Raw genomic sequence first — 53,412 nt, forward strand, 5'->3', positions numbered from 1 at the left:
GGTCGCGGACCTTGGTGGTGAGCCAGCCGACCGGTGCCTGCTTCTCGTGCCCCCAGTAGTGCAGCACGTTGTAGAGCGACGACGGACCGCAGTGGGTGCCGCCGTTGGCCGCGAAGCCGGCGCGGTACTGGTCGACGTCGCTGACGCCGCACTGCTTGACCTCGAAGTCGGGGCCGGTGATGTCGGCGATCTTCACGCACGGTGGCGGCGTGCCGATGATCGGGTCGGCGGCGGCGAGGCCGGGCAGCGCGACGGAGCTGACGGCGGCGGTGGCGATGGTGGCGATGACGACCTTGCGCAACATGGGATTCCTGCCTCCTGTGGAAGGGGGCCACCTCCCGCGGCCCCTTCGATAGGAGAAGCTTCACCTGCGCAGACGTCGATGACATGAGGGTCGACCCCTCACCTTCGGCCGCAAAAAGATAGGTGTATCAGGCCTACCCCCACCCGACTCCTACACAGTCAGGCAAGAGGGCGTCGGCCAGAGCGAACTCATGTGGGCGATCAACTTTTACGCTCTGGCGTTCGCCGGCCTGCTCCTCACCGCCGGTGTGCTGGCCGACCGCTTCGGCCGCAAGCTCAGCCTGATCATCGGCCTCACCGTCTTCGGCGTCGCGTCGCTGATGTCGGCGTACGCCGCGACCTCCGGCCAGCTGATCGCCGCCCGCGCGATGATGGGCGTGGGTGGCGGCCACGATCATGCCGGCCACCCTGTCGATCATCGCGAACGTGTTCGAGCCGGTCACGAACCAACGACGACACCGCCCGCCCGCGAGCACGCTCGGCGAACATCCACCGCACCCACGGTGCCGTCATCGGATCCGGCGCCAACACCTGCACCCGCCGACCCCACCGACCACCCACCGGTGAGCTCGACCCCATCAAACGAGCACGCTTGTCCTCGTGCCGAAACGACGTTCGAACGCCGGCCTTTCCAACTCCGATTCCTCGTTCGACGGGTGGTCCTGCTCGTCCGGGGCGTCTGTACTCTCGTTGCCAGAAGCAAACTCGTACTCATGACGAGGAGTCCCTCGGTGGACGCTGAAGCCGCTTACGCACTGCCCACCTCCTACCGGCCGGGCTACGAGCTGGTGGCGGAGCGGATCCTGCAGCTCATCGCGGAGCTGGAGTTGCGTCCCGGCGATCGCATGCCGACCGAGAACGAGCTCGCCGGGCGGATGGGGACCAGCCGGACCGTGGTCCGGGAGGCGGTGAAAATCCTCTCGGCGCTCGGCAGGGTGCGTGCGCACAAGGGGCGCGGGCTCTACGTGGCCGACGACGACGGCATGCTGAGTTCGTCCCGGTGGGGTGGCTCCTTCATACCCACCGACCTCGACCACGTCTACATGCTCTTCGAGTTCCGCCGGGTCCAGGAGACCGCGGCCGCGAGGATCGCGGCCACCCGCGCGACGCCTGCCGAGCTGCGCGCCATCGAGGTCGCCGCCGAGCTGTGCCGGGAAGGGCATGTCACCGGGCAGGCGGCGTTGTTCGATCGCGGCGACGACGACTTCCACCTGGGCATCGCGGCCGCGTCGCACAACCAGTTCCTCCTCGCGGCGGTGCGTGAGGCGCGCCGCTTGCAGCGCCAGTCCAACGTCATCGGGATGAACGGCGCGGTCGGCAGTCACACCGCGGAGGCGGTGGAGGAGCACGCCGCGATCTACCGGGCCATCCGCGAGGGGAACGAGGACGCTGCTGCCGCGGCCGCCGCCGTGCACGTCGACAGGACCCTTGAGGACTACCGGCGGGAGATCCAGCGCCGCGTGTTCGGGTGACCGCCTACTCAGGACTGGCGTCTCGTTCAACCGGGTGGAGCCACCCCAGCTCGGCGGCGAGCACGCCGAGCTGGAACCGCGACTGCACGCCGAGCAACGACTGCAGGCGGGCGATGCGCCGGTACAGGGTGCGCAGACTGACACCGAGTTCGCGGGCGATCGCGGGGTCGGCCGCACCCGTTCCCATGAGCCTCAGCAGGCGCTGGGTCGCCGCCGTGGGCTCCTTGGCCACCATCACGGAGTAGTCGCGATTCGGGTGTGCCTCGGTCGGGGAGTTGATCATCGGCTGAGGTCCTCCGCTGGAATCCCCTGCAGCTCGAGCAGGAGGGTGTGGACCTCGGTCGCGGTGATCCTGCCGGTGTGCTCGACCGACCGCGGTACCACCGGATCCGAGCACAAGAGCACCGGCCCGTCCGCCGCCCGGTCGGGCAGCCTGCCGTGTGTGCCCCGTACGCACGAAGGGTTCAGCGGCACGACGTTCATCGTGTATCTCAGCCCCAGCTTCTTGCGGGCCAGGTTCACCCCGGCTCTGGCCTTGACGAGCGGATCGGCCGGGTCGAAGAACAGTTCCGCGGGGTCGTAGCCGGGTTTGCGGTGGATGTCCACACCACGGGCGAAGTCCGGTGCGCGGTGGTCGTCGGTCCAGTAGTAGTAGGTGAACCAGGCGTCCGGTTCGGCCACCGCCACCAGTTCACCGGACCGCTCGTGGTCCAGCCCGACGGACGCCTGCGCGTCCCGGTCGTACAGCACGTCGACACCGGGAAGGTCCGCGAGGACCGCCCTCGTCCTCGGGAGGTCGGCGGGATCGGCGACGTACACGTGCGCGATCTGGTGGTCGGCCACCGCGAAGGCCCGTGACGTCCACGGATCCAGGTACTCCATGCCCGCCTGTGCGTAGACCTCGAGCAGGCCTGCGGCTCGCAACGCCCGGTTGATGTCGACTGGGCGGCGTGCGTCGGTGATGCCGTACTCCGACAACGCCACGATGGTGGCGTCCGACGCGTCGGCCAGCAGAGGCGCCAGCGCCCGGTCCACGTCTGCCGCCGCCTTGACCGCCTGCGGTGAGGACGGTCCGAACCGCTGCAGGTCGTAGTCCAGATGTGGCACGTAGACCAGCAACAGGTCGGGCCGCTTTTCGACGAGGACCTTCCGCGCGGCGCCGATGATCCACTCGCTCGACGCCAGTGCCGCTGTGGGCCCCCAGTACTGGAAGAGCGGGAACTCGCCCAGGGCTCCGGTGAGTTCGTCGTGCAGGCCGGGTGGGCGGACGTAGCAGTCCGGGGACTTGCGCCCGTCCGCGTGGTAGATCGGCCGAGGGGTCACGGTGATGTCGGTCGAGGCCCCCATCGCGTACCACCAGCAGATGTTGGCGGCGGTGTAGCCCGGATGGGCGCGGCGCGCGGTCTCCCAGAGCTTCTCCCCGCCGACGAGGCGGTTGTGCTGACGCCACAGGTGGATCTCGCCCAGGTCGCGGAAGTACCAGCCGTTGCCGACGATCCCGTGCTGTGCCGGGGTGAGGCCGGTGAGCAGCGTGGCCTGCGCGCTGCACGTCACGGCGGGCAGCACCGTGCCCAGTTCCGCCTGCCAGCCCAGCCGGGACAGATTGGGCATGTGTTCGAGGAGCGCGGGGGTCATGCCGACGACGTTGAGGACCACCAGCGGTTTCACACCGCCACCCCCGCCCGCAGGTGCCGCGTCGCCCAGCGCAGTTCCGCCGCGATGCCGTCGGCGAGATCACCCGCACCAGGCAGCACGGTCCAGGTGTAGGTCTCCACTTCGACGTGGGTGCCGGGGTCCACCGCCGCCACCGCGGCCACGAGCACGTCGGTGGTCGACGTGAGCGGTGCGGGCGGAACAGCGTGCAGCGGCACGTGGAAGTGCACGCGCCACGGGTGCTCGGCGGGCAGGGTCTCGAACGCCTCCGGCAGGTCGTCCGCCGCCAGGACACCGCCGGGGGTGTTCTCCCGGACCTGGTGCAGGTAGCGGGGTTCGCTGTACGCGGCGACCGCCCTCCTGCCCGCCGCGGTACCGGGCTCCGCCACCTCCAGTGCCGCCGACGCCTGCACCTTGACCACGTCCAGCCCCGCTGCGCGGATCGACGCGACCGCCTCGGCCGGATCGGCGAACGACACCGCGAGGTGACAGGTGTCCAGGCAGATCCCGACGTGGCCGGGATCGACCCGGCCGGCCAGCCAGCCGACCGCGTCGGCGACGGTGTCCAGCACACAGCCCGGTTCCGGCTCGACGGCCAGCCTGATCGGCCTGCCGTGCCGGTGGGTCTCGGCGCGCAAGGACAGGGTGAGTTCGGCGAGAGCCCCAGCGGCACGGTCGTCGTCGCGGCCCGTCCACGGCTCCCGCCAGGCCAGCGGCAGGGTCGAGATGCTGCCGTACGACGCGGAATCGGGCAGCAGGTCGGCCAGCACGGCCGCACAGTCCACCGTGTACCGCAGGCGGCGCGGATCGGTCCACGTCGGTAAGTACACCGCGTGTTTGACCACCTCGTCGTGGAAGTCGCCGTACGGGAACGCGTTGAGCGTCGAGACCGTCAGCCCTCTGCTCGCGAGTTCGGCGCGGAAGTGCTGCCGTGCGGTGCCGTCCTGCGCGAGTCCTCGTGCGACCGGCGCGGGCAGCCACAGTCCCAGTGCGAGCGTGTCCGCCTCCAGCGCCTCCCTCACCCGGACCGCGTGCCGGTCGAGCTGGGCCAGGATGCCCGCGAGGTCGGGAGCAGGGTGGACGTTGGTGCAGTAGGCGATCACCGTTCACCCCGCAGCACCGAGCTACCGGTGGCCACGTCGACCGCGCCCGCCGCCACCGGTTCGAGCGCCAGCCTGCCGCTCTGGCCGTAGAACTCGACCGGGTTGCGCCACAACACCGAGTCCACTTCGGACTCGGCGAACCCGGCGTCCAGCATCGCCAACCCGGTCTTGCGGGTCTTCAGCGGATCGGACCGGCCCCAGTCGGCAGCGGAGTTGACCAGCATCCGCTCGGTGCCGTACTCGGCGAGCAGCGCCACCATCCGCGCCTCGTCCATCTTGGTGTCCGGGTAGACGGAGAACCCCATCCAGCAGCCCGCGTCCGCCACCATCGCGACGGTGGTCTCGTTGAGGTGGTCGACCAGGACGCGGTGCGGCGCCAGGCCCGACTCGCGGACCACGTCCAGCGTTCGCTTCGTGCCCTCCTGCTTGTCCCGGTGCGGTGTGTGCACGAGGACCGGCAGGTCGTACCTCAGCGCCAGTTCCAGTTGGCGCGCGAACGCGTCGTCCTCCTCCGGCGTCATCGAGTCGTACCCGACCTCGCCGACCGCGACCACACCGTCCTTGGCCAGGTAGCGCGGCAGCACGTCCAGCACCTCGGCGCACCGGGGGTCGTTGGCCTCCTTGGGGTTCAGGGCGAGCGCGCAGTGGTGTGCGATGCCGAACTGGGCGGCGCGGAACCGCTCCCACCCGAGCAGGCTGTCGAAGTAGTCGACGAACGAGCCGACGTTCGTCCGGGGCTGGCCGAGCCAGAACGCGGGCTCGACCAGCGCTCGCACGCCGGCGTCGCGCATGGCCTCGTAGTCGTCGGTGGTGCGAGACGTCATGTGGATGTGCGGGTCGAAGATGCGCATCACGATGCCTTTCCGAGCAGGGCGAGAGCGTCGGCGGGCACGGGACGGCCGGCCGCGCGGCGTTCGTCGGCGAACGCGGCCACCATGCGCAGCAGCTCCGCGTCGGAGTGCCGGTCGAGACCGTCGACCACGGCCAGTGGAATGCCCATGAACAGGCACTTGAGCACGCCGTGCCGCCACGCGTGCCGGCCGAGGTGCCTGGTGGCGAACGGGCCGAGTGCCGCCGCGACCAAGCCGGTCTCGTTGCTGCGCAGGGCGTCCTCGACCAACGCGATCCCGGCGGCCGGAGCACGGTCCCCCATCTCGGCCAGCCCGCGCAGGACACCTCGCCGTTCCGCGGACGTGCCGTACCGGTAGAGCCTCGTGAAGCCGTCGACCGGATCGTCGGACACGTCGGCGAATGCGGTGAGCAGGCGAACCCGAGCGGCGTCCTGTCCCGCTCCGACCGCCCTTCCCGCCGCGGGGAAGAGGGTGTCGATCACGCCGGGATCGGCGCGGACCGCCCGTTCCGCGTCGGCCAGCCACTCCGCCGCGCGCAGCGCTCGCAGCGCCCGCGCCGCCACGTCCGGTGCGGCGTGGCTGTGCCGGGGCAGCTCGACCGCGGCGACGCCGGTGTAGCCGATGCCGGTCAGTGCGGCGAGTGTGGCGGGCAGGTCCAGCTGTCCCTCACCGAACTCCAGGTGCTCGTGCACATCCGGCAGCATGTCGTCGAGTTGCACGTTGACGAGCAGCTCGCCGGCTTGCCTGATGCACGCCGCCGCGTCCTGCGGCTCGACCGCGACGCAGTGCCCGACGTCGAGGGTGATCCGCAGCAGGTCCGGGTTCCCGAGCTCGGTCCGCAGCCGCAGTGCCTGGTCCAGCCGTTCCACGACCATTCCCGGCTCCGGCTCCAGTCCTATTGGGACGGATGGCCCGCTCTCCAGCACCGCGGCGACGCCCGACTTCAGGTGGTCCCAGGCGTCCGCGGATCCCACACCCGACCAGAACGACACGCAGTCCGCGCCGAGATCCAGCGCGATCTGCTTGGCACGCACCAGGAAATCGACCCGTACCGCCTGGCCCTCGCTCACCAGCGTCGGGTGGTGCTTGCGGCACGGGTCGAGCAGGTACCGCGCGCCGGTCTCCACGACGACGCGCAGTCCCAGTTCCTGCAGGCGCGCGGCAACCCGTTCGGTCTGTTTGACGACGTCGTCGGCGAATGGGTCCAGGTGGTGGTGGTCGAGGGTGAGCGCCACCGCCGTGTAGCCGAGATCGGCGATCACGGCGAGCGCGTCGTCGAGCCGGTGGTTGGCGAACCCGTTGGTGCCGTAGCCGAGGTGGAACGTCATGTGGGACTCACCTTCCTGCTCAGCGCCTGAGCGAGCGGCAGTACCAGAGGCAGCGCGGCACCGTGCTCGGCCAGTGCGGACTGCAGCAACACCATGCCGTGGACGCCCTCCTTCGTCGCGGCGCGGACGGACTCGGCCGACGGCTGCCGGACCACCTGCCACTGCGCACGCCCCACCGTGACCGCGTAGCCCAGCGCCGCCGCGATCCCGGTGAACCGCCGGGTGGAGGCACCCGCCGCGACCGCCGTCAGCACCGTGCCCGCCAGCACTGCTTTCGCCGTGCCAGGTGAGGTGCCGTGCACCTCGCCTCGTGACAACACGGTCACGCCGAGGGTGTGCGCGGCCATCAGTCCGGCGGGCAGGACGGCCCGGCCACCCAGCAGGACGTCGAACGCCCGGCAGGCGGCCATGGCGAACGGCCCGGCGGGCGTGGCCTTCAGCACGGTGTCGTAGGCCCACACCGCCGCGGCGAGCGGCAGCGCGTTGCGGCCGGCCGCCGCGGCGAGACCGACGCCGAGCGCGGTGAGTCCGGCCGCGGCGGCCAGGGCGGCGTCCGGGCTGATCCGGCCGGACGGGATCGGTCGTTCCGGCCGTTCGGTCGCGTCCAGGTCGCGGTCGGCCCAGTCGTTGAGCGCCATTCCCGCCCAGTACAACGACGCGGACGCCAGCGGAAGCAACAAGCCCCTGCCCCGCAGCGGTTTCCCCGCGCCGACCAGCGTGTCACCCAGCACCGTGAGTGCCGCCGGTGCCCGCACCAGGTCCACGTATGCCTTGATCATCACGGCTACTTCCAGGGCGCCGGGTAGCCGGGCATGGCCTCGCAGCCGCACATGGCGTAGTGCAGCGGCGGCATGTCCTGTTTGATGAAGTCCCCGAGGGTGTCCTGGGTGACCTTCGGCTGCGGCAGCACCCACTCCCGCGGTACCTGCTTGCCGCCGAGGACGCGCAGGGCGGCGATGATCGGGGTGCGCCACTGGTAGGTCGGATAGGTCGGGGCGATCGCGGTCATCTTCTCGTCGGCCCACATCCGCAGGAAGTCCTGCTGGTCCTCACCGACGAACGGCGGGATCGCCGCGCCGGCGTCCTGAAACGCCTCCACGGCCGCGACCGCGGTGGCGCCCGCGTCCATCCAGACACCGTCGATCTTGCCTTCGCGCTGGATGTACTCGTTGACGATGCTCTTGGTCTTGGCCGCGTCGCCGTTGGTGAACTCGACCCCCACGACCTTCACCTGGCTGCCGGAGAAGATCTCGTTCGCCGCCGCCCAGCGCTGTTCCAGGACGTCGACCCCGGGCAGGATGCGCAAGGCGAGGACCTTGCCACCCGGCTTCACCTCGTCCTCGAGGAACTCGGCCCCGTCCGCGCCGAACGCGAACCCGCCGATCGGGTGGATGAACGTCACCGGGCAGCTGGTCTTGACGCCGCGGTCGAAGACGATCACGGGCACGCCCGTCGCGCAGGCGGCCTCCACGGCCGGGGTGAGCGTGGCGGTCGTGTTCGGCGAGACGATCAGCGCGCTGCACCCCTGCGACGCCAGCGACTGGATGTCGCTGATCTGCTTGTCGTCCTTGGCCTCCGCGTCCAGCACGGTGAAGTTGGTGATCTCCGGGTGCAGCTTCACCTCCTCCTTCATGGTCTTGAACCCCACCTGCCGCCACGGGTTGTCCACCGAGGCGTTGGAGAAGCAGAGGTGGTACCCGCCGCCCGGCTTGGCGTACTTGGCCGTGTCGACCAGTTGCGGTTCGAGCGCCTGCTCCCAGGGCTTCGCGGCACCGTCCTGCGAGTCCAGCCCGACCGCCTTCGCGACGCGGAACCGCCGCTGGCGCTCGAACTCGGTCTCGTCGAAGAACTCCGACTTCGTCTTGGCGGACTCCGACGTGCCGCCTGGGGCCGGGGCGGAGGGAAGGTCGCTGGAACAGCCGGCCAGCGTGAGAGCGCCCGCCAAGGCCGCGGCGGACCATTTCCTGTTCATGAGCTTGCTCCTCGGCTTCGTCGACGGGGGTGCGGGCAGGGTTCAGGCGGGGTGGGGAACGGGCCGGCGCAGCATCCGCCGAAGACCGGCTCCGTGAGCGGCATAGGCCACGGCCGCGATGATGATCACGCCCTGCACGGCGGACTCGAGCGCGCCCGAGACACCCAGCAGGTTCAACAGGGAGAAAAGCGCTTCGAGCGACAGCGCGCCCGCGGCTGCGGCGACCACCGAACCGCGGCCACCGCCGAGCAGGACACCGCCGAGGACCACCGCGGTGATGGCTCGGAACTCCAGGCCTTCACCGACCTGCGCCGACACCCCCGCGAACCCGGCGAGCAGGATCGCGGCGACCGACGCGAGCAGCGCCGACAGCACGAACGCGAGCAGACGCAGCCGATCCACTCGGCCGCCCGCGAGCCGGACCACGTTCTCGTTGTCCCCCACCGCGAGCAGCATGCGTCCGGTTCCGCTGCGCATGAACCACGCCGCCGCGACGACCACCACCAGCAGCACGACCACCGACCACGGCACCTGGCCGAGGACCCCAACGTCGGCACTGCCCCGGCCGAGCACGCGGAACGACGGGGACAGGGCGCCGCGCGGTGCTCCGCCCGACCACAGGAACACCGCGCCGTCGAGCACGAGCAGCATCCCCAGGGTCACGATGAACGACGGCACCAGCAGTTTCGTCGTGATCAGCCCGTTGACCAGACCCACGAGGAGTCCGCAGCCCAGCAGCGACGCGATCACCCACCAGGTGTTCGCGTCGTCACCGTCGACCAGTCGGGCGGCGACGACCACCTCGGCCGTGACCAGCGAGCCGACGGAGAGGTCGAAACCACCGGACGCGATCACGAAGTACTGCCCGACGGCCAGCACCACGAGCGGCGCCGCACGTTTGAGCAGCGCGAGATAGCCGCTGGGCTCGGCATACGCGGGACCGGCGAACGCCAGCGCCACCAACAGCACCAGCAACACGACCAGCACTGGCCCGGTGCCGTCGGCCAGACGTGGCCGCGCCCTCATGCCGACCGCCCGGCAGTCCTGCTGCGGGCGTACAGCGCCACCGCCGCGATGAGCACGACGCCGCGCACGACGTCCTTGAAGAAGGACTCCAGCCCGAGGTCGTCGAAAATCGTGTCCAATGTGGACAGGATCAGCACACCGCCGATGGTGCCGGCCACACCACCGCGGCCACCCGCGAGGGCCGTGCCGCCGAGCACGACGGCGGCGATCGACTCCAGGTCGTACCCGGCGTCGGCACCGACGTACGGAGCGCCCGAACCCAGCCGTCCGGCCAGGAACACCCCGGCGAGGCCGGCCATGACCGCGCACAGCACGTGCGCGGTGACGATCGTCCGCCCGGTGCGCACGCCGGACAGCCGGGCCACCTCGACATCCCCGCCGACCGCGTACATGTGGTATCCGGTGCGGGTGCGCCGCAGGTACCACCACGCCGCCGCCGCGAGCAGCAACATCAGCAGCGCCGCCACCGGAACCGGCCCGATCCGGTCGTAGCCGATGTGCTGGAACGCGCGCGGCACGCTGCCCGCCGGACCGGTGTAGTTGTGCTCCAGGTAGCCGCGCAGCACCAGCGCGACGCCCAGCGTGGCGATGAACGCGTTGGCCTTCAGCACGGTGATGACCAGTCCGTTGACCAGCCCGACCACCGCCGCGACCCCCAGCGCCGCCAGCACACCCGGCACGATCATCCCTGGGCTGCCCGCCATCGTCTCGGAGGCCACCAGGGAGCACAGGCCGATCAGGTAGGCCACCGACAGGTCGAGAGAACCGGTGACGATCACCAGGGTCTGCCCGATCGCGACCAGTCCGAGCACCGTGCCGCGCGTCAGGATGTTGAGAATGCCGCCGTGGTCGAGAAGCACACCTCCCTGGACACCCACCAGCACACTGCCGGCCACCAGCAGCACGGCCAGCGCGAGGTACACGACCAGGACCGGGGTGATCACGGACGTCCTCGTCCGCACCAGCGCCTCGCCGCGCCGACGGACCCGCTCGCTCACGGCGCTCACGCCACTGCCCCGTGCCCGGTGGCCAGTCCCATCACAGCTTCCTCGTCAGCACCGGCGGGCAGTTCACCGGCCAGAGCGCCTTCGTGCATGACGAGGATCCGGTCGCTCATGCCGATCAGCTCCGGCAACTCCGAGGAGACCATGAGGATCGCCATCCCGTCGTCCGCCAGGTCGCGCAGCAACCGGTACAGGGCCTGTTTCGCGCCCACGTCGACCCCGCGGGTCGGCTCGTCCACGATCAGCACGCGCGGACGGACGGCAAGCCATTTGCCCAGCACCACTTTCTGCTGGTTGCCGCCGGAGAGGTAGCGCACTTCCTGATGCGGCCCGCGCGCGATGACACCCACCTCACCGAGCAGTCGCGTCAGATCCGCGGTCTGACGAGCCACCGCACCGCGGCACGCCGCACGGCGGACCAGCAAGGTGTTGTCCCGCACCGACTGCCGCAGCGCGAGGCCCTCGCCCTTGCGGTCCTCGGTGACGTATCCGATGCCCTTGCGGACGGCTGTGCGCGGACCGGTGACGCGGGTCGGCACGCCGTCGAGCTCCACGGTGCCGGTGGTGAACGGCTCGACGCCCCAGATCGCCCGCGCGATCGCGGAACGACCAGAGCCCTGCAACCCCGCGAGGCCCACGACCTCCCCCGCCCGCACGTCGAACGTCAGGTTCCGCACCCGCTCGTTCCCCGCTCCCCGCAACGCGATCCGCACCGCACCGGGGCGGCTCGCGCGTTCGGGGTACAGCGCCTCCAGCGGACGACCGACCATGTGCCGCACGACCTGATCGGCGTCCAGATCGGCGGTCGGCGCACAGGTGACCAACGCACCGTCCTTCAACACCGTGATCCGTGAGCTGAGGTCGAACACTTCACGCATCCGGTGCGACACGTAGAGGATCGCGATACCACGATCCCGAAGTCTGCGCACCAAGCCGTACAGCAGCTCGACCTCGTTGTCCGCCAACGCCGCGGTGGGCTCGTCCATCGCGAGGACCCTGGCGTCCGCCGACAGCGCCTTGACGATCTCCACCACCTGCTTGCGGGCCACGGACAACCGGGCCACCTCGGTGCCGGGCTCGATGCCGTCCTCGCCGAGCCAGTCGAGCAGCCGCCGGGTCTCCGTCTCCAGCGCGCGCCGGTCCACCTGACCGCGCCGCACCGGTTCCCGGCCCAGGAAGACGTTCTCGGCCACCGTGCGGTGCTCGAGCAGGGTGAACTCCTGGTGGATGATCGCGATGCCCGCCGCCTGCGCGTCGCGCGGCGCGGCGAACGAGACCTCCTCGTCCCGCACCACGATCCGGCCCGAGTCCGGCCGGTGGACGCCGGCCAGCACCTTCAGCAGCGTCGACTTGCCCGCACCGTTCTCCCCCACCAGCGCATGCACCTCTCCCGCGCGCAACGAGAGATTGACGCCGCGCAGCACCTGTACGCCGAAGAAGCTCTTCTCGATGCCCTCCAGTCGCACGACGGCCACGGGGTGTTCCACCCCTTGTGTTACGTGGGTCACAGACATGATGCGAACGTAGGGCCGACTAATGGCGAGTGTCAATCAAAAGTTGCCCCTCCTTCGCCAAAGAGTCCCCTGTCTTACGGATGAGCATCACCATTACTCGGTGTTCCCTGCTTGGCTGAGCGCCGTGCCGGGACGTACCTCGGGCTCCTGCGGCTTCTCCAGGCAGCCGCCTGCGGCTGTTGCTCGACGGCGTGCCGTGTACACGTGCCGAACTGGCGAGCCAGACAGGCCTGACGCGTGCCGTGGTCCGAACCAGGCTGGACGCGCCGCAGGACGCGGGTTCCTCGCCGACCGCGGCTGGTGGACGACGAGATTCAGCGGTCCCTGCTCGTGACCAGCCGGGCCAGACCGCGCAGATCCAGGGCTGCGGCCGGACGCGGGTCCGCCCGGTCCAGGCAGCCGAACGCCAGCCGCACGCGGCGGTCCGCCTCGGCTTCGGCCCACGCCCGGCCGCCCGCTTCCGCGGCGAGCTCGGCGATGCGCTGGGCGGGTTCGTCCGCGCCGCGGTCGGAGAGGTAGATCCGTCCGAGCCGGCGCCCCGCCGGCGTGTCCGAGGCGAGTGCCGCCACGATGGGCAGGGTTCTCCGTCGTGCCCTGATGTCGGAGTGGGCCGGCTTGCCGGTCCTCGCCGGGTCCCCCCAGATGCCGAGGATGTCGTCGACCAACTGGAAGGCGACGCCGAGGTGCACCCCGAACCACCGGCAGTGGTCAGCGGCGTCAGGGCCGGCTCCGGCCGCGAGCGCACCGAGGCGGCAGGCCGCCCCCAGCAGGGCACCGGTCTTCCTCGCCGCGGTGGTGAGGCACTGCTCGACGTCGGCCGACGCCGCGGTCTCGGCCGCCACGTCGGCCGACTGCCCTTCGCACAGATCGACCAGCACGTCGGCGAGCACACCGGTCAAGGACGGCGGCACCAGGCGCAGCGCGAGCCCCACCAGGACGTCCCCGGTGAGGATCGCCGCTGCAGTCCCGAACACCGCCCAGCCCGAGGGACGGTGCCGCCGCGTTTCGTCGCCGTCCATGACGTCGTCGTGCAGGAGCGAGAAGTCGTGGATCAGCTCCACCGCTGTCGCGGCCGCGATCACGTCCGGTGCCGGAGGCCCGTGGGCGAACGCGCGGGCACAGGCGAGGGTGAGAGCGGGCCGGAGCGCCTTGCCGCCCGGCGGTGAAGGTCTGCCGTCCGCATCCCACCACCCGATGTGGTAGCCGGCGACACGACGCAGCGCCGGGCCGAGCTCGTCGACGGCGGCGCGGTGCACGGGCTCGATCAGCGTACGCGCGTCTACCAGGAGGCGGACGGGGCCGGACGTCGGCAGCACCACGTGACCCACCATCACCGTCCCTCCGGCGCACCGTCAGGAGCGATCCCGCCCGTGTCGGCGCCGGTGGAGAGCTGGACGTGCACGTGTCCCCTCCCCGCGTCGATGTTGATCACGTCGAGCTGGACGGCGGCCACCGACCACGTGCGCAGCGCCAGCGTGCGCTGCTCGCCCGCCAGTGCCACGAGGGTGCTCCTGACCGGCTCGGCCACGCCGAGTGCCGTCTCGAACCCCCTGACCGCCGCGGCGAGCTGTTGCACGGCCGTGCGCAGACCGGCGCGCGCCACGTTGATCCCGTTGCCGGCCGAAGGCGCCTGCTCGTACGACTTCTCGGCCACCGAGAGGACGTCCTTCCACCCGTTCACGACGTCCGCGGTGAGCGGGGCGTGAGGGGCCGACCCGTCGACCGGAGCCGCCTGCGCCATGGCCGCGAGCACCGGCGCCAGCCGGTCCCTGGTGTCCTTGGCCTGGTCGGTCAGCGGTCCGAGTTGCGCGGCGTCGCGTGCGGCGTCCTCCCTTTCCAGTTCTGCGATCCGCCGCTGGGTCGCGTCCGGCCCGGTCCCCGAGGTGATCAGGAAGGCGACCGCCAGGCCGAGCAGGAAAGCGGTGAGGAAACCGGCCCACACCCGCCCTTTCGGCCTGGGCGGCGGAGTGGCCCAGGCGGCGGTCTTGGTCGCGCGCGACGAAACGGTCCTGCTCATGGTTCCTCCTCGACGTCGGCGCGGGGAATCCGGTCAGCGGCCTCGAAGGACCGCTGACCGGTTCCTCGACTACCGGAAGGTCCACCTCTGGTTGGTCCCGCCGTGGCAGGACCAGATGATGAGCTGGGTTCCGTCCGCCGTGCCGGCGCCGTTGGCGTCCAGGCACTTCGTTCCGTTGCGAATCGAGCCGTCGGCCTGCGCGGTCCAGTTCTGCCCGGACGAGCCGTTGCACGACCACAACCGGACGATCGCGCCGTCGGTCTGGCTGTTGCCGCTGACCTCCATGCACTTGTCGAGAGACCGCAGCGTGGTGCCGTTCTGCGTCCACTTCTGGTTGGCGCCGCTGTTGCAGGTCCAGAGCTGCACCTTCGCACCGTCGGTCGAGCTGGCGCCGTTGACGTCGACGCACTTGCCACTGGCGCCGACGATCTCCTTCGCGGTGCCACCACCGGGCTGGCCCGCGCCCGGTCCGACGTAGGTGATCGAGTCGAGGTCGAAGCTGGTCGACGACGACGTCTTGAACACCGCGAACAGCTCGACGGTGCCGGCAGGCGCGGTCACGTTCACCGCGGGCGTGCTGGCGTAGGTGTCCGAGCCACCGGTGCTGCTGACCGGCGACGACGCGATGAGCGTGCCCGTCGGTGAACCGGCGCGCAGCTCGATCGTCCCCCCGCCGCCCGACGGCGAGGACACCCGGAACGACACCTGGTTGATCCCGGCGAAGTTGACCGGTTTGAAGGAGATCCAGTCGTTGTTGCTGATGTCACCGACCCTGGCGCCCGACTCGGCGCCGGCCTGCGACACGATGTTCACGCCGGACGAACCGTTGTAGAACTCGGCCTGCTTCTGCTTGGGCTGCAGCACGACCTGAGCACTGCCGGTCAGGGGCGGCACGCCGTTCGCACCGTTGTCGGTGTACTCGGCAGAGCCGATGACGTGCACGTTGAGCCCTTGGTGCCCGGAGTCGACCGTGGTCTGGAGCGTCCCGGAACAGCCGGTCATCGGCGAGCCGATCGGATGCTTGTGCGTGTCGTGGCCCATGTTCGACTGGACGGCCACCTTGCCGCAGTCGATCGTGCCGTCCTCCTGGTCGGTCACGGACAACGTGTACGGGACCGGGTCACCGAAGTTGATCATTCCACCGTCCGCCGGACCGGTGAACCGCACGACCGGCTCCGTGTTGCCCACGCTCACCGTCACGTTCGCGCTGCCGATCTTGCCCGCCGAGTTGGTGACGGTGAGCTGGGCGTTGAACCGGCCGCTGGCGGTGTAGGTGTGCGTGGGGTTCGGCTCCGTGGACGTGCCGCCGTCGCCGAACGTCCACCGGTAGGTCAGCGGGAGACCACCGGGATCGCTGGAACCGGCGCTGGAGAAGCGCACCGTCAGCGGCGCGGGACCGGTCGGTGGAGTGGCGGCGGCCTGCGCCACGGGAAGACGTTCACCCGTGGTCGTGTAGTCGATGCGCCACAACCCGGAGCCGGGCAGCGGCCTGTTGTCGTCCCAGCCCGTACCCCAGGTCAGCAGGTACATCGACCCGTCAGGACCGAACTTCGCGTCCATCGGGGAGGCGAACGACATGTTGTTCAGGAAGTTGTTGATTTTCAACAGGTTCCCGGACGAGTCCAGCCGGAACTCCCACATCCGGTTGCGGGACCACTCGCCGAAGAACGGCGTCTGGTCGAAGTAGGCGGGGAACTTCGTCGGCGACGGGTTGTTCGCGTTGTACTGGTAGGCGGGGAACGCCATCGGCGCCTCGCCGCCGCTGCTCGAGCCCATCTCCGGGAACGCGTTGCCGTTCGAGCCGTTGCCGTACCAGACGTCCGCCGCCCGCGACGCGGGCAGAGTCGTCAGACCGGTGTTGTTGGGTGAGCTGTTCACCGGAGAAGCGCAGTTGAACTTCGGTCCGGACGTGTTGTTGGCGAAGTTCCAGTCGTTGTACGCGATGTTGTTCGCCACGCAGTACGGCCAGCCGTAGTTGCCCGGCGACTTGATCACGTTCCACTCCACCAAGCCCGCGGGACCGCGGTTCGCGTTGTCGCCGCCCGCGTCCGGGCCGTAGTCGGCCGCGTAGATCACGCCGGTGGCCGGGTGCACGCTGAACCGGAACACGTTGCGGAAGCCCATCGCGTAGATCTCGGGCCGCGTCTTCGCCGTGCCGGGCGCGAACATGTTGCCCGAGGGCACGGTGTAGGTGCCGTCCGCCTCGGGGTGGATGCGCAGGATCTTGCCCCGCAGGTCGTTGGTGTTGGCCGCGGTGCCCTGCGCGTCGTACAGCGAACGGCCGGGGCGTTCGTCGATCGGCGCGTAGCCGCCCGAGTCACCGTTGGGGTTGGTGTCGTCGCCGACGCTGATGTAGAGGTTGCCGTTCGGGCCGAAGTTCAGCTGGCCACCGGTGTGCCCCGGCTCCTCTTTCCGCGACGCGGGCAAGGTGAGCAGGATCTTCTCGCTGCCCATGTCCAGCCTGTCGCCGTTCATGGTGAAGCGGGAGATCCTGGCTATCTCCTGACTCCCCGACGGGGAGTAGTTCAGGTAGACCCACCTGTTGGTGGCGAACGCCGGGTCGAGCGCCATGCCGACCAGGCCGTCCTCCGAGTTCTGACCCTGGCCGTAGACGCTGAGCGTGCCCGCGACGACAGTCGTCCTGGTGTCCGGCTTGTAGATCTTCAGGTTGCCGTTGTACTCGCTGAAGAACACCCGGCCGTCGGGAGCGACGTCGAGCGTGCTCGGCGCGATGGTGGAGTTGTCGAGCTGCACCTTCTGGAAGCTGCTCCACACCGTGGGACCGCAGTCCGCGCCCACGATGCCACCCGCCGACTCCACACCACCGGTGATGTGCTGGCGGAACAGGGGTTCCGAGTAGCTCGAGGCGTTGTGGCCCATGCCGGTGGCCCACACCCGGCCACCCTCGAAGTTGCGGCACCACGAGATCGGGTGGTCGAAGCCCATCCTGGACGGGCCCGCGTCGTAGGTCGACTCGTCCGCCGTGACCAGCACGTGCACGTCACCGCGCGCGGAGCGGTTGAAGTTGTACCACTCCTCGGTCCGCGTCCACCGGTCGGGAAGACCGGCCCCGGACGGGTGCTTGCGGTCCGCGACCTCGGCGGTGCCGGAGACGATCGACGAGTGCTGGGTCATGGTCATGCCGAGCATCTGGTCCCACCACGGGAACTGCTGCTCGATGTTCATGTCCGTGGCGTTGTGGATCGCCACCACGCCCCCGCCCCTGCGCACGTAGTTCTGCATGGCCGTGCGCTGCGCGGCGGTGTCCCACACCATGCCCGACGTCTGCAGCATCACGATCACGTTGAACGTGGCGAGGGTGGTGTCGTTGAAGACCGACGCGTCCTCGGTCTTGGTCATCTCCCAGCCGCGTTGGGCGGCCAGCTGCTCCATCATCGTGATGCCCGCCGGGATGGAGTCGTGCCGGTACGCCCCTGCGGCGGTCTTGGTGAACAGCAGGACGTGCAGGCCGTGGGCCTGTGCCGGGGTGGTCGGCGTGACGAGTCCCATCACCACCAGGACACCGGTCAACACCGCCAGTAATCGCTTGAGTCTGCGTTGCATTGCCACTCCTCCGGGGGTGGTGACGCGGTCGTCTAACGGGCGAGAGCGGCGGCGGCGGCGTGCAGGAAGGCCAGGCCTTCGACGGCGAGGGCGTCCGGGGAGTCGGCCAGCGGCCGCCAGATCGAGGCGGCGGTCGCGATGGCGGCGTTGTCCGGCGTGAACGACTCGATGCACAACGGACCGCGGTAGCCGGCATCGCCCAGGGCGCCCAGCAAGGCGGACCAGTCCTGGTGATCGCGACCCGGTGTACCGCGGTCGTTCGCGCACACCTGAACGTGCGCGATGTGTGAGCCGGCGGCGAGAATCGCCTTCGCCGGCTGCGCTTCCTCGATGTTGAGGTGGTAGGTGTCGAGCGCCAGCCCGCACCCCTGCGCAGGCAGCCCGTCCAACGCCTCCAGCGCTTGGTCCACGGTGTTCAGCAGGCTCGTCTCGTACCGGTTCAGCGGCTCCACGGCGATGCGGACACCGCGCTGCGCCGCGTACTCGACGACGGGGCGGAGGTTCGCGCGCAGCTCGCGGTACACCCGCGGCCGGTCGTCGATGCGCCAGGTGCGGCCGACCGAGCTGTACGCGGGTCCCGCCGCGACCGGGCTGCCGACGATCGCCGCGACGTCCACGACCCGCCGCAGGTAGTCCTGGGTCTCCGCGACCGTGTCTGCCGCGACCAGCTCACGGCCCGGCGGCATGACGAGACAGACGGTGGCCCTGAGGTTCAACTCGGCCAGCAGGTCGGCGGCGCGGCGCGGGTCCCAGTCGCCTGGCTGCTCCACCGGCAGTTCGATGACGTCGAACCCCCACTCGCGAACCTTCGGCGCGAGCGCGGCCAACCCGTCATCGGTGAGCGGTGACGTCCAAACCCATGTGTTGACGCCGATGTCCCACATGCAGCTGAACGTAAGCCCGACCATATGGCAGGGTCAATGCAAAAGTAGTGCGCGAACGGACTAAATTATGGCTCTCCATGCCAAAAGCCGTCAGACCTCTCCAGTGGAGGTCGCGGAGACGACCGCGCCGAGCCGTGCGTCCAGCACCTCCGGCGACAGCACGTGCTGCACGACCATTGCCGCGGCGCCCAGCACTCCGGCTGTCGCACCCGCCGTCGACGCGACGATCCTCAGGTTCTCCGTGGCCAGCGGCAGGGAGCGCCGGTAGATCGACTCGCGCACCCCCGCCAGCAGCATCTCCCCCGCCTCCGCCACCAGCCCGCCGATGACCACGAGTGACGGGTTGAACATGCTCACGCAGCCCGCGAGCACCTCGCCGATGTCCCTGCCCGCCTGCCGCACCACGCGGCTGGCCTCGAGGTTGCCGGACCGGACCAGGTGCACCACGTCGGCCGTCGAGTGCGCGGGGAGTCCCAGTCCTCTCAGCTTCGCCGCGAGCGCCGGTCCACCGGCGACCGCCTCCAGGCACCCGGTGTTGCCGCAGCGGCACAGCGCGTCCCCACCGTCGGGCGCCCGGATGTGCCCGAGGTCCCCCGCCGCACCCGCCGCGCCGCGGTGCAGCACGCCGTTGCTGATCAGACCCGCGCCGATGCCGGTCGCCGCTTTGATCACGATCATGTGCCGCACGTCGGGGTGCGAGGCGGTGTGCTCTCCCAGCGCCATCAGGTTGACCTCGTTGTCGACCAGCACCGGTGCGCCGAACTCCGCCGCGATGACCGCCGGCACGTCGAACCCGTCCCAGCCCGGCATGATCGGCGGGCTGTTCAGCCGGCCGGTGGAGTGCTCGACCGGGCCCGGCAGGCCGATGCCCACACCGGCGATCTCCGCGGTGTCCACCTCACGCAGCAGCTCGCGCCAGGTCGTGACCAGGAGCTCGAGGACCGCCTCCGGTCCATCCGCGATGTCGAGACCGACCTGTTCTACGGCGAGCAACCGGCACCCGAGGTCGGCCACGGCGACCGTGGCGTGGGTCGCGCCCACCTCGGCCGCCAGCACGAGCTGCGCGCCGGGGTTGAACACGAACCGGCTCGCGGGACGCCCGCCGGTGAACTCCTCCGTGCCGCCTCCGGTCATCAGGCCGGCGGCCAGGAGCAGGTCCAGCCTCGCTCGCACGGTGGAGCGGGCGAGGCCGGTCGTGGTCACGATCTCCGCCCTGGTGCGCGGCCTGCCGTCCATCAGCAGGCGCAGCACGGCGCTCGGCGAACCGGAATCGATGCCATGGGTGCTCTCCATCGGACAATTGTCACACTGCAACGAAAGGGCCGGGCTGAAAGCCGTGCTTGCGTGTGATCGTTGCCCGAACCCTCGATACCGGTGCCCAGGTCAGCCCGGCATGGCGGCCGTGTGCCGCGCGAACAGGGTGGCGTAGTCGCTCTCGAGCCCGGCCAGTGCCGTGCGCAGGGCGGGGAAGATCCAGCCGGTCGAGGACGACTCGTACCGGTCGAGTTTGGTGAGCAGGAGCAGCCTGGCCGACCCGGTGACGACGAGGGTGGCCCCGCTCGCGAGGACGCTGCCACCGAACGCCACCACCCTGGTGACGCCCTCGTAGCCGACGACACCGCGACCCGACCGGCCGACGCCCCGCAGGCTGAGGTAGCCCGAGCCGTTGCTGACGGTGGCTCTGGTCGTACAGCGCGTACTGCCGAGCAGCCCGTCGAGGGCGGTGTTGACGCTCAGCGTGGTGTTGACCGTCCGGCCGGGCGCCGGCAGCAGCTCATGGGCGATCACCTGGTCGGCTCTGGACGCGAAGACCCGGCGGACCCAGGTGCCGTGCCCGTCGGTCCAGGTCGAGGTGACCTCGCCGGTGCGGGAGTCGGTGATCCGGCCGTAGCCGCCGACGGCGGTCATACCGGGACTGGAGATCCGGAACTCGTAGGCGGGCCGGCAGAACCGGCCGGCCTCGAAGACCACCTTCTCCATCGCGGGCTCGCCGTACAGCACGGCACCGCATTCACCGTTGGCGGTGCGGAAGCCGTCCGTCCAGCGCGCGGCCGGGCTGGTGTCGTGGACCCTCGGCTCTGGTGTGCGCGTCACACGACTCCTTCGTCAGTGATGGGGTGGTCCTGAGTGCTTTCCGCCGCTGCGGCGGAAAGCACTCACGACCGCTGATCAGGTCAAGCTCCACTGCTGGTTGGACTGGCCGTTGCACGTCCACAGCTGGACGAGCGCGCCGTTGGCCGTGGATGCGCCGGACACGTCCAGGCAAAGACCGGACTGCGCGCCGGTGATCGTGCCGTTGGCGTTGACGTTCCACTGCTGGTTGGACTGGCCGTTGCACGTCCAGATCGCCACCCTCGTGCCCGTGGTGGTCCCTTGGCCGTACGCGTCGAGACACCGCTGGGCGGTGCCGTCGAACACGGTCAGCTGACCCGACGCGGACCGGGCCCACTTCTGGCCCGCGCTGCCCGAGCAGTCCCAGATCCGGGTCTGCGTGCCCGCGGTGCCGTTCGGCGTCTCCAGGCACTTGCCCGCGCCCATCGCACGCACAGCGCCGCCGGGCACGGGCTGACTTCCGCCACCACCGCCGTACCCAGCAGCGATGATGTTGGCCTGCACGGCGTTCTCGGTCGCGTCGGACGGGTAGCCCGCGACCATCGCGCCCTCGTAGAAGGTGCCCGCGCTGAGGTTGGCACCGCCGTCGGGCTTGCAGCAGTCACCACCGCTGCCCAGGATGATGGCGCCCTGCTTCTTCATCGGGCTGTAGCCGGGCGGGAGCGAGCCGTCGTACAACGTGGTCAGACCGCCCGCCTGGGCGTTGCCGCCCTTGAGCGCGAACCGCGTGGTCCCGTTGTTCTTCAGGATCGCCGTGACGAACTTGTCCGTGAAAGCCCGCTGGTTCGGGTTCCACTGCTGGCTCCCGCCGGGGAACAGGCCCCATTCGAGATCCGCCTGGACCCACGGACCACGGCCGACGCACCCGCCGAACCAGCACTGCGTGCTGAAGTTGATCGCGTCCATCGCACCGGCCGCGTCGGCTTTGCGGGTCGTCTCGCTGTTGCCGTAGTCGAAGCAGCAGCCGCTGTTGACGTGGGTGCCGCTGGTGACCATGTACATGCCCTCCGGCGCGGCGCCGGTCGGGACGCCGGTCCGGCTGCCGTCCCGCCAGTAGCTGTTGCCGGGGTTGATGTAGAGCGAGTACGCCTTGCTCTTGTCAGCACCCATCACCAGCGACTCGGAGGTCGCGTTGGCGGGCCGGCTCTGCGGCGAGCCGGGCACCACGCTCGACCCCTGGTACCACAGGTCGTTCCCGCGCCCGGACTGGTCGTAGACCACCGTGATGACGCACGAGGTGCCGGCGCAGAACGTGTCCTGCGTCGCCGCGTTGGTGTTGCCTCCCACGGCCAGCAGCCCGATGTCCTTGCTGGTGTTGTCCGACGCGCGCCTGACTTGGTAGAGATTTCCGTTGTACGAACCGTAAAGCGCCCGCGTCGTGCTGTGTGCCGCGATACAGGGCGTACCACCGGCGGCGTAGATGTCACACGGACCCGTGGTGGCCGCTACGGCGGGTGCCGCCGGGGTGGACCACGTCAGGGTGGCCGCGGACAACACGACCAGCGCCGCGGTGACCCGGATCCGAACCGCTGGTTTCGAACGCCACACACGCTTTGCCGAAGAGACAGGCGAAGGCTGCATCGCACACCTCCTGGAAGGTCTGTCGCTGGGACGGACGAGCCACCGCAGGGTCCGGTCACACCGTGACCGGACCACGGCGTGACCGGCACCGGCCGGTGTCACTGGAACTGTGAGAAGAACCTCCAGATCTCGACCTTGGTCCAAGTCCGGGCGCCGTCGTCACAACCGCACCCCTCCACTGGCGCGGGCGCGTGGCCACCGTCGAACGCGGCCCACTGCACCGGGAACCCGGCCCGGCACGAGTAGGTGGTGGTGATGTGGGTCCTGCTGCCCGGTCCTGGCTCGCGCGGGTTCTGGGCGGCACAACCGTTGTTGCGGACGAACCGGTCGCGCAACGACCGTCCCGAACCGATTCCCAGCACGTTGTCGCTGATGCCGTGGATGCCGAAGTACGCGACGGGCTGACTCCCGCCGCTGCACCCGCTGATCTCACCGCCGGAGATGACGGCGACCGCGCGGAAGACGTTCGGCCGCGCGCAGGCGAGGGCGTAGCTCATGCCACCGCCCCAGCTGAACCCCGTGGCGAAACGCTGCGCCGGGTTGACGCACAGGTCGCCTTCGACGCGCCGGATCATGTCGTCGACGAACGTGACGTCCTCACCTCCGGAGTTGCCCCAGCCGTTGCCCAGGCCCTGCGGGGACACGAGGATCGCGCTGTTGTTCGACTGTTCCTGCTGCCCGTAGTACGCCCAGGTGGCACCGCTGCTTCCACCCGACGCCACATCGCCTGCCGTACCGCCGCGCCAGTGCAGACCGAAGATCAGCCGATAGCGGGTGCTGTTGTTGTAGTTGTCGGGAATCCTCAGGATGAAGCTGCGGCTCTTCCCCCCGCTTTGGATCGTGTGCGTACCGTTGCGCAGCGTCGGCGCCTTGCCGCACCCGCCACCGGGACCGGGTTCGCCTCCCGACAGCTTGACCATTTGCCACTGCTGGCTGGTACCGCCGTTGCCGGTGTTCTGGACGATGTCGGCGTTGTCCGCCGTCGAGGCTCCCCGCACGTCCAGCGCCTTGGCGCTGTGCCGGGCGATCAGCCGCACGTGGCCGCTGTCCGCGTCGTCCGCGCGGAACTGCTGGTTCGTCCCGTTGTTCTCGCTCCATTGCACGACCGCCGCGTTGTCCGCGGTGGACGCGCCGGAGACGTCGAGGACCTTGCCGGAGCTCCTGGACTTCAGCCGGTAATAGCCGCCGCCGGAGTCCATGAACTGCCACTGCTGGTTGGCACCGTCGTTGCGGGTCCACTGGATGATCCGCGCCCCGTCGCCGGACGACATCCCATCGACGTCCAGCGCCTTGCCGCTGTTGCGGTCGACGAGGACGTACCACGCGGTGGTGTCGATCGTGGCGGCCGAAGCCGACGGCTGGTCCACCGCCACGAGTGCGCTGACCGCGAGAACCGCGGCCACCGCGGCACCTGTGGATCTCATGACTCATCCCTTCCCGAGGCCACTACGGCAGAGTCCAGCGCTGGTTGGTGCCACCGTGACAAGTCCAGATGATCAGGCTCGTGCCGTCCGCCGAACTGCCGCCGTTGGCGTCCAGGCACCTGTTCGCCTGCTGGTTGACCAGTGAGCCGTTCGCCCCGGTCGTCCAGTTCTGCGATCCGCTGCCGTTGCACGTCACCAGCTGCACCTGCGCGCCGTTGGCCGTGCTCCCGCCCGCGACGCCCATGCACTTGTTGAGGGCGCGCAACGTGTTCCCGCTGACCGTCCACTGCTGACCCGCGTTGGTGTTGCAGGTCCACAGCTGAATCCTCGTGCCGTCCGCCGTGCTGCCGCCGGCGACGTCCGCGCACTTGCCGGAACCGCCGGTGATCCGCCCGGTGCGCGGGACCGTGCCGCCGAGTTCCTTGATCCGGACGTTGCGGAACGACACGTCGTCACCGGAACCGTGGTTCTGCAGGGCGATGTGCCCCGAGGTGAGCGACCTCGCCGGGTCGGTGTTGGTGAAGTCGTTGATCTTCACGCCGTTCAGGAACACCTGCAGTCGTTCGCCCTCGACCAGCAGCTCGTAGGTGTTCCACTCACCGGGCGGGTTCAGCGCGGCGTCCCTGGCGGCAGTGTCGGGGGCCTTGACCCCGTAGATCGCCCCTGTCGTCTTGTCCGCGGTGTCCGTCGCGTCGATCTGGACCTCGTACCCGTTGGCGAGAGCCGAGTCCGGGGTGCTGCCCGCCGGGAACCCGAGCACCACACCGGAGTTGTCGTCCCCCGGCATCCGCCAGTCGAGCTTGAGCGAGTACGACCGGAATTCCTTGGCGCTGTACCACAGCATGCCCATGCCGCCGGACGCGGTGAGCGTGGCGTCGCTGTTGGTGAAACCACCGGGGCCCGCCTGCGTCCACCCGGTCGTGGACCCGTTGTAGAGGGCGGTGTAGCCGGTCTCGGCACGGCAGTCGGCCTTCGTCCTGTTCGCCGCGTACCGGATGCCGCCGAGGATCATCGTGCGGAACGCCGGATCGGCATAGCTCTCCCTCGTGTGCCCGGTGCCGGTGTAGAAGGAGCGCCCGCTCGACATGGGCTTGCACCACGTGATCGGGTGGTCGGCGCCCATCGACCCGCCGGAGTACGTCGTCTCGTCCAAAGTGGACAGGACACGGGCGCCGCCGCGCGGGTTGGTGCGGTAGTTGTACCACTCGTCGGTGCGCACCCAGGCCGGGGAGAGGTGCGCGGTGGCGGCGTGCGCACGGTTCTCCGTCCGGATCGTCGCCTGCTGGATGGCCGGGTGCGACGCGAAGTACGCACCCACCAGTTCTCCGTAGAACGGCCAGTCGTACTCGGTGTCGGCCGCCGAGTGCACACCCACGTAACCACCGCCGCCGCGGATGTAGGACTCGAAAGCGCTCTGCTGGGTGGCGTTCAGGACGTCCCCCGTGGTGTTGAGGAACACCACGGCCTCGTACTGCGCGAGGTTGGCGGTCGTGAACTGCGCGGCGTCCTCGGTGGCGCTCACCGTGAAGTTGTTGGCACCGCCCAGGTCGCGGACCAGCTGGATGCCGTTGGGGATCGCGTCGTGCCGGAAACCCGCGGTCTTGGAGAACACCAGCACGTCGTACGGTGTGTCCGCGGCCGCCGCCTGTGGTGCGGAAGCGACCCCGCCCACGACGAGTGTCGCGGCGACGACGCCGAGCACTCGTCGCCAAGCCTGGTAGGTCATCTCATCCTCCTTGGTGTCGAAGCACGCGGCGGGGTCGTCATGGCAGCGTCCAGCGCTGGTTCGTGCCGCCGTGGCAGCTCCAGATGATCAGCACCGTGCCGTCGGCGGTACCAGCGCCGTTGGCGTCGAGGCACTTGCCGGACTTCGTGTTGACCACGGAACCGTTGGCGCCGGCGGTCCAGTTCTGGCTCGTGGCGCCGTTGCAGGTCCCCAGCTGCACGGCGCCGCCGTCGGCGGTGCCACCGTTCGCGACGTCCATGCACTTGCCCAACGCCCGCAACGTGGTCCCGTCGACCGTCCACTGCTGGTTCGTGCCGCTGTTGCAGGTGTACAGCTGGATCCGCGTGCCGTCCGCGCTGGTGCCGCCGGTGACGTCAGCGCACTTGCCGGACGCCGCCCCGGTGATCGGGCCGGTGCGACCGCCACCACCCGAGGACGTGTCGAACGTGAAGGCGTCCACGTCGAACAGGTAGCCGGTGCCGGTGCCGGCGAACGTCAGGTACAGCCTGCCGGTGGTCGTGGGCACGTTCGTCAGCGCGGTGGAGACCTCGCGGAACGTGTCCCATCCCCCGGTCACCGGCACGGTCAGCGTGGCCAGTGCCGGACCGGTCTGGGAACCGCTGCGCACCGTGATCGTGCCGCCCGCGCCCGCGGAGGACACGCGCGCGGTGAACCGGTTCGCGCCGGTGAGGTTGTAGTTGTCGAACGCGATCCAGTCGCCGTTGTGGATGTCGCCGACGGTGCGGCCGCCCTCGGCCGGCGTCTTGTCGAACAGGCCGGTGCCCGACTGCGTCGTGTAGTGCTCGGCCTGCCGGTGCCGGGGCTGGAGAACGTTCTGGGCGTGGGTGGTCGCGGGCGGCACGCCGTTCGCACCCTTGTCGGTGTACTCGGCGTCGAAGACGGCGTAGATGTTCGCCGCCGTGTCGTGCTCACCGTCCACCGGGATCTCGATGGTGCCCGAACAGCCGTTGCGCGAGGTGATCTTGTGGGAGTGGCTGTCGTGGCCGAGGTGGTAGGACAACGTCACCTTCGTGCAGTCGATCGTCCCGTCCTCCGCGTCGGACACCGTGATCGTGTACGGGACGCTGTCTCCGAAGCTGAACAGGCTTCCGTTGACCGGGGTGTTCAAGGTGACGACAGGTGCGGTGTTGCCGACGGTGATGATCACGTTGGTGCTGCCGGTGAGCCCGGCCGGGTCCCTCACGGTGAGCGTGACGGTGTACTGGCCGTTGGCGGTGAAGGTGTGGCTCGGGTTCGCCGCCGTGGACGTGCTGCCGTCGCCGAAGTTCCACGAGTAGGTCAGCGCGCCGTTCTCCGGGTCGGAGGAGCCGGCCGACGAGAAGTCCACGGTCAGCGGCGCGGTGCCGGACAGGCGGTTGGCGGAAGCCCGTGCCACCGGCGCGCGGTTGCCCGCCGGACCGATGTACTCGATGCGGTAGAGCGCGGAGCTCGCGTCGCCGCTGCCCCAGCCGGTGCCGTAGTCCAGCACGTAGAGAGCGCCGTCCGGACCGAAGCCCGCGTCCATGACCTGGGTGCCGCGCCAGGGGAAGTCGCCGACCTGCCCAGCGGAACCGTCGGGGTTGACGTCGATGGTCTTGATCCAGCGCCGGCCGAACTCGGTGGCGAACACGTGGCCGTCCAGCGAGGCGGGGAACTTGACCGTCGACGGGTTGTTCGCGTTGTAGCGGTACACGGGCGCGCTCATCGGGGACTCCGACCCGCAGCCGAACGCGGCGAAGGAGCAGTTGTCGTACTTGATCCACGCCGCGCGCGCGGCGGGCAGGTTCGTCAGGCCGGTGTTGTTCGGCGAGTTGTTGACCGGCGCGGCGCAGTTGAACCGGCTGCCCGACGGCCCGGACGGGAACGTGTAGTCCACGTAGTTCTCGTCGGTGGTGTTCGTACCCGTGCAGTACGGCCAGCCGTAGTTGCCCGCCGAGGTGATCCGGTTGAACTCCACCTGCCCGGCCGGTCCGCGGCTGGAGGTGGTCGAGCCGGCGTCAGGTCCGTAGTCACCGAGGTAGATCGTGCCGGTGGCCGGGTCCACGTTGAACCGGAACGGGTTGCGCAGGCCCATGGCGTAGATCTCCGGCCGCGTGCGGGCCGTTCCCGGCGCGAACAGGTTGCCCGCCGGGATCGAGTAGGACCCGTCGGCGTTCACCTTGATCCGCAGCACCTTGCCGCGCAGGTCGTTGGTGTTGCCCGCGCTGCGTTGCGCGTCGTACGCGGGGTTGCGGCCCGAGCGCTCGTCGATCGGCGTGTAGCCACCGGAGTCGAACGGGTTGGTGTCGTCGCCGGTGGACAGGTACAGGTTGCCCGCTGCGTCGAACTCGATGTCACCGCCGACGTGGCAGCAGATCCCCCGGCTCGTCGGCACGTCCAGCACGGTCACCTGGCTCGCCGTGTTGAGTGTGAAGTCGGCGTTGAGGGTGAACCGGGACAACCGGTTCACGCCGTTCCACTGGGAGAAGTTCGTCCCGCTGGACGGCGCGTCACCGGTAGGTGTCGACAACGGCGGCGAGTAGTAGAGGTAGATGTGCCGGTTGGTGGCGAAGCCGGGATCCGCCGCGATGCCCTGCAGCCCCTCCTCGTCATGGGTGTAAACGGGAATGTTCGCAATCACGCTTGTGGCACCGGCCGCCGTGGTGCGGCGCAGCGTGCCGTTGCGGGAGGTGTGCAGCACAGAGCGGTCCGGCAGCACGGTCATCGACATGGGCTCGCCCATCTCGGCGACGCCCTTGGCCAGCTCGACCTGCTGGAAGTCGGCCGGGTTGACGGTGTGCGCGGCGGCCGGCGGCGCGGTGCCGGCCGAAACGGCCGCGGCGCCGGCCACGGTCAGAAGCGCGGCGGAGAGCACCGCGGTGAGTCGGTTTCTCATGACAAGTCATACCTTCGGTCTCGTTGACGCGCTGATGCGGGGTTCGCGGTGGAGAGCCGGTCAGTGGCACGGCGGGCAGGTCCGGGTGAGCGGGTGCGTCGGAGGCAGATCCGGTGCGAGCGTCGCGGCGCCGGCCGAGACGAGCGAGAAGACCGAGGAACGCGCGAAGACCCGGCTGCGTTGCCGGTGACTGGAAGTACGAGGCCATGATCGTCCTTCTCCGTTGAAGGTGTCTGCCGGCCGACCCTTCTGGGAGCGCTCCCAGAAGAGGATCGAAGTCGGCCCGCCCTCCCGTTGCCGGAAGTGCGGGCCGAGTTGGTGCTAGGTGGTCCGGAGCAGCGGCAGGCTCACTCGAGGGTGGCCTCGCCTCTTCTTCGTGGTGGTGTTCACGCCTGCTCCTTCGCAGGAAAAGGGTTGCGCAGCGGAGTCCGGCCTCGTGGATCGATCTGTCAGCGGGTGCCCAGGGTTCGGGCCCACTCGTGGAGTTCTCGGGCCTGTTCCGCGAGCCGGTGTTCGTCGCTGCCCAACGGGTCCTTGAAGAAGAACGCGAGCGCGCCCTGGACACCGGTCCGGCCCGCCGCGTGGGCGGCGGCCATCAGGCGGGCGAGGTCGAGCACCAGCGGGGCGGCCAGAGACGAGTCCAGGCCGTTCCAGGTCAGTTGCAGCGACATCCGCGCGCCGAGAAACCCTTCGAACGACACGTGGTCCCACGCCGTCTTGCGTTCGCCGAAATCGGGTACGTGGTCGATGTGCAGGGGCGCGGTCACGTCCTCACCCAGCAATGCCGCCAGCCCCCTGGTCTTGGACGCCAGCTTGCTCTCCGCGTGCGCTGGGTCCTCCAGAGTGGCCCCGTCACCCCCGCCGAGCAGGTTCGTGCCCGTCCAGGACAGCACGCGCAGCGCTCGCGACGTGAACATCGGTGCGAGCGCTGCTCGGACCAGTGTCTCCCCCGTCTTGCCGTCCCTGCCCGCGTAGGGCAGGGCGTTCGACCGCGCCAGCTCGTCCAGCGCGGGCAGCGCGACCCCGGTGGACGGCGTGAAGTCCACGAAGGCGCATCCCGCTCGGAAAGCGGCGTAGGCGACGAGAGAACTCGGCGGCAGCACGACGTTTCCCGGCACGGCGAGCGCTTCCTCCAGCGCGGCGAGCGAGTCGTGCTCGACCCGCACGGGTGGCTCGGTCGACGCCACGTTCACCACCACGACGCGGGCCAGCTCGTGCCGGGCGCGGAAGTCGGCGATGTCCCCGGCCAGCCGCCGGGCGGCGTCGGCCTGGCTCGGGGACGGCGCCGCCGGGTCGTAACCGGGCCGGATCTCCGCGTCCGCGGCATCCAGCCCGCTGGCGATACACCCCGCCACGTCGTACGACAGCACGCCGTCGCGCACCAGGGACTCGACCCGCTTCGCCAGCGGCGTGGTCACGATGTCGTGCCCGCCGACCACGAACGCGTCCCACGGCGCCAGGTTCGCGTCCAGCAGCTCGGTAACGCAGCCGACAGGCGGCACGAGACCCGCGCGCAACGCGACCAGGCCGCTCACGGCAGTGGCCGCCACCGATCCCCTGGCACCGTTCAACCACAAGCCGATTCGTTCGGCCACGACCGTCTCCTCTCATCAACCGGCCCCTCTGCCGACCGGACCGAACGTCGCCGACCGCGGGTCGAAAGCGTCGCGGCGAAGGAACTGCGGTGCGTCGGATGCCCGACGAGCCGGTCCGTTCCCGCGTCCTCCCGGTCAACGCTGATCGACCCGGCGCAGCCGATGCTGTCGAGCATCCGGAACGTGCGCTCCCACGGCACGTCACCATGTCCGGTGAAGACCAGGTCCCATTCCCGCCGGGGACTGGACCGCGGCAGGTGCGAACCATGCGACCCTTGCCGGCCTGGCGCCGGGCGTCCTCGCAGCCAACGGGGTAGGTCCGGTCGCGGATGATGCGGGTACGACCCAGCCGCTCCAGCAGCGCACAGGTCCTCCGAGACGCCTCCACCCGGTGAGCGAAGACCATTGTGGACAGTTTGGCCGGATTGCCGAACTCCGGCGCGGTCACGCCTGGACGAGCTCACCATCGAGTCCTCCGCGCCCTGAGAATTGGCACGACAGCAGGGAATTCAGTCTTCCGAACCGTCAAGGTAGTGAACCGTCTTTCGCGCGGTCAAGGTCGTAGCGGTGTCACATATCAGCCAACTTCTCCTTGACCGGCGTTCGACACAGCACCTCCCGAACAGCATTGGCAAGTCAGTCCATTTTGGACATTCACTCGGTTGGCCCACCCGACCTCGTCAGCACCTGGAGGAACGCACGCGACCACTGGGGCAGGTCGGGCCAGCCGCGGCAGGACACCATCGCGCCGTCCACGACGTCCGGCCCGTCGACGAAGGTGGCGCCGGCCAGCTCCACGTCGACCTTCAGCGGCGGATACGCGGCGGTCGTGCGACCGCGCAGAAGTCCCAACGCGGCCGGGACTTGTGGGCCGTGGCAAATCGTGCCGACCGGAAGCTCGTGAGCGAAGAAGTACGCGACGATGCGGGCCACGTCCGGGTCCGTGCGGATGTACTCCGGTGCCCGGCCACCCGGGATCACCAGCGCCTCGTACTCCTCCGGACGCACGTCCGCGAACGCCAGGTCCACGGGCAACCGACGACCTGGCTTCTCCGTGTAGGCGTCGCACCCCGGTTCGAAGTCGTGCACCACCAACTGCACCGGACGTGTCGTCGGCGCGGCAACGACCACCTCGTGGTCGTCCTCACGCAGCCGGAACAACGGGTACATCGAATCGAGCTCCTCCGCTGCGTCCCCCGCCAGCATCAGCACTCGTGCCATGCGCCTTCCTCTCTCCCTGTGCGGTTTCCTTCAGTTCTTCGGCAAGAGCTGTCATCGCTGGTTGGTGCCGTTGTTCGCAGTCCACTGCTGGAGCTGCGGGCCCGCGATGAAGGAGGAGCGGTTGACGTCGAGCGCCTCGCCTGTCGCGACGTGGCGCAGGGTGAACGATCCGATCTGCCCGGCACTGATGGTTCAGGTCGCGTTTCCGCTCTGCTGCGTTGTTTTGGCGCTGTCGGCGGTGGAGTTGTGCTTTCCCGGCAACCGGACCGGCACCTGGCTTCACTGGAGCGACCGTCACGTCACAGGTGAGGGTCTGGTCGGCCACCGAGGTGCGGACGAAGGAGTCGTTCACGTGCACAACCGGGTGCACGCGCAGGAACGCCGAACGGAGGATCCCCTGCGGCACCACCTTCGACCAGTTGGCGGCGTCGAAAACCGGGTACATGCCCGCCGGCGTCTTCAACGCGTTGCAGCCCTTCATGTTCACGCTGATCGCGTGCGTCGTGGGGGCGGCGATGTCGAAGTTCGACGGGGTGAACGCGGCCGTCCGGGTGGTGACGACCCGTCCAGCGAGCACCCCGCCGCCACGGCCGCGAACAGCCCTCGAACCATGCCTGAGCTCCTTGTCCGCCAGCCACGAGTCTCCGCACTGGCACCATTTCCGAGTCGTGTCCACAACGGATGGACGTCCCGGTGACGGCGGACGCGCCGGGCATGGTCCTGCGCGGACCGGAGAAGACGGATGCCGGTGACCCCGGCTGGCGAACTCGGCGGCCCGCTCAGCGAGCCGCACGCGCCAGCCGGTCGGCTGATCGCGGACCTCGCGGCGAAGTGGGTCTGGTGGTGATCACAGGCAGCGCCGCCGCGTCGAGCACAAAGGTCTGGACAGAGTACGAGACAGCGTTGTCACAGGTACTCCTCGAATCGAGGACAGGGTGCGCGCCGACACGCGCGATTCGTTTGTTGACCATCGAACAATTAGTCGGATCGTATCCACGGTAGGGCCTGGAGACAGACCGGTCAATAGGTCGTACATGTCGTTCGAATGAGTCAGATTGCTCCACAGGGCGCAAGCCGACGCCGATCAGTCGAGTCACCTGGCCCAGCCAGCGGCCAGCTCGTTCTCCGCGGTCTTGGGGCCTCTTCTTGATCGCGGTCCGAGGTCCGTGCAGCAGGAGACAGTCCCACCTAACCCGCCGTCCTTCCACGCCTCCCGTCGGTATTTGTATGACTCATTGGCGCTCTCATCGATAGATCGGTGAACTACTGATCAGTCTTGGCGATCCCGTCAGCCAGGAGGCGGCACGAAATCCACCAGGACGGAAGGTCCACAAGGGATGGTGAGTGATCCTCGACGAAGGACGCTGCGCTGCGGGTAGATCAGCGGCACAGCGTCCTTCAAATGGTTCAGGTGCGCAAGCTCCACTGCTGGTTGCCGGCGCCGTTGCAGGTCCAGAGGATGGTCTTGGTTCCGTTCGCGGTGCCGGCGCCGTTGGCGTCCAGGCACAACCCCGACTGCACACCCGTGATCGTACCGTTGACGTTCACGTTCCACTGCTGGCTCGTCTGGCTGTTGCAGTCCCAGATCACCACTGCGGTGCCGTTGCCAGTACCCCCGTTGCCGGCGGCCAGACACTTGTTGCCGTATACCTGCAGCTGTTTGGCCGAGGTGTAGGTGAAGAGCTGGTTGGTGCCGCCGTGGCAGTCCCACAACTGCGCCTGTGTGCCGTTGGCCGTGCTCGCGCCACCGATGTCGAGGCACCGGCCGGACTGGCCGCCCACGATCGAGCCACCCTGCTGACCACCGCCGCTCTGCCGCCGAACGAGCGATTTCGACTCTGCTGACCGACTTCCTCGCGCGTCGAGCACGTAGAGCCGGTAGTCACCGGCGGTGGCGGGGACGTCGATCGTCGTCGCCGATCCGCTCGCCCTGGTCATCGTCGGACCGGCGGTGAAGGTCGTCGTACCCAGCGGGGCCAGCCAGACGGTGCTGGTCCCGTCGCCGATGCTCCGGATCGGAACCGATGACACGCCGGCGCCGACGAACGTGCTGTCCGGCAGGGCGTAGTCCGGCCGGGAGAGATTGCTCAACGGGATGACGTCCCGGTATGCGTCCTCCAGTCCGGAGTTCACGGCGATGCCGTGCGCGGCCGCTGGCCAGACGTAGTCCGAGGAGACGAGGATGTCCTGAATGGTGCTGTTCGGCAGGTTCTTGTTGGAAACCTTGTTGATCGGACCGTACGTCTGCGTGATGCTCAGGTCGTGTTTGCGTCCGAAGTCGTCGGAGTTGATGAGCCACGTGAGGTTCTTGTCCACGCTCAGGACGTTGTCGCGGAAGGTCATGTGCGCCGAGCCCTCGTCCGGGTGAAGTCCGTACTTGTGCCCGGACGGGACACCCTGGAGGTAGTTGTTGGTGATCGTGGTTCCCGGCTGGCTGCCGAGCGTGTAGATAGGGGCCGTGTCGTTGAGGCGCTGCACCGTGTCGATGATGTGGTTGTAACTGATGTTGTTGTTCCGTGCCGTGGTCGTCGGCCGGTTGGGCGCGATGGAACCCGATGAGCCGTCGAAGTTCCACCATCCCCAGCCAAGCGTGATGCCGCTCCACGGAGCTTTTTCGATCCGGTTGTGCTGCACGGTCAGGGTGTCGGCGAAGTACGCCGAGATGGGACTGTGCCCGTTGAACAAAACTGCACTGTCGTAAAGATAGTTGTTCTTGATCTCGATGTTCTTCGGGAGTCCTTCGACTTGCGCGGAGTACTTCTCGCGGTTCGTCGGTGTGTGGTCCCCGATGTAGACGTGCTGCGGATGGCCCACGGTGATCGCGGACCCGGCTACGTCGTTCGTGTAGTTCCCGATCAACTGCGTGTTCTGCACGTCGTTGACCATGTTGATCCCGTCGACACCGGTGTGCTGCACCCGGTTGCGGCGCAGCGTTATACCGTCGGCGTTCTCCAGCTGGATGATGCCCGGCGCGGTGTCGACATTGCGGTAGTAGTAGACGTGGAAGTTGCCCTTGACGTACACGGTGTTGCCGAGGTTGCCCTGCTGGGCCTGCTTGAACGCGGAGCCGGCCACGGTGAAGAGGTTCCAGTCCGAGTGCTGCACCGTGATCCCGGAGAACGTGATGTTGCGCGCGTGGTTGGTCGTGGACGTGCCGGACACCCGAAGCAGGGTGGACACGTTGTTCGGCGCATAGACCGTCGCGGTCGCCATGTTCTCCGAGTCGGCCTTGTAGTAGTACACCGTTTGACTCGACTTGTCGAAGTAGAACTCGCCCGGCGCGTCCAGGAACTCGTAGGCGTTCATGAACTTGTGACTTCCGCCGGACTGGAAGTTGCCGTTGAACGCGCCCTGCGCAATGGCCGCGCCCGGTTGCTGGAACAGCGCAACGCGGTTGGCGCCGTCGCTGCTGGTGGTGATCTGGCGGACTCCTGCGATGGCCGTCTGCCAGGTCGTCGCCGTCTCGACTTCGATGTCGTCAGGATTGCGGGAGATGGCGGGCAGATCGGTCAGTCCGTACTTGGCGCCGTCACACTGCGAGCCCGACTCCAACGCCCATGGAGCCTGACCGGCGTTGATGCTGTACGTGCCGTAGCACCCTTGCGAGTTGATCGTTTTGGCGGCCATGAAAGCCCGCTTGTCGTTGATGTAGAGCGCCCGCAGCTTGTTGCTGCGGTTGAGCGGAGCCTTCCAGATGTTGCCCCCGTGCTGCGTCCAACCGGTCACCTGCACGCCACCGCTCAGGACCGGCGTCTCGTTCTGGTATGCCGAATAGATGACCCTGTAGCCGTTCGTGCCCGAGTCGCTCGGCGTGAAGTCGACGGTGCTGGCTATCTGGTAGTTCCCGCCGCGAAGGTAAACGTGGATGTCCCCGGACATGTTGGCGTTCACCGCGCGAACAGCGTCCCGAGCACGCGGTAGAGTCTTGAACGGGGCCGTGATCGTCCCCGAATTGGCATCATTTCCGTCGGGAGCGACGTAATACGTTTCCTGGACGGCGGCCGAGGCACGCGCTTGGTCTGCCGTGACCGGTAACAGTGCGGCGGACACCAGCACCGCGAGGGCCAACGATGACGTTCTGACGATGACGCCTGTTTTCACCCTGCTCTTCCCTTCGCTTGTTCGCGAACAGACAGGCCGTGGCGGAGCACCGGTCCGCGGCGAGGACGAGCGCCCAACGGCAAGCCTCGGACCATCGCGCTCGCGAACCAACCAACGTCACCTTCCAGCAAGCTGGGCGACATCGGGGAGCTGTGGCAGACATCTGCCACACTTGTCAGCCCTCAACCGTGACGCGAAGACCCGGCACTTCACGCGCGACGAACTGGAACAGCCGAAGCCCTCCCGCGCCAGCGCCACGCGCGGCGCTCTCGATCCGGACGTCGTGGCCGCCTCGGCCTGGACCGCCACGCGGACCGTGCGACGTCCTCACGTGTGAGCGACCGTACGGAACCGATGAGGGTTCCCGGCGAGGAACGCCCTGTCCTCGGGTCGGAGTTGTGGACGTCGGTCGCCGAGTTGGCGCTGCAAGACGGTCAGTTGGTGGCGAAGACGCGGACGACGGCAAGGTGCGTGAAGCGAACCCGCACGAGACGCGACCATGCCCGACGACCGTCAGCCGCGCCGACGCCCACGAACTGCGCGGACGTAGGTTTTTCGGCACGCACAACGTCAGGTGGGTGGCGCGAGGCGTGGTGGTGCGAAGGCGAGCACATCGGGAAGAGGGCCGTCGTAGGGTTCGACGTCGACCAGCACGCTGTGGGCGCTGGGTCCTTGGGTGAACCCGTTGCGGCGCAGCCACAAACCGACGCCCTGCTCGGTCATGGCGACCCTACAACCAGTCGGATCAGCTCGACCACCGCCTGGCGGGTCCACATCGGGCCGCCGATCAGCAGTTCCCCGGAGTGTGGTCGGCCATCGCCGCGAACAACGTGCCCCGGTCCTCCACGCTGATCAGTTCGGCAGGGCCGGGACGCCCCTTGCGGGTCGCCAGGCCGTCGCGACCGTCCTGCCGGTAGGCCCGCCACCAGGTGCCCACCGACCGTTGGGAGACTCCGAACACCTCGGCGGCCCGCCGATAGCCCTCGACCCGACCGGACTCCAACGCGGCCACCACCCGCAACAGCAGCACCTCACGCTCCGCAGGCGATAACCGGTGCGCACCCTCGACCGCGATCACAAGTGATCGACCTACCGAAAGATGATCACTTTCGACTCGGAAATACGAGCCGATGCAGTCGTGCAGAGGCCTGGCAGTCAGCGCTTCTTCTCGTGCTAAATGTTAACGCTAAAGAAGGCCTACCTGGCGTCGAATCATCGTCGAACAGTTGTCAAGGAACCACGTAACCGCAGGTATAAGCAGCACTAAAGCCTAAGCGAGGGCACCCGAACGGTGGTACATACGTTCTTGCGGAGACGCTCTTGTGAGCGTGAACAATGGGTGCGACACTGTCTCCGTCGAAGCCTGCGCCGCTGACGGAAGCCGCCGCGTCACAGCCCGCCGGCGGATCCGTCGAACCCGGAATTCCGGAGCAACGGGCAGCGCTGTGCCCGGCCGTGCGGCAGCACGGATGGCAGCCGGAAAGCCGTACGCACCGAGGAGTGAGATCAGGGTGACAGCAACACGACTTCCCCGTCCTCGCAGGGCGGCAACGCTGTTAGCGGCAGGCGTGCTGCTGCTGTCCGCGATGACGGCGGTACTGCATACGTCGTCCGCGGGGGCGTTGGAGAACGGTGTGGCACGCACGCCACCGATGGGGTGGAACTCGTGGAACACGTTCGGCTGCAACATCAACGAGGCGTTGATCAGGCAGATGGCCGATGCGATGGTCAACTCCGGCATGCGTGCCGCGGGCTACGAGTACGTCGTGGTGGACGACTGCTGGATGAACCCGAACCGGGACTCGGCGGGCAACCTCCAAGGCGACCCGAGCCGGTTTCCCAGCGGCATGAAGGCGCTCGGCGACTACATCCACGGCAAGGGCCTCAAGTTCGGGATCTACCAGGCGCCGTTGGCCGAGACGTGCGCCCAGTACTTCAACTCCTACCCCGGTTCGACCGGGGCGCTGGGCCACGAGGAGCAGGACGCCCGCCAGTTCGCGGCCTGGGGCGTGGACTTCCTCAAGTACGACTGGTGCTCGCCCAGCGGCACGATCGACGACCAGGTGCGCACGTTCGCCAAGATGCGCGACGCCCTCGCGGCCACCGGGCGTCCGATCGTCTACAGCATCAACTCCAACAGCATCCACGACAAGACCGGGCCCCGGCGCAACTGGGGCGACGTGGCGAACATGTGGCGCACCACCGAGGACATCACCAACAAGTGGGACACCGGGCAGACCAACGGCTACCCGATGGGCATCCAGAACATCGTCAACGTCACCGTGCCCCTGGCGTCCTACGCCCAGCCAGGCGGGTTCAACGACCCGGACATGATGGAAGTCGGGCGCGGCGGCATGAACGACACCGAGATGCGCAGCCACTTCGCCCTGTGGGCGATCATGGCCTCGCCCCTCATCGCGGGCAACGACCTGCGCAACATGGACGCCGCCACGTCGACCATCCTGAAGAACGCGAACCTCATCGCCATCAACCAGGACAGCCTCGGCCTGCAGGCCAGGCAGGTCTCCAACGACGGCACCCGCCGCGTCCTGGCCAAGCGGCTGGCCAACGGCAACGTCGCGGTCGCCCTGTTCAACCAGGGCGGCGGCACGACCACCATCTCGACCACGGCGAGCGCGATCGGCCTGTCGGGCAGCTCGTTCACGCTGCGCGACGCCTGGACCAACGGCACGACCACCACCTCCGGCGCCATCTCGGCCAGCGTCCCGGCGCACGGCACCGCGGTGTACGTCGTCAGCGGTGGCGGGGGCCCCGCGCCCACGTCGTTCTCCTTGGTCAGCCAGAGCTCCGGCCGCTGCCTGGACATCCCCGGCAGCACGCCGACCAACGGCGCCCTGGCCCAGATCTGGGACTGCAACAGCCAGACCAACCAGCGCTTCACCACGACCGCGGCCGGTGAGCTGCGCGCCTACGACGACGCGAAGTGCCTGGACGTCTACAACCAGGGCACGGCCAACGGCACCGCCGTGACGTTGTGGGACTGCAACGGCCAGGGCAACCAGCAGTTCCGCGTCAACTCCGACGGCAGCGTGACGGCGGTGGCGTCGGGCAAGTGCCTGGACGTCAACGGCGGCGCGACCGCCAACGGGACGAAGGTCATCATCTGGGACTGCCACGGCGGCACCAACCAGAAGTGGACCCGCACCTGATCCCCAGGCGGCGACCGCGGACTCCGCGGTCGCCGCCAACGCCAACCGCACATCGTCCGCAGCTACTTCCAGACTCGCCACGTCCGCTACGCCATCATGTGGGCAACCGAACGCTTTCGGCTCAACACGTGTCCAAGGTGTCCAATACCGCGTGAACAAGCTTGCCACGCGTGGGCGCTCGAGTCCTTTTCGGACATTCGGCCACCCGAGCGCGGCAGCCCGTTCTGCGAGGTCGCTGCAGATCGCCGGTCAGAAGCTGAACTCGCGGATCGCGGCGCCGCCCACCGCGGCCGTCTCCTGGAAGAACCGCACCAGGCCGACGTAGTGGTCCCGCAAGTAGTCGAGGTCGTCGGCGTCCCACAGGTGCCTCATCGGGTAGACCTCCTCCGCGCTGAGCTTCGCCGGATCATAGTGGCTCACCAGCACCTCGACGGGTGTGGCGCTGAGGGCGTCGGCGGCCTTGGCGATCATCTGCTCACTCCAGCCGAACCGCGTGGCTTCCTCGTCGATCGGATCGCCGTCCTCGTACAGGTCCACGTCCACGCCGGCCGCACGCAACAGGAACCCGATGCCGGCCCACGCCTTCTCCAGGAAGCAGTACGGCCGGCTCTCGTCCTCCACGAACTCCTCCGCCGACTCGGGATTCTCGAACGCCCGGTCCAGTTCCTCCGGCGTGACCCTTGTGAACGACAACGTCATACCCATGACAACTCCCCCGTCGGCTGCTTCAACCGGGTGGCAGCTTGCCATGCCAGCGCCGGGTCGCCGGGTCACCGCCAGGTAGCAGTCGCCCTGAAAGGCGAGGGAGGGCAGCCACGACCACACGGTTCATGTGCAGTGGCCGGGCTGCTCGACCGGCGTCGCCATGTCCCCGACCACGTCGGTCATGTGCCAGAAGCATCGCGGAGCAGTCGGACGTACTCGCCGATCGCGGAACTCACCACCACGGTGGCTCTGCCTCGGGTTCGAAAAGGGCCGCGTACAACGTCACTTCGTCACGACCGGGCACCACTGCCAGCGGCACCGGAGTCTCCAGGTGGTGGACGGGAACCAGCCGCAACCCGTGCACCTGCACCAGGTCGAGCACCCGCGACTCGAACGGCCCGGCGGGGCGGGAGAGGAGCTCGCCGGCCCCGCAACCGTCCTCGCCGAACGCCAGCACCACCGCGTACGGGCCCACCATCGACAGCTTGACGAGCAGCAGCCGACTGCCGCGCACGAAGTAGGTGAAAGCGACTTCGTGGTTGATGTCCGTGTCGTCCTCGGTCTCCCCCGTGGCCGACAGGTCGAGCAGGAGCGCCGAGTACGGATCGCGTTTCACCATCTCCCGCGCGAAATCACGCCGTGGAGCAGCGACATCCCCGTACGCCTTGCGCAGGTCCGCTTCGTACAGCGAACGGATCGATGTGGCGCTCCTGCTCTTCCCCATCAGTACCTTCGGCCTGTCATCGGCGTCCTCAGACCACGACGAACCCCGTGGTCCACTCGTCTTCGTCCAGCGTGTACTCGTCGATGTGGAAGCACTCCGGTTCGTCGCAGAACCCGTCGAGCTCCTTGGCTCGCTCGATACGGGCCGACGCGTTCTCCCGTGAGGAGTAGACGCCGAGCAGTTTCACGTCGTCACCCTTCTCCTCGTGGGCCGAGAACTCGCCGTCAGGTTCGAAGTGCTTGACCGCCCCGCTCTCGTCTTCGGCGACGTGATGCACATGCCAGAGCAGGAAAACCCGGTCGCCCATGCGAATCGCTCCGCCAGTTTCGTTCGAAGTGCTTCTTGATCTTCATTGTGTTCAGGGCCGGGCTCTGTCGTACTTGCCTTTGGGGAACGCCGTGGCAGCGTCGCTACGTCGCCCGCTTCGAGGCGTCGTAGGACCGACCGTCCTGGACGGTCAGGCGCGCTCGACGGAGTCGGCCTGCGGGCCGCGGTCGCTTTGCCGGATGCGGAAGCGCACCCGCTCGCCGGCCACCAGAGGCTCGGTGCCGGAGACCACCGAGACGTGCACGAACAGGTCGGGCCCGCCCGCGTCGGGGGTGATGAAGCCGAAGCCGCGGTCGGCGTCGTAGCGGGCCACCGTGCCGTCGCCGGCGCGGGCTGCGGGCCGGGCGGCCGAACGGGCCTGGCTGGGCGCTGCGGCGGCCTCCACCGGCTCGCCGGCGGCCACGAACCGCACCTCGCGCGCCTGACGACCCTGGTCCACGGTGACCGTGGTGAACGAGACCCGGTCGCCCTCCACCGGCAGGTACCGGTCGTCGACCAGGGCGCGCTCGTGCAGGAACACGTCGCCCGCCCCGTCGTCGGCGGCCACGAAGCCGAACGACTTCTCCTCGTCGAACCACAGCACCGAGCCGTCGGCACCGTCGCCGGCCGCGACCAGAGGGGCCTTGCGGACCCCGGCGTCGAAGCTCAGCGGCACCAGGTGCTGGGCCTGCGGTCCCTTCTCCCCCGCGGTGACGATGAAGGCCACCCGCTGCCCGGCCGCGAGGACGCCCCCGGTGACGATGGAGGAGGAGTGCACGAACACCTCCGCACCCCCGCCGTCCGGCGCGGCGAACCCGTACCCCTTGGCCGGCTCGTACCAGGAGACGGTGGCGAGCACGCCCAAGGTCGCGTCGGGCGCGGTGTCCCCGGTGACAACGACGTGCAGCGCCTGCGGACCGCGGGGTCCCTCACCGGTCTCGAACTCCACCGTCTGGCCCTCGCGCAGCCCCCGGGCCGCGCCTTCGCCCTGCACCTGCGAGACGTGCACGAAGATGTCGGCGCTGCCGTCGTCGGGGGCGAGGAAGCCGAAGCCGCGCTCGAGGTCGTACCAGCGGACGGTTCCCTGCTGCACTGTGCACTCCTGGTCTAGCGGATGGTCGAGGGTCCAGTGTCCCAGGCGCCGTCCGCACCTCCCGATCCCGACTCGCCGCAGCTCCGCCGTCAGCACATCGCCGAAGTCACCGAGTTCGCGCGCCGTCACCAGGCATTGCCCAGGCATGCGGACGTGCGAGGTGCCGAACTGCGCCTGGTGGTCTGATCAGCGTCTCAGACCGCTGCGGATTTCCTATTCGTCGGTCAAGCCGCCGATGATCTCGGACGCGAAAATCGGCAGATTCGCCACATCAAAGCCATAGGTGCTCAAATTTGTTTGAGCACCTTTTTTGCTTTCCGCGCCACCGGCAGGTGGCGTTCGACGACGTTCTCCGCGTGAGACGCCGGCACGCGTTGAAGCTGTTCCGGCAAGGGATCTGATTCTTCTCACGTCGAGAAGATCCCGATGCACGGTTTTGGCTCTGTTCCATCCTCCGGAACAGGCAGTTGCCGGCGCAAATCATCACCGACTACTCATAGGCGGTGCCCGGTGAACACCTCGAGGGCGGTCTCGACCAGTTCGAGACGATTCCCTGTTGGCCTCTGTCACGACAACGGCGGTGCTACGCGTATCGGCGAGTGCCCGGAACCGCGTACGTCATCTCCGCGCCCCAGAGCATTGCCCAGAGCTGGCTCTGAGCGCCCAGAAGCCGCCGAGTCCGCTGCTTCGCCAACGCGCAGCTCACCCTCGACCTCCATCACGACACCGTCGTCCGCGTCAACACAGGGCATCGATGCCGCGCGGACAGCACCCGGTTCACCGACTTGAAGCCGACCGACTTGCGACGGGGCAGCTCATGGCATCGCCGGCACGCGCAACGTACACCCCCGGACAGCGACTCCCGCCGGCAGTACGCGGCGCATGACTCGTGAGAGGTTCCCACAACGATGATCCATCCACACAGGACGAATACCGTCCGGCCGTTGCGGGCTCCCATCCGGCCGGTCCCGTTCGAGTCCGTCGCCCCCACGCCCGTGCCCGGGTGGAGGAAAATACGCGTCCTCGTCGACGGACGTGCCAACGGCACCGTGCCGGGATTCTCCCTGTCAGCCGGCGGGCTGGAGCTTCCGGCGAACTTCCGCAGCGATCCGCAGCAGCACTCGGACAGCGACACGGTCCTGCTGTTCACCGCCGGCGGGCCAGTCCTCACCTACCACGGCGAAGACCTGAGTTCCTGGTCCGTTCAGTGGCCCGGGGACCTGCTGACGATCCCGAGGGGAACACCCTACGTCGTCGACGTCCTTTCCGAGCACGTGGGCACCACCGGCTACGTGGTGCGCTCCACCAGCAGCCTGCTCGTCGACAACCTGGCCCGACCGGACCTCGACGGCCAGGCCGCGGCCTTGTCCGACGCCGCCCGCGAGCACTGGGAGAACTGGACGCCCGCACCCGGCCGCTGCGCCGTGGTCCCGTTCACGTCAGTAGCCCCCGTCGTCACCCCGCAAGGCCATCGCATCCGGCCGCTCGTCGACGGAGAACCTGGCGGCAACACGCCTGGTATGCGTCTTTCCGTCGGTGGACTGGACGTGCCCGGCGCCTTCCTCGCCCACCCCCACCACCACCCGGAGACCCACGTCCTCGTGTTGGCCACCGAATGCCCTGCGGAGGGGGCGCTCACTCTCCATGGAGAGCGGCTCGAACACGACGCCGTGCAGTACTCCGGCGACCTCCTCCCGATTCCGGCCGGGCGCGACTATGCGCACACCGTGCAGAACCTGAGCCTGACGGAGCCCATCGGCCGCGTTTACGAGTTCCGATCGCGGACCTCGGTCCTCTGCGACAACCCCAGGCTGCCTGGGTTGCTCCCGATCGCCGAGCGGCGAGGGCGTGCAGCGCTCGAACGTCTCCACGGCGTGGCCGCGGTCGCCGCGCACCTGCGTGCCGCGAACCCCGCCCAACCCCGTGCCGACCTCGCGAAGCGACCCCAGCGGGTGGACCGGGTCGCGGAACGTAACGCGCCCCGCTCGGAAACCGGGGCGCGGTCCTGATCACCGCCTCCGGATGCCGACGGCGGCGGACCATCCCGATGCCCGTGCGAACCACCACAACACCCGGCACACCGAGACGTGGAGACCTCATGGAGAACACCCGCGACAGGAAGTGGAACTTCAGACGCCACAAGCAATTCATCGGCGGGGAATGGCTCACCGGCTCGACGGACAAGGTTCTGGTGGACCGCAACCCGTTCGACGGGTCGATCGTCGCGGAGTTCACCTGTGCGAGCGTCGCGGATGTCGACAAGGCGTACCGAGCCGCCCAGCGCGTCAGGTCCGACTGGGACGGGGTGAGCCCTGACGACAAGCGGGCAGTGTTCGAGCGGGCGGTCTCCTACGTCGAGGAGCACACGCCGGAGATCGTCGACCTCATCATCGACGAGCTCGGCGGCACGCGGCTCAAGGCGCACTTCGAGATCGGCCTCGTGCTGGGCATGCTCGAGGAGGCCGGCACCTTTCCGGCGCGCATGGACGTGCAGAACTTGCGGTCCCCCGATCCCGACAGGGAGAACCGGGTCTACCGGGAGCCGGTCGGTGTCGTCGGCGTCATCAGCCCGTTCAACTTCCCGTTCTTCCTCGGCATGAAGTCCGTAGCGCCGGCGCTCGCCGCGGGTAACGGTGTGGTGCTCAAGCCGCACGAAGACACCCCGATCGCAGGCGGCACGCTGATCGCGGAGGTCTTCGAGGCCGCCGGCCTGCCCGCCGGTCTGCTCAACGTCGTGATCACGGAGATCCCGGTGATCGGGGACGCCTTCGTCGAACACCCCGTGCCGCGTGCCATCTCGTTCACCGGCTCGACCGAGGTGGGGCGGCACGTCGCCGAGGTGGCGGTCCGCGACTTCAAGAAGCCGATCCTGGAGCTGGGCGGCAACAGCGCGCTCATCGTCTTGGCGGACGCCGACCTCGACGTGGCGGTGAACGCGGCCGTGTTCAGCCGCTTCACCCACCAGGGCCAGGTGTGCATGTCAGCCAACCGGGTCCTGGTGCACCGCGACGTGTTCGACGAGTTCGCCTCCCGGTATGTCGCGAAGGCCGCGTCGCTCCCGGTCGGCGACCCGCGCGACCCGGACACCGTCCTCGGCCCGCTGATCAACCGGCGGCAGGCCGACCGGCTGGCCGAGCAGGTCGAACAGGGTATCGCCGAAGGCGCCCGGGTGCTGCTGCGCGGCGAGGTGGACGGCACGCTCTTCCACCCGACCGTGCTGACCGGTGTCACGCCCGAGATGTCGGTGATGCGGGAGGAGTTGTTCGGCCCGGTGGCGTGCCTGGTGCCGTTCGACACCGAGGACGAGGCGGTGGCCATCGCCAACGACACCCCCTTCGGCCTGTCGGGTGCGGTCCACACCAGCGACCTCGACAAAGGTGTCGAGCTGGCCAAGCGGCTGCACACCGGCATGGTCCACATCAACGACTCGACCATCGCCGACGAGCCGAACGTCCCGTTCGGAGGCGAGAAGCAGTCAGGGTTCGGCCGCATGAACGGCGACAGCAGCCTGGACGCGTTCACGACGCTGAAGTGGATCTCGGTCAACCGGGGCCGCGCCCGCTTCCCCTACTGAGGCCCAGGTGGAGCTGCATGGCGATACGGTCGCGGTGGATAGGCCGTTGCGAGCCGGTCCGCCCGCCGTCGAGGCAGCGGGCGGACCGGCACTGGATCAGGACGCGGTGCAGGTGAGGGTCGGGGTACCGCTTCCACGGACCCGTGCGCGCCTCCGCCGGAAGACCCGGTGCCGGCGCCCGAGCGCTGGAACGGCTGCCGGATCACAGCGCGTTCCGGCTGGCGGGCCGACCGGGACCAACACCGCTCAACGCTCGGCCACGACCGGCTCCGGCCTCAGGCCTGCTGCTTGCCGATGGATGCCAGCAGCGCTTCGCGCCGTGCCGCCAGCTCGGCCAGTGCCCGCTCCGCCGCCGCGCGAACGTCCTCAGGTCCCGCGGTCTCGGGTCCGAGCAGTGCGGTCACCGCAAGACTGACCACCGCGGTCGTGTCGGCCACGGTGACGATGCGCAGGGCTCGTGGGCCAGTGGCCGCCTGGAAGCCCGACATCAACGCCTGCAGCGCGTAGGCCTGCTGGTCGAGTGGCCAGTCGGTGCGCGCGAGGTTGTGCTCCCGCCACACCGGAAGGGTCGTGTACACGAGCGAGGCCGGCCCGAAGCTCTCCCGGAGCTCCTTGGTCATGGGGTGTTCGGTGAGGACACCGAGCAGGTCGGAGTCTTCCGTCTGCATCGCGCGCACGAACGGGTACTCGCCGGTGATCTCGACGATCAGCGGCAGCAACCGACTCGGACGGCTGACGTCAGGGTCGGCGGTGATGCGTTCGGTGAAGACGTCGAAGACGGCGAGCACGTCCCTGGCGAACAGCCCGACGAGCAGGTCTTCGCGATTCTTCCAGTGCAGGTACATCGTGCCCTTGGCGACGTGCGCCTTCTCCGCGATCGCAGAGATGCTCAGTCCTTTCACACCGCGCTTGAGGACGAGCTCCCGGGCTGCGGCGACGATGCGCGCCGCCGTGCCGGATTCCTGTTCAGCCAGTACCGCCATCGTGGTCCTCCCGTCGGCACCCCGTGCAGCCTGCGATTATGCCCGTGCGATGTCCGCGTCCTTCATACGACCGGACTTGTTGTGCGTGTTGATGAACCGCAGAACCTGCGAGGCGATCGGCATCGCCATACCGCGTGCGAACATCCGGCGCAGCTTGATCTGCTTGCTGTTGGGAACGAAGACGGCGGTCTGGTCGAGCCCCAGCTTTTGGTAGTAGTCCACGAACGGGCGCAGCTGCTCCTGCCACTCGGCCAACGCGAGTCCGATGTCGTCGTGGCGGCCCAGCATCGTGCCCAGCAGGTCAGCTCCCGCCAGCCCGGCGGACGCCCCCATGCCGGCGTAGAGGGTCACGCACCAGGCGGAGTCACCGACCAGGACGACCCGTCCCTTGTGCCAGCGATCCATGTGCACCTGCTCGACCGAATCGAACAGCAACTCGTCGGAGGCTTCCATCGCCTCGAGCGCCGCCCCGAGCATGTCGCCAGTGGGGCGGGGACCGAACGCCTTGCGCGCACGGACCGCGGGCGGCTCGGTGAACTCCGCGTCCACGTCATCGGTCTGATAGCCGAGCAGCACGGTCGGAGCGTGGTCGGAGAACGGGAACACCCACAGCGAACGGCCCGGCTCCAAGAGCGTCGCACCATCTCGCGGGCTCAGGTCGCCGAGGCCCTCGTCCAGTTGGAACGCCGCCAGCATGTAGTTCAGCCGGTGCAGGTAGCGCTCGTGCGGACCGAAAGCCAGTTTCCGCACGCTGGACCGAAGGCCGTCGGCTCCGACGACCAGGTCGAACCGCTCGGTGGTGACGCCGCCGCCGGCTGTGTCCGCGAGCGTGACGTCCACACCGCCGGCGTCCTGCTCGATCTTGGTGGGCACCGTCGAGTACCGGATCTCCACATCCTCGGGCATCGCCTTGAACGTGGCCTTCTCCACATCACCGCGCAACATCAGCCAAGGTTCGCCGGGAATGTCCCGGAAGCCCAGGCCCGGCCGCCATTCCCCGAACCGGTCCATGTCGTAGTTGACGCCCTTGAACGCGGTGCGGTCGTGCAGGAAGTCCAACACGCCGAGACGGTCCGCAGCGGCCTTGCCCGCCCCGAACAGGGCGATGAAGTAGCCACCAGAGCGACGCTCCGAAGCCTTCTCGATCACCACAGGGTTCCACCCGGCCCGCTTGAGCGAGATGGCTGCGGCGGCACCGCTGATACCCAGCCCGACGACCAGGGCCCGGCGCTGCCGGTCGGACTTGCGGAGTTCTTCGTTCTTCGACATGCCACGACTATAGACTCAATGAACGATTTGCTTCAATCGTTCATTGAGTGACGTCGGACGCGACAAGCTCAGCCCGCCGGATCCAACGAGCGGCCAGTTTGCTGTTTACGACGATCTGTCGTAATGTTTGCGACAGATCGTCGCAAACATGCACCGACGCCTCGGATGCAGCGACACCATGAGAGAACGAGGACAGACATGACCACGCTGAACGATCGCGCCGAGCTCATCGAAGTGATGAGCCACTACGCCGACATCGCAGACCTGAAGGAGTTCGACGCGCTGCCCGGCCGGGTCTACACCGACGAGGTGACGCTCGACTTCTCCTCCGTCACGGGCACTCCGCCGATGACGATCGCCCTGGGCCAATACGTGGAAGGTCTCCGTGCGAGCTTCGCGCCGTTCAAGGCGACGCACCACGCCATCACCGGTCATGTCATCGAGATCGACGGCGATAGGGCCAGGATCCACGCTCACGTCCGCGCCGAGCACTGGTTGCCGGAGGAGTTCACCGCCGACGGCGTCGGTCCGTGGCTGGTGGTCGGCTTCTACGACAACGAGGCGATCCGCACGCCGAACGGCTGGCGGCTCACGCATGTCAAGCTGACCGCGATTCACCAGGAGAACCAGCCTCGGCTGCCGGACGCCGTGCCGACGGCGTAGGACGAGACCTGTCCCCGCCGACCTCCTGAGGAGAACAGCCGGATGCCGCGGATCAAAGCCGCCACCATCGGGGAACACCACGAGATGGTGTGGGCCGACCTCACCGAGGCGTTGCGGCACCTGCTGCTCGAACGCGACTACGACTCCATCACCATGGGCCACATCGCCGCGCGGGCAGGACTCGCGCGCAACACCCTTTACAACTACGCCGGCGACAAACGCGCGCTGGTCCTCGAACTGGCCCGGCGAGCCAGCCGTCCGCTGGTGCACCAGGTGTCCGCGGTCGCCGCACGCTCCGCGGATCCGGCTGCCGGCAGGATGCGGACGATCATCGAAGCGATCCTGTCGGCCTCCACGAACCACGCCATGCGCCTGATGTTCCTCCCGAACTCCACACCGCTGGTCGCCGATCTCCCGGCAGGGCCGGAGAACCCGTTCGCCACCCTGGTGACCGGAGTGGAGAAGGTCGTCCGCGACGGCATCAGCGCCGGCGAGTTCCGTGAAGTCGACGACGTCTCGCTCACCGTCGATCTCCTGACCGGCACCGTGCGCGCCGGCATCGACCGGATCAACAGGGACCCCGACGGACTTCCCACCACCGTCCGCGCGGTGCAGCACATCGTCCTCGCTGCGATCACCCGCGAACAGGGCTGACCCCGGCTCCACAGGAAGCACCGCCGCCAGTTCCGTCGATCACCGCACGGGTGATCGATCGCCCTCACCTGTCCTGAGAGGACTTCACCATGAAGGTCATCGCCTACGCGGCCCGCACCGCCGGTGGCGCCTTGCAGCCCTACGAGTACGAGTCAGGACCGTTGGGTCCCAACGAAGTCGACGTGCGCGTGACTCACGGCGGCATCTGCCACACCGATCTCGCCGCCATCGACGACGAGTGGGGCCTTGCCCGGTTCCCGGCCGTGGCCGGACATGAGGTCGTGGGCGAAGTGGTTGCCATCGGCGCCGCCGTCGACGAGGTGGCGTTGACGATCGGGCAGCGCGTCGGCGTCGGCGCGCTCGCCGGGTCGTGCTTCCGGTGCGAATCGTGCATCAGCGGGCGCACCAACCTGTGCCCGCGTCGCGACGCTTTGGTGCTCCGCGGTGACCGCGGTGGCTTCGCCCACCACGTCCGGGCGAGCGATTGGCGGCACGTCTACCCGATCCCCGACTCGATGCCGTCCGAACACGCCGCACCGCTGATGTGCGCCGGCACCACGGTGTTCTCGCCGCTGATCGCCAACCGGGTACTTCCGACGCACCGCGTCGCTGTCGTCGGCATCGGCGGACTCGGCCACCTCGCCCTCCAATTCCTGGACAAGTGGGGGTGCGAGGTCACCGCCATCTCGACCACCGAGGACAAGCAGGCCGACGCCGAACGCTTCGGCGCCACCAGCTTCATCGCCTCCCGGGAGCCAGGAGCCCTGCGGGCGGCGGCCGGCTCGTTCGACTTCGTGCTGTCCACCGTCTCCGGCGACCTGCCCTGGGACGACTACCTGGGAATCCTGAGTCCCCAAGGTCGTCTGTGCGTCGCGGGGGTGCCGGACCGACCCATCTCGGTGTCGGCCCTGGGACTGGTGTCCGAGGCGAAGGAGATCGTGGGAGGCATCGTCGGGACGGTGGCGCAGACCCGGCAGATGCTCGACTTCGCGGCTCGCCATGCCATCCGGCCCGAAGTGGAGATGTTCGCGCTGACCGACTTCGAACAGGCACTCGACCGGGTTCGCAAGGGAAACGTGCGCTATCGCGCCGTCGTCGACTTCACCTGAGGCAGTCCGGTCCGTCCTGTGATCACGCCGGATGGATGAGACGGCTTTCGTAGGCGAAGATCACGGCCTGGATCCGGTCGCGGAGCTCGAGCTTGTGCAGGATCCGGCCCAGGTGCGACTTCACGGTCGCCTCCGCGAGGTGCAGGGCGGCAGCGATCTCGGCGTTGGACAAGCCGGAGCCCACCTGGACGAGCACCTCGCGTTCACGGGCGCTGAGCCTGCTCAGCCGTCCGTCGCGGGCGATCGCGGCGGCACCGGGGATGTGCGGGCGGAGCTTGTCGAGCAGACGGCGGGTGATGCGCGGGGAAACCACCGCGTCGCCCGCGGCCACGGTGCGGATCGCGGTGAGCAGCTCCTCGGGCCTGGTGTTCTTCAGCAGGAAGCCCGAGGCTCCGGCCTCGAGCCCGGCGAAGGCGTACTCGTCGAGGTCGAAGGTGGTGAGGATCAGCACCCTGGTCCGCGGGCAGGTCCGGACGATCTCCCGGGTCGCCCCGATTCCGTCGGTTCCCGGCATGCGGACGTCCATGAGGACGACGTCGGGGCGCAGGTCGGCGGCGAGGCGGACGGCGGTGGCGCCGTCCTCGGCCTCGCCGACCGGTGCCAGGTCCGGCTGCGCCTCCAGGATCATGCCGAACGCCATGCGCAGCAGCGCCTCGTCGTCGGCGATCAGGACGCGGATCGTCATGCGGACGCCTCCGCGCCGCCGAAGACGAGGCGGGTGTGCACTCCCCAGCCGCCGCCGGGAAGCGGTCCGGCCAGCACCGTCCCTCCGTAGCCGGCCGAACGCTCGCGCATGCCGGTGATGCCGTGGCCGGAGGAGGCGACGGGCGAAGCCGGCGGGCCGGTGTCCGTGACGGCGACGGTGACCGTCTCGGCGGCGCACTCGATCCGGACCTCCGCCCGGGTGCCGGTGGGTGTGTGCTTGAGGGTGTTGGTCAAGGCTTCCTGCACCAGGCGGTAGACGGTCAGCTGCGCGGTGGCGGGGATGTGCGTGTAGCCGCCGTCGATGTCGAGAGTGGTCGGGAGTCCGGCGGTGCGCATCTGGGCCGCGAGGGTTTCCAGCTGCGCGATGCCGGGCAGCGGGTGGCGCGCCGCGTCCGGTTCGCCGGTGCGCAGGACGCCGAGCGAGCGCCGCATGTCGGTCAGCGCCTGCCTGCCTGTTTCGGCGACCTGGAGCATGGCGGCGGTGGCTTTGGCGGGCGACCGGTGCTGCGCGTGGACGGCCGCGTCGGTGAGCGCGACCATGACGGACAGGTTGTGGGTGACGATGTCGTGCATCTCCCTGGTGATCCTGGCTCTTTCCTCGGCGACGGCCCGTCCTCGCACGGCTTCCAGGTAGGCACGGGTGGCCCGGTCGTTCACGCCGAGGACAGCCGCGGCGACGACCATCGCGGTGAGCGCGGCGAACGGGGCCAGGAACGCGCCCTCCGACGCCCAGCGCAGGCAGGCCAGAACGGCACCGATCTCCACGACGGTGGCGGCGACGAGCGTGACGCGCCTGCCCGACTTCGCGGCCACCGTGTGGAGCGCCACCAGCAGTGCGACGTCCGCGGGTAGCTGGACGTCCACCAGCCACTGGACGAGGGCCGCGGTCGCCACCACACCGAACACCGCGAGCGGGGCCCGGCGCCGCCACAGCAGGGGCAGCGCGAGTGCGGCGGTGAGCGCGGCGGCCACCGGAAGCTCCGCGGGCGGCCACGTGGTCAGGACGTGCAGCAGGAGAAGCGCCGGCAGCAGCGCGTCCCACACCGCCGGCGGCAGCCGGGACGCCCAGCGCCGCTCGGTAGTCACACGGCGATCGTAGGCCGACGGCCCGCCGCGCACATGAGCCTGCCGTCTGACTACGGCGAGCCGGATTGCGACTGCGGTAGGAGTTCCGACACCTCCCGTGGTCGTAGTCCGGCCGCCGATCCGGGCGCCCGACTGCCACCGGGGACGGCACCGGGATCGCGCCCGGCGAGCGATGCGGCCGCGCGGGTCCGGCACCGACCATGACCGGGTGACCGAGATCATCACGGGACTGAACCTGTCCCCGCTGGAAGTCCTGGCCTTGCTCAGCGCCATCGCGCTGGTGGTGGCGCGCTGGCTGCCCGCCGCTGCCCGCCCCCGCGTCACCACCGCGGCAGGGGCGGTGTTCCTGCTGTCCGCGATCTCGCTGTGCGTGACGGGGATCCGCTGGCAACTGCTGCCGGTGCTGGCGGGGGCGGCCGTCGCGGCGCCGTTCGCGTTCTCCCCGCTGGTGCGAGGCCGTGCTCGGCGAGTCCGCTGGTGGCTGGCGCTGCCGGGATCGCTGGCGTGCGCCGCCCTGATCACCGCAGGCCCCGTGACGGCGTGGGCTTTTCCCGTCCCCGTCTTCCCGGAGCCCTCCGGTGGCTTCGCGGTCGGCACCCGCGTGCTGCAGTGGACCGACCCGGACCGCCCGGAGACCTTCACCGCCGATCCGCTGGACCGGCGCACGGTCGTGGCGCAACTCTGGTACCCCGCGCGGGACGGCTCGGCGGACGTGGCACGTGCCCGGTACCTCGGACGCACCGAGGACGAAGCGCGCACCGTCTCCGAAGCACTGGCCCGCGGGGTCGGCTTGCCGGGTTTTCTCCTCGACGGCCTGACGCGCGCCCGCACCCACGCGATTCCGGACGCCCCGGTGGCCGGTGCGGGAGAACGGTTCCCGATCGTGCTGTTCTCCCCGGGGTCCGGCGGAGTGCGCACCCAGAACACCGCGTGGGCGGAGCAACTCGCCGCCCACGGCTACGTGGTGGCCGCGCTCGACCACCCGTACGACTCCGCCGCCGTCGTGCTCGCCGACGGCCGGACGATCACCACCGCGACCGTCTCCACCGGCGACCGGGACGAGGACGACAGGCTGGGCGCCGGGTGGACGGCGATCCGGGCCGCCGACCTCGGCTTCGCGCTGACCCGGCTGGAGGGTCTCGACCGGGGTGATGGCGCCGACACGCTGGCCGGGCGCCTGGACACCGGCCGGGTCGCCGCGACCGGTCACTCCATGGGTGGTGCCGCCGCGCTGCAGGCGGCCAGGCAGGACCACCGGTTCGCCGCCGTCATCGACCTCGACGGCTACCCCCGCGGTCCCCTGTCGCCCGACCTCGGCCGGCCCACGCTCGCGGTCACCCAGGCCATCACCCCGGACACCGATCCCCGCTACCTGCCCCAGCTCACCGAGGTGCTCACGCGCGGCACGGCGACGAACTACCGGCTCACCATCCCCGGCGCCGCGCACCTCACCTTCATGGACGGCCCCCTGTACCTGCCGCCGGTGCCCTCGGTGGTCGGCTCGCTGGGCCGCGCCGAGAGCCCGCGGGTCGTCGCCGCAGCCACTCTGACGTTCCTGGATTCCGTTCTGCGCAACGGATCCGGTGACCTGGCAGGCGGTCTGTCGGCCTACGGCGAGCTCAGCGTGTTCCAACACCGTTGAGTTTGAACCGGCCGCTCCCGTGGTATCGACCAAGACCATTTTGTTACTCGTTCCGGAGGGTGCTCATGCAGATCCAGGTCAACACCGACCACAACATCCACGGTGGCGAACGACTGGCCACCTATGTGACCACCGACCTGGAGAGCAGCCTGTCCCGGTTCAGCGGATGGTTGACCCGCGTGGAAGTGCACCTCAGCGAGGACGGGGGCAGCAAGCCGGACGACAAGAAGTGCGTCATCGAGGCACGGCCGGGAGGCAAACAGCCGGTCGCGGTCACTCACCACGCGACCACCGTGGACGACGCCTACGCCGGAGCGGCACACAAGCTGGGAAGGGTGCTGGACTCCCGACACAGCCGCGCCCACGACCACAAAGGCAGTGACAGCATCCGCCACATGCCCGC

46 protein-coding genes and 1 pseudogene (1 of these 47 cut by a window edge) are annotated in these 53,412 nt (G+C 69.0%); 10 read left to right on the forward strand and 37 right to left on the reverse strand.

The window, feature by feature from the left end; genetic code table 11:
- Positions 1–304 carry the 5' portion of a hypothetical protein gene (locus BLQ91_RS34710; protein ID WP_090103959.1) on the reverse strand. 635 nt of this gene lie to the left of the window's left edge, so the window shows 304 of its 939 coding nt (coding positions 1–304); its start codon is at positions 302–304; the stop codon falls past the left edge of the window.
- 190 nt (positions 305–494) lie between these two features.
- Here BLQ91_RS34710 and BLQ91_RS43115 point away from each other — a divergent pair, with 190 nt between their 5' ends.
- A complete protein-coding gene (locus BLQ91_RS43115) occupies positions 495–1,775 on the forward strand; it encodes a FadR/GntR family transcriptional regulator (RefSeq protein WP_090103961.1) in 1,281 nt (426 codons plus the stop codon).
- A gap of 4 nt (positions 1,776–1,779) precedes the next feature.
- Here the strand turns inward: BLQ91_RS43115 and BLQ91_RS34720 are convergent, their stop codons facing one another.
- The 26 genes from BLQ91_RS34720 to BLQ91_RS34840 all read right to left on the reverse strand — a co-directional run bounded on the left by BLQ91_RS34720 (position 1,780) and on the right by BLQ91_RS34840 (position 36,356).
- Entirely contained in the window at positions 1,780–2,058 is a 279-nt protein-coding gene (locus BLQ91_RS34720) for a helix-turn-helix domain-containing protein (RefSeq protein ID WP_090103964.1), read from the reverse strand.
- Positions 2,055–3,443 (reverse strand): alkaline phosphatase family protein, encoded by a 1,389-nt coding sequence (locus BLQ91_RS34725; protein WP_090103966.1) that lies wholly within the window; start codon positions 3,441–3,443, stop codon positions 2,055–2,057. The genes BLQ91_RS34720 and BLQ91_RS34725 overlap by 4 nt, the downstream gene beginning before the upstream one ends.
- Positions 3,440–4,531 (reverse strand): metabolite traffic protein EboE, encoded by a 1,092-nt coding sequence (gene eboE, locus BLQ91_RS34730; RefSeq protein WP_090103968.1) that lies wholly within the window; start codon positions 4,529–4,531, stop codon positions 3,440–3,442. Before eboE ends, BLQ91_RS34725 begins: the two co-directional genes overlap by 4 nt.
- Positions 4,528–5,382 carry a TatD family hydrolase gene (locus BLQ91_RS34735; RefSeq protein WP_090103970.1) on the reverse strand — a complete coding sequence of 285 codons (855 nt, stop codon included), beginning with the start codon at positions 5,380–5,382 and terminating at the stop codon, positions 4,528–4,530. The genes eboE and BLQ91_RS34735 overlap by 4 nt, the downstream gene beginning before the upstream one ends.
- A complete protein-coding gene (locus BLQ91_RS34740) occupies positions 5,382–6,710 on the reverse strand; it encodes an EboA domain-containing protein (protein ID WP_090103973.1) in 1,329 nt (442 codons plus the stop codon). Before BLQ91_RS34740 ends, BLQ91_RS34735 begins: the two co-directional genes overlap by 1 nt.
- The gene (locus tag BLQ91_RS34745; protein ID WP_090104054.1) at positions 6,707–7,486 is read right to left on the reverse strand and encodes an SCO3242 family prenyltransferase; all 780 of its coding nucleotides are present in this window, start codon (positions 7,484–7,486) and stop codon (positions 6,707–6,709) included. Before BLQ91_RS34745 ends, BLQ91_RS34740 begins: the two co-directional genes overlap by 4 nt.
- A gap of 8 nt (positions 7,487–7,494) precedes the next feature.
- Positions 7,495–8,682, reverse strand: coding sequence for a substrate-binding domain-containing protein (locus BLQ91_RS34750; RefSeq protein ID WP_090103975.1), 1,188 nt, complete (start codon positions 8,680–8,682; stop codon positions 7,495–7,497).
- Between the two features lie 42 nt (positions 8,683–8,724).
- A complete protein-coding gene (locus BLQ91_RS34755; RefSeq protein ID WP_090103976.1) occupies positions 8,725–9,708 on the reverse strand; it encodes an ABC transporter permease in 984 nt (327 codons plus the stop codon).
- The gene (locus BLQ91_RS34760) at positions 9,705–10,673 is read right to left on the reverse strand and encodes an ABC transporter permease (protein WP_342670684.1); all 969 of its coding nucleotides are present in this window, start codon (positions 10,671–10,673) and stop codon (positions 9,705–9,707) included. The genes BLQ91_RS34755 and BLQ91_RS34760 overlap by 4 nt, the downstream gene beginning before the upstream one ends.
- Positions 10,674–10,711: 38 nt before the next feature.
- The gene (locus tag BLQ91_RS34765; RefSeq protein ID WP_090103978.1) at positions 10,712–12,226 is read right to left on the reverse strand and encodes a sugar ABC transporter ATP-binding protein; all 1,515 of its coding nucleotides are present in this window, start codon (positions 12,224–12,226) and stop codon (positions 10,712–10,714) included.
- 314 nt (positions 12,227–12,540) lie between these two features.
- Entirely contained in the window at positions 12,541–13,545 is a 1,005-nt protein-coding gene (locus BLQ91_RS34770) for a polyprenyl synthetase family protein (protein WP_245734100.1), read from the reverse strand.
- 11 nt (positions 13,546–13,556) lie between these two features.
- Positions 13,557–14,243, reverse strand: coding sequence for a hypothetical protein (locus BLQ91_RS34775; protein ID WP_143022969.1), 687 nt, complete (start codon positions 14,241–14,243; stop codon positions 13,557–13,559).
- Positions 14,244–14,312: 69 nt separating this feature from the next.
- Entirely contained in the window at positions 14,313–17,807 is a 3,495-nt protein-coding gene (locus BLQ91_RS34780; RefSeq protein WP_090103984.1) for a ThuA domain-containing protein, read from the reverse strand.
- 32 nt (positions 17,808–17,839) lie between these two features.
- On the reverse strand, positions 17,840–18,691 hold the full coding sequence (locus BLQ91_RS34785) for a sugar phosphate isomerase/epimerase family protein (protein WP_090103986.1): 852 nt from the start codon (positions 18,689–18,691) through the stop codon (positions 17,840–17,842).
- A 90-nt stretch (positions 18,692–18,781) separates the two neighbouring features.
- On the reverse strand, positions 18,782–19,984 hold the full coding sequence (locus tag BLQ91_RS34790; RefSeq protein ID WP_090103989.1) for an ROK family protein: 1,203 nt from the start codon (positions 19,982–19,984) through the stop codon (positions 18,782–18,784).
- A gap of 90 nt (positions 19,985–20,074) precedes the next feature.
- Entirely contained in the window at positions 20,075–20,785 is a 711-nt protein-coding gene (locus BLQ91_RS34795) for a glycoside hydrolase N-terminal domain-containing protein (protein ID WP_090103991.1), read from the reverse strand.
- A gap of 75 nt (positions 20,786–20,860) precedes the next feature.
- Positions 20,861–22,300 (reverse strand): arabinofuranosidase catalytic domain-containing protein, encoded by a 1,440-nt coding sequence (locus BLQ91_RS34800; RefSeq protein WP_425412572.1) that lies wholly within the window; start codon positions 22,298–22,300, stop codon positions 20,861–20,863.
- A 182-nt stretch (positions 22,301–22,482) separates the two neighbouring features.
- Complete coding sequence (locus tag BLQ91_RS43120; RefSeq protein WP_090103995.1) at positions 22,483–23,808, reverse strand: RICIN domain-containing protein; 1,326 nt, start codon at positions 23,806–23,808, stop codon at positions 22,483–22,485.
- A gap of 22 nt (positions 23,809–23,830) precedes the next feature.
- Positions 23,831–25,534: a ThuA domain-containing protein gene (locus BLQ91_RS34810; protein WP_090103997.1), complete on the reverse strand. Its 1,704-nt coding sequence runs from the start codon at positions 25,532–25,534 to the stop codon at positions 23,831–23,833.
- 37 nt (positions 25,535–25,571) lie between these two features.
- Entirely contained in the window at positions 25,572–28,409 is a 2,838-nt protein-coding gene (locus BLQ91_RS34815) for a PQQ-dependent sugar dehydrogenase (RefSeq protein ID WP_090103999.1), read from the reverse strand.
- 449 nt (positions 28,410–28,858) lie between these two features.
- Entirely contained in the window at positions 28,859–30,004 is a 1,146-nt protein-coding gene (locus BLQ91_RS34820; protein ID WP_245734102.1) for an inositol-3-phosphate synthase, read from the reverse strand.
- Between the two features lie 654 nt (positions 30,005–30,658).
- Positions 30,659–31,225 (reverse strand): DJ-1/PfpI family protein, encoded by a 567-nt coding sequence (locus BLQ91_RS34830; RefSeq protein ID WP_090104002.1) that lies wholly within the window; start codon positions 31,223–31,225, stop codon positions 30,659–30,661.
- 51 nt (positions 31,226–31,276) lie between these two features.
- A complete protein-coding gene (locus BLQ91_RS43900) occupies positions 31,277–31,414 on the reverse strand; it encodes an RICIN domain-containing protein (RefSeq protein ID WP_143022975.1) in 138 nt (45 codons plus the stop codon).
- Positions 31,415–32,632: 1,218 nt separating this feature from the next.
- On the reverse strand, positions 32,633–35,437 hold the full coding sequence (locus BLQ91_RS34835; protein WP_218130514.1) for a ricin-type beta-trefoil lectin domain protein: 2,805 nt from the start codon (positions 35,435–35,437) through the stop codon (positions 32,633–32,635).
- A gap of 459 nt (positions 35,438–35,896) precedes the next feature.
- Positions 35,897–36,049 (reverse strand): hypothetical protein, encoded by a 153-nt coding sequence (locus BLQ91_RS41805; protein WP_176960113.1) that lies wholly within the window; start codon positions 36,047–36,049, stop codon positions 35,897–35,899.
- A 64-nt stretch (positions 36,050–36,113) separates the two neighbouring features.
- Complete coding sequence (locus tag BLQ91_RS34840) at positions 36,114–36,356, reverse strand: helix-turn-helix domain-containing protein (protein ID WP_176960114.1); 243 nt, start codon at positions 36,354–36,356, stop codon at positions 36,114–36,116.
- Positions 36,357–36,960: 604 nt separating this feature from the next.
- On the opposite strand from BLQ91_RS34840, the gene BLQ91_RS34845 reads away from it, so the two are divergent.
- Positions 36,961–38,496 carry a glycoside hydrolase family 27 protein gene (locus BLQ91_RS34845; RefSeq protein ID WP_245734104.1) on the forward strand — a complete coding sequence of 512 codons (1,536 nt, stop codon included), beginning with the start codon at positions 36,961–36,963 and terminating at the stop codon, positions 38,494–38,496.
- A gap of 249 nt (positions 38,497–38,745) precedes the next feature.
- On the opposite strand, the gene BLQ91_RS34850 is transcribed toward BLQ91_RS34845, so the two are convergent.
- The 5 genes and pseudogenes from BLQ91_RS34850 to BLQ91_RS43145 all read right to left on the reverse strand — a co-directional run.
- A complete protein-coding gene (locus BLQ91_RS34850; RefSeq protein ID WP_176960115.1) occupies positions 38,746–39,201 on the reverse strand; it encodes a YfbM family protein in 456 nt (151 codons plus the stop codon).
- A 232-nt stretch (positions 39,202–39,433) separates the two neighbouring features.
- The gene (locus BLQ91_RS34855; protein ID WP_090104012.1) at positions 39,434–39,925 is read right to left on the reverse strand and encodes a hypothetical protein; all 492 of its coding nucleotides are present in this window, start codon (positions 39,923–39,925) and stop codon (positions 39,434–39,436) included.
- A 28-nt stretch (positions 39,926–39,953) separates the two neighbouring features.
- Positions 39,954–40,232, reverse strand: a complete 279-nt coding sequence (locus tag BLQ91_RS34860) for a DUF7336 domain-containing protein (protein WP_090104014.1) — start codon at positions 40,230–40,232, stop codon at positions 39,954–39,956.
- 150 nt (positions 40,233–40,382) lie between these two features.
- Positions 40,383–41,090, reverse strand: a complete 708-nt coding sequence (locus BLQ91_RS43665; RefSeq protein ID WP_425412573.1) for a cold shock domain-containing protein — start codon at positions 41,088–41,090, stop codon at positions 40,383–40,385.
- 30 nt (positions 41,091–41,120) lie between these two features.
- Positions 41,121–41,324, reverse strand: a pseudogene (locus tag BLQ91_RS43145) (cold-shock protein); the annotation flags it as partial.
- 21 nt (positions 41,325–41,345) lie between these two features.
- On the opposite strand from BLQ91_RS43145, the gene BLQ91_RS41810 reads away from it, so the two are divergent.
- Entirely contained in the window at positions 41,346–41,510 is a 165-nt protein-coding gene (locus BLQ91_RS41810; RefSeq protein ID WP_176960116.1) for a hypothetical protein, read from the forward strand.
- Positions 41,511–41,537: 27 nt separating this feature from the next.
- Here the strand turns inward: BLQ91_RS41810 and BLQ91_RS40730 are convergent, their stop codons facing one another.
- Positions 41,538–41,735 carry a hypothetical protein gene (locus tag BLQ91_RS40730; protein WP_143022972.1) on the reverse strand — a complete coding sequence of 66 codons (198 nt, stop codon included), beginning with the start codon at positions 41,733–41,735 and terminating at the stop codon, positions 41,538–41,540.
- A 533-nt stretch (positions 41,736–42,268) separates the two neighbouring features.
- On the opposite strand from BLQ91_RS40730, the gene BLQ91_RS34870 reads away from it, so the two are divergent.
- Positions 42,269–43,333 (forward strand): cupin domain-containing protein, encoded by a 1,065-nt coding sequence (locus BLQ91_RS34870; RefSeq protein WP_090104018.1) that lies wholly within the window; start codon positions 42,269–42,271, stop codon positions 43,331–43,333.
- Positions 43,334–43,422: 89 nt separating this feature from the next.
- A complete protein-coding gene (locus BLQ91_RS34875; RefSeq protein ID WP_090104020.1) occupies positions 43,423–44,898 on the forward strand; it encodes an aldehyde dehydrogenase family protein in 1,476 nt (491 codons plus the stop codon).
- Between the two features lie 275 nt (positions 44,899–45,173).
- Here BLQ91_RS34875 and BLQ91_RS34880 read toward each other — a convergent pair whose 3' ends face one another.
- Both BLQ91_RS34880 and BLQ91_RS34885 read right to left on the reverse strand, forming a co-directional pair.
- Complete coding sequence (locus BLQ91_RS34880; protein ID WP_090104022.1) at positions 45,174–45,881, reverse strand: TetR/AcrR family transcriptional regulator; 708 nt, start codon at positions 45,879–45,881, stop codon at positions 45,174–45,176.
- A 36-nt stretch (positions 45,882–45,917) separates the two neighbouring features.
- Entirely contained in the window at positions 45,918–47,150 is a 1,233-nt protein-coding gene (locus tag BLQ91_RS34885) for an FAD-dependent monooxygenase (protein WP_090104024.1), read from the reverse strand.
- Positions 47,151–47,348: 198 nt separating this feature from the next.
- On the opposite strand from BLQ91_RS34885, the gene BLQ91_RS34890 reads away from it, so the two are divergent.
- The 3 genes from BLQ91_RS34890 to BLQ91_RS34900 all read left to right on the forward strand — a co-directional run bounded on the left by BLQ91_RS34890 (position 47,349) and on the right by BLQ91_RS34900 (position 49,576).
- The gene (locus BLQ91_RS34890; protein ID WP_090104026.1) at positions 47,349–47,813 is read left to right on the forward strand and encodes a nuclear transport factor 2 family protein; all 465 of its coding nucleotides are present in this window, start codon (positions 47,349–47,351) and stop codon (positions 47,811–47,813) included.
- Positions 47,814–47,855: 42 nt separating this feature from the next.
- Positions 47,856–48,467, forward strand: coding sequence for a TetR/AcrR family transcriptional regulator (locus BLQ91_RS34895; protein ID WP_090104028.1), 612 nt, complete (start codon positions 47,856–47,858; stop codon positions 48,465–48,467).
- A gap of 89 nt (positions 48,468–48,556) precedes the next feature.
- Entirely contained in the window at positions 48,557–49,576 is a 1,020-nt protein-coding gene (locus BLQ91_RS34900) for an NAD(P)-dependent alcohol dehydrogenase (protein ID WP_090104030.1), read from the forward strand.
- A gap of 22 nt (positions 49,577–49,598) precedes the next feature.
- On the opposite strand, the gene BLQ91_RS34905 is transcribed toward BLQ91_RS34900, so the two are convergent.
- Together BLQ91_RS34905 and BLQ91_RS34910 are read right to left on the reverse strand one after the other, a co-directional pair.
- A complete protein-coding gene (locus BLQ91_RS34905; protein WP_090104032.1) occupies positions 49,599–50,261 on the reverse strand; it encodes a response regulator transcription factor in 663 nt (220 codons plus the stop codon).
- On the reverse strand, positions 50,258–51,367 hold the full coding sequence (locus BLQ91_RS34910; protein WP_090104034.1) for a sensor histidine kinase: 1,110 nt from the start codon (positions 51,365–51,367) through the stop codon (positions 50,258–50,260). Before BLQ91_RS34910 ends, BLQ91_RS34905 begins: the two co-directional genes overlap by 4 nt.
- A gap of 208 nt (positions 51,368–51,575) precedes the next feature.
- On the opposite strand from BLQ91_RS34910, the gene BLQ91_RS34915 reads away from it, so the two are divergent.
- The gene (locus tag BLQ91_RS34915) at positions 51,576–53,009 is read left to right on the forward strand and encodes an alpha/beta hydrolase family protein (RefSeq protein ID WP_245734106.1); all 1,434 of its coding nucleotides are present in this window, start codon (positions 51,576–51,578) and stop codon (positions 53,007–53,009) included.
- 65 nt (positions 53,010–53,074) lie between these two features.
- A partial coding sequence (locus tag BLQ91_RS34920) for an HPF/RaiA family ribosome-associated protein (protein WP_090104038.1) occupies positions 53,075–53,412 on the forward strand: 338 nt, incomplete at its 3' end.

Origin of the sequence: Lentzea jiangxiensis (assembly GCF_900104175.1) — a bacterium.
In the GTDB taxonomy this organism is placed as follows: domain Bacteria; phylum Actinomycetota; class Actinomycetes; order Mycobacteriales; family Pseudonocardiaceae; genus Lentzea; species Lentzea jiangxiensis.

Coding starts and splice junctions, on each gene's coding strand:
- BLQ91_RS43115 (WP_090103961.1), top strand. CDS start 495: ATGTGGGCGATCAACTTTTACGCTCTGGCGTTCGCCGGCCTGCTCCTC.
- BLQ91_RS34720 (WP_090103964.1), bottom strand. CDS start 2,058: ATGATCAACTCCCCGACCGAGGCACACCCGAATCGCGACTACTCCGTG.
- BLQ91_RS34735 (WP_090103970.1), bottom strand. CDS start 5,382: ATGCGCATCTTCGACCCGCACATCCACATGACGTCTCGCACCACCGAC.
- BLQ91_RS34740 (WP_090103973.1), bottom strand. CDS start 6,710: ATGACGTTCCACCTCGGCTACGGCACCAACGGGTTCGCCAACCACCGG.
- BLQ91_RS34750 (WP_090103975.1), bottom strand. CDS start 8,682: ATGAACAGGAAATGGTCCGCCGCGGCCTTGGCGGGCGCTCTCACGCTG.
- BLQ91_RS34755 (WP_090103976.1), bottom strand. CDS start 9,708: ATGAGGGCGCGGCCACGTCTGGCCGACGGCACCGGGCCAGTGCTGGTC.
- BLQ91_RS34765 (WP_090103978.1), bottom strand. CDS start 12,226: ATGTCTGTGACCCACGTAACACAAGGGGTGGAACACCCCGTGGCCGTC.
- BLQ91_RS34775 (WP_143022969.1), bottom strand. CDS start 14,243: ATGAGCAGGACCGTTTCGTCGCGCGCGACCAAGACCGCCGCCTGGGCC.
- BLQ91_RS34780 (WP_090103984.1), bottom strand. CDS start 17,807: ATGCAACGCAGACTCAAGCGATTACTGGCGGTGTTGACCGGTGTCCTG.
- BLQ91_RS34785 (WP_090103986.1), bottom strand. CDS start 18,691: ATGTGGGACATCGGCGTCAACACATGGGTTTGGACGTCACCGCTCACC.
- BLQ91_RS34790 (WP_090103989.1), bottom strand. CDS start 19,984: ATGGAGAGCACCCATGGCATCGATTCCGGTTCGCCGAGCGCCGTGCTG.
- BLQ91_RS43120 (WP_090103995.1), bottom strand. CDS start 23,808: ATGAGATCCACAGGTGCCGCGGTGGCCGCGGTTCTCGCGGTCAGCGCA.
- BLQ91_RS34810 (WP_090103997.1), bottom strand. CDS start 25,534: ATGACCTACCAGGCTTGGCGACGAGTGCTCGGCGTCGTCGCCGCGACA.
- BLQ91_RS34815 (WP_090103999.1), bottom strand. CDS start 28,409: ATGAGAAACCGACTCACCGCGGTGCTCTCCGCCGCGCTTCTGACCGTG.
- BLQ91_RS34830 (WP_090104002.1), bottom strand. CDS start 31,225: ATGGCACGAGTGCTGATGCTGGCGGGGGACGCAGCGGAGGAGCTCGAT.
- BLQ91_RS41805 (WP_176960113.1), bottom strand. CDS start 36,049: ATGACCGAGCAGGGCGTCGGTTTGTGGCTGCGCCGCAACGGGTTCACC.
- BLQ91_RS34850 (WP_176960115.1), bottom strand. CDS start 39,201: ATGGGTATGACGTTGTCGTTCACAAGGGTCACGCCGGAGGAACTGGAC.
- BLQ91_RS34855 (WP_090104012.1), bottom strand. CDS start 39,925: ATGGGGAAGAGCAGGAGCGCCACATCGATCCGTTCGCTGTACGAAGCG.
- BLQ91_RS34860 (WP_090104014.1), bottom strand. CDS start 40,232: ATGGGCGACCGGGTTTTCCTGCTCTGGCATGTGCATCACGTCGCCGAA.
- BLQ91_RS41810 (WP_176960116.1), top strand. CDS start 41,346: ATGGTCGAGGGTCCAGTGTCCCAGGCGCCGTCCGCACCTCCCGATCCC.
- BLQ91_RS34875 (WP_090104020.1), top strand. CDS start 43,423: ATGGAGAACACCCGCGACAGGAAGTGGAACTTCAGACGCCACAAGCAA.
- BLQ91_RS34880 (WP_090104022.1), bottom strand. CDS start 45,881: ATGGCGGTACTGGCTGAACAGGAATCCGGCACGGCGGCGCGCATCGTC.
- BLQ91_RS34885 (WP_090104024.1), bottom strand. CDS start 47,150: ATGTCGAAGAACGAAGAACTCCGCAAGTCCGACCGGCAGCGCCGGGCC.
- BLQ91_RS34890 (WP_090104026.1), top strand. CDS start 47,349: ATGACCACGCTGAACGATCGCGCCGAGCTCATCGAAGTGATGAGCCAC.
- BLQ91_RS34895 (WP_090104028.1), top strand. CDS start 47,856: ATGCCGCGGATCAAAGCCGCCACCATCGGGGAACACCACGAGATGGTG.
- BLQ91_RS34900 (WP_090104030.1), top strand. CDS start 48,557: ATGAAGGTCATCGCCTACGCGGCCCGCACCGCCGGTGGCGCCTTGCAG.
- BLQ91_RS34905 (WP_090104032.1), bottom strand. CDS start 50,261: ATGACGATCCGCGTCCTGATCGCCGACGACGAGGCGCTGCTGCGCATG.